We start from the raw sequence: 57,671 nt of genomic DNA on the forward strand, positions 1-57,671 counted from the left end.
ACAGGGTTCTTTATGAACTATAATTATATTCTAATACTATTAACTTCTAGCAATGGAGCGGAATAGACCTTTTCCCCAAATGAGCGTAAGAGCCAAATTAATTGAGCGATGCCTTTTTTATCTTATTCTAAATTATCTATCGCGTATTGCGCTTCTTTCGGAGTGAATTTTTCCCCGTATTCCGAAATCAATTGATCGTAAATAGCCGAATCTGACATACTCATAGTTTCTGCATATGTTTGTGCCTTTTTTAATGCATTTTCTTTCCAATCGAATACAAAGTTATCGATAGCATATTGAGCGGCTTCTGGAGGGAAATTCTCTCCATATTCAGAAGTCAACTGTTCGTAAATGCCTGCCTTTGACATGTGCATAGTTTTCGCGTACGTTTCCGCTTTCTTTAACGCCGATTTATGTTCCCTAGGGACACTTTCCTCTTTTGCCTTGGCTTCCTCTTTAGCTTTTTGTTTAGCCTCCGCTTTAGCTTTAGCTTCTGCATCTTGTTTTGCTTTTAACTCAGCAGCTTCTTTTTCTTCTGCTTCTTTTTTCGCGATTTCTGCTTTATCTTCTTCCGTTAATTCTGGTTTAACTTCTTCTGGTTTATCGACTGCTGCAACTTCAATTTTTTTTGGCTCTTCTTTTTCTGTGGAAGGAGTAGTGATGCCGAATCCGACAACCGAAACGAACATGACAGCTAACGAGATTCCAGTCCGCTTTAAATGTATCTTACGTTTTGTATTATCATTTGTGATTGCCGAAATGATTGTTCGTATGGCGAAAAAAGCAAGCGAAAACATCGAGATGGCAAAAATGATTAAAAATAAATTATCCATAATTAAACCTCCAATATATTCTGATAGTTCTATAGTACGACATATTAGGATATTTGGCTATATGTGGGTAAAAGAAAAACAGACAACTGTAATTAGTTATCTGTTACTCATCATCTGTGGAAGACGAAGCGAAAATAGGCGTACTGTGCCTTTCTATAATTGGTTGTTGTGGTAAAGAAAACAGTCACCTTCTATAATAAGTAAGTTGCTTCTTTGTTATAATAGTTCATGTAAGATTAACCGTAAATTCCTTATAAATAGAAAGGTGGGTACAATCATGCTTTCTCATGTCTTCAATACATGCTTCATTAAAATACGTTTTTACTCACATGACAATATCGGCTCTGGTGGGATTTCATTGCCAGCAGAGGAATTGCATACGACTTCCACCTGGTTGACGTTCGATGTTCAAAAAGGATGGACGGGGGCGGGACTAACCGATGCGATGACGGGTGCCGCTTATGCAATCCAATCGTTCATCCCACTTTTTGTGCGGTGTGATCGGACGGATATCCATGTTGTTCTACAGGTTAAAGCAGTTCATACTGGGAAGCCTACGATTTTTATTTATGACAGTTATCCGGGTGGCATCGGGTTAAGTGAAAAGCTATTTGAACGATGGGAAACATTGTTGAAACAAGCGGCTGAACATGTTTCGGGTTGCCGCTGTGAATCGGGTTGTCCGGTTTGCATCGGCGCACAGGAAGCTGGTATGGGGATGAAGCAAGATGTTGGGTCGCTCCTTGGAATTCTTGCGGGAGGTGAACGGAATGTCTTATGAACAGAAACTGATGCAGATGAAAAAGTTGCTTAAAAAGACAGATGCCAAGGTCGTTGTAGAGCCGAAAAAGGAAACTACTCTGCCACTGCCACCATCATACGAAAAAGAATGGCTCGCTGCGGGTTTGACGAAAGAGTTGAATTCTCATGGCATCTTCTATCAACGAATTGTTAACTACGATATGGATTATATGCATGGCAACGTCTCGCTGTCTGGACTAAAGTCAACGTTAGAGGACTGGCGTAAATCTGGGGAAAATCATCCGTTGGCACCAGATTCTTCGCAACGGCTCTTGTTTTTCGATACGGAGACGACCGGACTTAAAGGTGCGGGGACATTGATTTTCCTGATGGGCTTCATCGAGCAGACTGACTCCTCTTTTAAACTAACCCAGTATATCTTGCCCGGACCCGACCATGAAGTAGCTTTTCTTTACGCATCAGGTCTATGGGAAAGGCCGTCAACACTTGTAACGTATAACGGCAAAAGTTTCGATATCCCACAAGTCGAAACGCGGTGGACAATGAATAGGGAAATGCTACCGCCTCTTTTGAAACATACCCAGATTGACTTGTTACATGGGTCGAGAAGGATTTGGAAAGGTGAAATTGCCGCATTTCGATTGCCTCTCATTGAGGAAAAGAAACTAGGTTTTCTTCGGGAAGGGGATATTCCTGGACATATGGCGCCGATTATCTACCAAGATGCGGTGAAAAATGGGCGTCCCGAACTCCTTATGAAAGTACTCTTACATAACGAATGGGATATCCTTTCACTTGTTGCACTTTATATTCGGTCTACCGATTTATTATTAAAAACGGATTATCCAGAATCGGCAATCACGCAAACGAATATTGGGAAATGGTTTGCTGATTTGAAGTCATATGACAGAAGTAAATTGATTCTTGAAAGTTCCATCGCTGAATTTGGTTTGCATCATCCTGTGACACATTTTCATTTAGCGTTCATTTTAAAAAGGGAGAAGAATTATATAGACTCGCTTTCTTCGTTTACAATCGCTGCAACAGGGCTTGACGGCAGAGAAAGAATCATCGCTTTGGAGGAATTAGCAAAACTGTATGAGCATAAGGTAAAAGAGTTGGAGAAAGCTTTGGAGTCTACAAAAGAAGCGAAACGTCATTTACGGGAGGAATCCAGATTAACAGAACATTTCCGGAAACGATTGAGCGATAATTTCTTAAGAAGGGAAATAAGAATACGAAGAAAATTATTTCCTGGGGAAGCGCATGAACCGACAAAAAAACTAGTCTAAATCCGATTTAATAGGACAAGAGCGGACAGCATATGTTATAATTAGGCGTATGTAAACAGAGATGGAAGGGCGATTTTATTGGACACAAAACTAGATTCAAAAACAATTCTTGAAAAAGAATTCAAGACGGGTCTTCGTGGCTACAGCCAAGAAGAGGTCGATCTCTTCCTTGACGATGTCATCCATGATTATGAAGCTTTCAAAAAAACAATTTTAGAGTTACGAAGTGAAAATGCAAGGTTGCAAGAAGAGTTGACGGCAGCTGAAAAAAGACCATCGGCGGGAAGTGCGGGTACGACGAACTTCGATTTATTAAAACGGATTTCTAATCTGGAGAAGCATGTATTTGGTAGCAAGCTCTTCGATCAAGAGTGACAGTTAAGCAAGAATGTGAACATCAATATTGTAAATGAAGTGAAGATGCGGTATACTAGCAATACCATAGTGTTAATTTAGGTAATCGCTGCAACGCTTGACGTTGTAGAGGAAAGTCCATGCTCACACGGCTCTGAGATGACCGTAGTGTTCGTGCTCGGCGAAAGAATAAGCCGTGGCTTCGCGCTTGCGCGTAGACGGCGGGAATAAGTCCTAAGTTTGAGAAGGTTTACCTTGTTGAATATGGATTAGGTTCCCTGAACAGTGCCACAGTGACGTAGTCGGCTCGGAAACGGGTCGAATGGAACGCGGTAAACCCCACGAGTGAGAAACCCAAATTATGGTAGGGGCATTCTTCTGAAGGAAATGAACTGATGAAGGAACAGACGCTTGTCTGTAGATAGATGATTACCACCCTAAGTACGAGGCGTAAGCCGTTTGAGTACTCGGGAACAAAACATGGCTTATCGAATTTCCTATGGTTTTATTGTACTAACTGATGCTCTCCTATATTTATTGTGGAGAGCTTTTCTTTTGGAAATTGTCCAAGAAGTTTAAAACGCTTGGAATTTGAACATATATATAAATAAATGATTACGTATTAAAGAGAACCGTTTGAGATGGTTGATTGAATTGGAGCTGGAAATGTATGAGTGAATATAAGTTGGTTGCGACGTCTGCAATGGGACTCGAGTCCATTGTAGCGGATGAAGTAAAAGAGCTTGGATTCAAAACGACGACGGAAAACGGCAAGGTCTATTTCCATGGAGATGAGTCGGCGATTGTAAAAACAAATATGTGGCTTCGTGTGGCTGACCGCGTCAGAATCGTTGTAGGGGAGTTTCAAGCAAAAACATTTGATGATTTGTTTGAACAGACAAAAGCACTTCCATGGGAGCGATTTTTGTCAGTCGATGCAGCGTTTCCAGTTGCGGGAAAATCGGTGAAGTCGACATTATTTAGTGTGTCGGATTGTCAGGCAATCGTGAAGAAAGCGATTGTCGAACGGTTGAAAATTGCTTATAAGAGAGTCGGTTTTCTTGATGAATCGGGCCCTATGTATAAATTGGAAGTATCAATTTTAAAAGATAAAGTGACTTTGACAATCGATTCAAGCGGAACGGGCTTGCATAAACGTGGATATCGTATCGGACAAGGGGATGCACCGCTTAAAGAGACACTTGCGGCAGCACTCGTCAAGTTGACACGTTGGAAACCGGACCGGCCGTTTGTAGATCCTTTTTGCGGATCTGGAACAATTGCGATAGAAGCAGCTATGATTGGACAAAACATCGCACCAGGATATAATCGTGATTTTTTGAGCGAACAGTGGCCGTGGATTGACAAAGCCATTTGGCACCGGTTAAGAGAAGAAGCAGAGGATACTGCGAAATATGATCAGCCTCTTGCTATCACTGGTTATGATTTTGACCCGAGAATGATTACGATAGCGCAGGGAAATGCTGCGGAAGCCGGTTTCATGGATTTAATCAAGTGGGAACAATGTGATGTGAGAGATTTGAAGCTGGATGGCATAAATGGTGTCATGGTCGGAAATCCGCCATACGGTGAGCGTCTTGGAGAAGTTGAAGACGCGGAGGATATCACGCAAATACTTGGACAGGTTATGAAAAATTACCCTTCTTGGTCAGTTTACATGTTATCCTCATTAGAAAATTTCGAAACGATGTATGGCAAGCGAGCAACGAAGAAGCGGAAGTTGTTTAACGGGTTCATTCGGACGGATTTACATCAGTTCTGGGGACGACGTCAATGAGTAGAAAAGTGCGGAAGAGGGATATTCCTCTTCCTTTTGCATGTGTTTCAGAGAGGAGTGTCTTATGAAGAAAAAAATGCCATTCCCTTTATCGAAAGAAAAATCGTTCTACGATTCTTTGAACGATTGGATAGGGGACACATTATATGATGATTTAACGGAAAAAGGTTTCGAATGTCGTGATGAACAAATTTTTATGGCGTTTCAAATTGAGCAATCGTTGAAAGATAAAAAGGTTCTTTTCGCTGAAGCGGGAGTCGGGACCGGCAAAACAATTGCTTATTTACTTCCGGCAATTGCCTATGCACGTTATACCGGAAAACCGGCACTTATCTCATGTGCCGATGAAACGCTCATCAACCAACTTGTGAAACAAGACGGTGACATCCGTAAAATAAGTGAAGCGTTGGATTTGGATATTGATGTCCGCCTTGCGAAAGCAAGAGACCAATACCTTTGTTTGAAGCGCCTGGAAGAAGCGAATAATACGATTGACGATGATTATATGGATATCGTTCAAGATAGCCTTCCAGAATTCGTTCACGGCAACGCATCACTGCAATCAATTCGGCCCTATGGTGAACGGTCGGATTATCCCGAACTAAGTGACGAACAGTGGAAATCGGTGAATTTCCATCCGATTCAGCAATGTGAGGCCTGTGATGTTCGGAATCGATGCGGACAGACGATTCACAGGAATCATTATCGCGAGGCAGTGGAAATCATTATTTGTTCACATGACTTCTATATGGAACATATTTGGACGAAGGATTCACGTAAACGTCAAGGGCAATTGCCTTTATTACCGGAAGTATCGATGATTGTATTCGATGAAGGGCATCTTCTTGAATATTCAGCGCAAAGGGCTTTGACTTACGAAGTGCAGAGTAGCACATTGTTGAAATTGCTTGAACGCATTATGGTTGACGGCATTAGGGATAAGACGCTTCAATTGATGGAAAACTTAATCGAAACGCATGATGCTTTTTTCAAATTACTTGATGAATATGCGGATACGACAATTAATGAACGAAAAGCAATTGAAAAAGCACCGGAACTTCTTGGTATCGGCAAAGATGCGGTGAAGTTTTCGAATGCGCTGCTTGAAGAATTTGTTTTCGATGCAGAATTGTATATCATCCCAGAATATGATTTGAAAATTGTTGAAGAATATCTCGATCAATATATATTTTCTATGGAATTATTTACATCTGAAAATGATGCAGTTGATTGGCTTGAAGATCGCGGTGGCGAGACAACGCTTGTTATTATGCCACGTCTTGTGACTGATATTTTAAGAGAAAAATTATTTTCATCAAAAACGCCAATTGTTTTTTCATCTGCAACATTATCGATTGGAGAAGATTTCTCTTACTTGGCAGATGGACTTGGAATTCAAGACTTCCTCTCGTTTTCTGTGGATTCGCCATTTGACTATGATGAAGTAATGGAAGTGTTTGCGACAGATGTCGAGCAGGGTGGGAAAGCACAACAAGTACTTGAATTGCTTGAAGATGATAAGCAGACGCTTATCTTGTTCAAATCGGAATATGCGATGAATCAATTCAAAGCACAAGTACCGGTAGCCTGGGCAGGGCGTATTGCTTTTGAGGGTGAAAGAGAACTGTCTTCAATAGTCCGTGACTTCCAAGAACAGAAAGTATCGGTCCTTTGTTCGTATCACTTATGGGAAGGACTCGATATCCCTCAGGATGCACTAACGCGTGTTATTATCCATGACTTGCCGTTCCCACCTGCGGATCCACTGTTTGACGCAAGAAGAAAACATGCGACTGATCCGTTCCGCGAGGTAGATTTGCCGTTCATGCTACTTAGACTACGTCAAGGTGCTGGGCGTCTAATCCGGACATCTGCTGATTCAGGAACTATTCATTTATTGCTTGAAGGCGATGAGCAGGCGATGAAGTCTGAAATTGAAGGGGTCTTCCCAGTCAAAATGAAAATGACAGTTTAACAGCGAAAGGCTTTCCTTATTTTAAGGGAAAGCCTTTCCGGGTATATAGAAGTTAACTTGATTATGGTAAAATAAAGACCACTCAATTATCAAAGGGGGAACTATTTTGACAACAGAAGAAAAATTCATGGCATTATTAAAAAAGATGAGCGCTTATTCGGAAGCATTGAATATTATGTACTGGGATATGCGTACAGGTGCACCGAAAAAAGGGATTTCCACAAGGTCGGAAGCGGTTGGTACATTGTCATCTGAACTTTTTAAGATGAGTGTGTCCGAAGAAATGGAAGGCTATCTCAAGAAGTTAGGAGACAGGATGGAATCGCTCGATCCGGTCATGGCAAAAACAGTTGCAGTGGTGCAAGAGGAATTTGACCAAAGTAAAAAAATCCCTGCTGACGAATACCGAGAATACGTTGTCCTTAGCTCGAAATCTGAGTCGGTATGGGAAGAAGCGAAAGATAAAGTGGATTTTGAAATGTTCCTCCCTTATCTTGAAAATATGATTTCATCTACTAAAAACCTGATAAATTATTGGGGTGTGAAAGATGGGAATCCATACAACACACTTCTCGATAAATACGAACCTGGATTGACAACGGACATTATTGATGAAGTGTTTGGTCAATTGAAAGAAACGATTGTACCGCTGGTGAAGAAGATTTCCGAAAAGAATAATCAGCCAGATACATCTTTCTTATTCGCACAATTCCCGAAAGAAAATCAAAAAGTATTTAGTCATGAAATCTTGAAGCAACTCGGCTTTGACTTTGAAGCGGGCCGTTTGGATGAAACGGTTCACCCATTTGCGCTGGGCATTACTATTCGTGATGTTCGTATTACGACGAGATATGCTGAAAATGATTTCCGTTCTGCAATTTTTGGCACAATCCATGAATGTGGGCATGCTTTGTATGAACAAAATATCGATTTGGAACTAGAGGGTCTTCCAGTAGCTGATGGAACGTCAATGGGAATCCACGAATCACAATCACTGTTCTATGAAAAGTTTATTGGACATAATGAAAACTTTTGGAAGTACAATTTTGATTTGATGAAAAAACATTCACCCGAACAGTTTGAAAATGTTCCATTGGATGATTTTCTACGTGCAATTAACTTTTCGAAACCGTCTCTCATTCGACTTGATGCAGACGAATTAACGTATGCACTTCATATAATGATTCGCTATGAAATTGAAAAAGGATTATTTAATGGTGATATTGAAGTGAAGGATTTACCACAAGTTTGGGGTGATAAATACGAAGAATATCTTGGTATCCGTCCTGAAAATGATGGTGAAGGCGTACTCCAGGATGTTCATTGGTCAGCGGGTTTGTTCGGATATTTCCCGTCGTATGCCTTAGGATTTATGTACGCAGCACAGTTTAAAGCTGCGATGCTAAAAGATATTCCTAATTTCGATGAGCTTTGCCTAAGAGGGGAATTCCACTCAATCCTTGATTGGTTAACTGAGCATGTTCATAGGTTCGGGAAATTGAAGAAGCCACTTGAAATTCTTCAGGATGCGACAGGGGAAGGGCTAAATGCAAAATACCTAGCCGATTATTTATTTGACAAGTACACAAAACTCTATAATTTGTGAAGGGATCGAAACATAAATGCCAGAATTGGATGACTATCTGCAACAAGCTGCAACATGCGGTCAGATTTTTAAACTGAATAATGATGAGGAACGTTTTCAAAAAACAACCCTATTCGCGAAAAAACTCATAGATAAAGAATATACAATCGGATTTGCCGGTCATTTTTCTGCCGGTAAATCGTCAATGATTAATGCGTTGACAGGGCAAGATTTGTTGCCCTCTAGTCCGATCCCGACAAGTGCTAATATCGTGAAAGTGCTTAAGGCTGACACAGATTATGCCATTATTCATCGCACGGATGGTACAGCAGTGAAATACGGAGGCCACGGCTTCCCGGCTGCTGTTAAATCCTTCAGCAAGGATGGTGTAGCTGTATCGCTTGTTGAAATTGGCCATAGCGCTTCTAACTTGCCCGAAGGAATCACTGTCATGGATACGCCTGGAGTCGATTCGACAGATGACACTCATAGACTATCAACAGAATCGGCCCTTCATCTCGCAGATCTCGTCTTTTATACAATGGATTACAACCATGTCCAGTCGGAATTGAATTTCCGTTTCACGAAAGAGTTATTGCGTTATAACGATAACGTCTATTTAATCATCAATCAGATTGACAAACATCAAGACAGCGAATTGCTATTTGCTGATTTCAAAAAGTCAGTTGAAGAATCTTTCAGCATGTGGGGTGTAGTTCCAAAAGGAATATTCTACACTTCATTGAAAGACATGGAGCATCCTTATAATGATTTCAAAGAAGTAAAATCAATTATCGATGGCTCAATGGAAAATTGGCAAACGCATTTCATCAGTAACGTCAAACAGACAGTATTGAAACTGAAGGACGAACATATTCAGTTTTTGAATGAAGAGATTGAAGAGCGGAAAAATACATATTCGGAAATCGTTTTGGAAGATGAATGGGCTATGACAAATGAACTTCAAGAGGCGGCTTCCGAATCGAAAAAAATGCTTACGCTCTTATCGGGAGATGCGTTTTCCAATGCATTTGAAGAAAGTCGAAATAGTCTTCTTGAAGGCGCTGCAATTACGCCGTATGAAACGCGTGACCTATTGAAAAATCATTTAGAATCGCTGTCATCTCGCTTCAAAGTAGGGCTATTATTTGGTGCGAAAAAAACAGCCGATGAAAAGTTGCGTCGGAAAAATGTACTTATGGAAAATATCGGTCAGCTAGTCCATGCCCAAATTGAAGTCCATTTGAAATCACTTATGAAGAAAACATTGAAAGAAGCAGGCGTTTTATCGGATGAACGGTCGCTTGCAATCGACGGCATGGATATGACTGTACCATTTGATGCGATTGAAAAAGAATTCAACGTGTCAGATGTCATTACAGGCGATACTGTCCTTAACTATTCTGAACGGATGAAAGCGACAATCCAAACTACTTTCAGACGGATGACGGATGATTGGAAACATGGAATGTCACTCATCGTATCAAAAGCAGGGAACGACAATGCCGGTATGCTTGAGCAGAAATTGCGTCGGTTGAATGAAAAACTGCATGCAATCAGACAAGTCGAGGAAATCGAAGAACAAGTAGCGAAGATTGAACATGAAATTTTAAATCCTTCGAAGGAAATTAATGAAGGACGTACGATGCTGCTTCAACAGTGGACGACACAGGAAAAACTTCAACTAATCGAATTCGATGAAGAACAGGTTGAATTGATTGTGGAACATAAAGTCGAGCAGCAAGAAAAAAATAGTCAGCAACCCAGGGATTCCGATACAACAGATTGGGAAGCAGTTGTCAGTCAAGCAGTCCATGTCGCGAATGCGGTTGAAATTATACCGGGCTTCATGGAAACGGCTGAATACCTACGGAAGAAAGCGGGGCGGCTTGATGGTCAAGAATTCACAGTCGCATTGTTCGGGGCTTTTAGTGCTGGAAAATCATCATTTTCAAATGCGTTGATTGGAGAAAAAGTATTACCTGTTTCACCAAATCCCACAACTGCTACCATCAATCGTATCCGGCCGATTTCTGAGGGCAAGGAAAGTGGCACTGCCGATGTTGTTGTGAAAACAGAAGAGCGGATGACAGAAGATGTTGTTCGTTCATTCGAAGCGATAGGCATTGTGGCTAGTTCACTACAAGAAGCCTTCCAAAAAGTGGATGAGGCATTAGATGCTGAAGTGAGTAATGAGAGTCTTCATGTTCATAGAGCATTTATCAGTGCGTTTAAAAAAGGGTATCCGACGTACCGGGATGCACTCGGCACAATTATTAAAGTAGAGCGGGATGAATTCGTCAAATTCGTCGCTGAGGAAGATCGAAGTTGTTTCGTCGATTCGATTGATTTCTATTATGATTGCGAATTAACACGTAAAGGAATAACCCTTGTAGACACACCTGGGGCAGATTCTATAAATGCGCGTCACACGGACGTTGCATTTGAGTATATCCGTAACGCCGATGCAATTTTGTTTATCACCTATTATAATCATGCATTTGCTAGGGCGGATCGTGAGTTCCTTGTCCAGCTAGGACGGGTGAAAGATGCATTCGAACTTGATAAAATGTTTTTTATTGTCAATGCGATTGACCTCGCTTCCAATGAAGAAGAGGCAGAAGCAGTTAAAACGTTTGTTGGGGATGAACTACAGAAATTCGGTATCCGGAATCCAAGAGTCCATGGTATTTCAAGTTTGCGGGCACTTGAAGCAAAAGTGCAGCAGCGTAAAGATCAGTTTATGGCACCTTTTGAAGAGGAATTCCATGATTTCCTTGAACGTGATTTAAAAGGGATTGCGGTGCAAGTACTTGAAGAAGAAACCGTGAAAACGATTGAACGGCTATCGGCGCTCATCTCCCGCACTGAACTGAATCGGACACGAAAAGTGGAGAGAGCTACAGAGTTGAATAAGTTGGAAGAAGAAATTCGTCAACATTTCACATATAACTTTGCTGAAGTGTTAACGAAAGCTGCCCACGATGAATTGAGTGAACTGATTTACTATATCTTACAACGTGTGTTTTTACGTTACGGTGATTTCTTCAAAGAGGCCTATAATCCATCCACCTTTGTTAATAAATCAGCGGATAATGCTTTAACGGCAGCACTTGCTGAAATTGTACAAATGATTGGGTTCGACTTGACTCAAGAATTGAAAGTAACAAATTTACGTATGCTTAACTTCATGAAAAAGCAGCTGAATGAACGGCAGCGACTTGAAATCTCGTCATTGAATGAAAAAGATGGTTCTATCGCTCCTTCTCCATATGAGGCTAAAGATGCCGATATGCTAACTTTTGGATTCCCGTACGCAGATTCAAATGTCTATGGTAGTGTCAATAAATTATTCAAGAATCAAAAAGCGTTCTTTGAAAAAGGGGAGCGTGATGTGTTGAAAGACCGTCTTGAAGAACTGTTGAAGCAGGACGCCTCTATTTACCTTGGAAATGAAAAAGAGCAGGTTGAAAACTGGGTTAATCGCTGGATTGACGGTGAGGCAGAAGGATTAAGATTACATTTGCTGAAAGAAAGCCTAAGCCAGCTTGCTTTAGAAAAGTCCTTGCTCGAAGGGACTGAACACCTTGATGAATGGCGTGAGGTATACGGGAAAGTGAAACTTTAATCGAAGGAGCTGATTTGATTGGTTAACGTATTTGTTTCTGTACAAGATGTGGAGTTCGGTAAAACCAAATGGATAGATACCCGTTTTTCATTGCAAGATATAAATCAAGGCAAAGTGAACTATTCGGAAAGTCATGTTTCGGGCTCAGTGTATTGGGATCTCTCGCGCGATTTATCCGATATGACGAAATCGGAAGGTAGACATCCGATGCCAGACAAAGAGGCGTTAACGGATCTATTCAGAGAGAGCGGCTTGGAAATTAATGATCACATTGTTGTTTACGATGCTGGTGGAAGTCCATTTGCAGCCCGTGGTTGGTGGCTTTTGCAGTATGCAGGTTTTAAAAAAAGTTTTATTGCGCTTGAAGGATTTCAAAAGATGATAGAAATCGGAATTCCTGTAGACAATGCCACTCCGAACCTCATTCAAACTTCTGTAGTGCCTATTTGGGATGAAAATATTTACGCATCCCGAGAGTTCGTTGAGAAAATAGTTGCGGGTGAAGCGGCTAGTACTTTAGTAGATGCGCGTTCAGCAGAACGATATCGCGGTGAAACAGAGGCAATTGATCCAATTGCAGGACGGATACCAGGGGCGTTGAACTTTGACTGGGACCGTCTGAAAAAAGAGGGTCTCTATCGAATGGATGACTCTGTAAAGATAGAGTTGACGAACACTATGAACCCTGCCGAAGAGGTAACCGTCTATTGTGGTAGTGGGGTGACCGCAGCGCCTCTTTACGCGATGCTCACACATAATGGTTTTGAGAATGTACGCTTATACGTGGGTAGTTACAGTGATTGGATTTCGAGAGAAAATGTAGAAGTGGATAAAGGCTGAGGATTAGTAAGATATATCATTCTGGAGGCAGTAAAAATGGAGTACGCGATTCTGGGAGATATTCATTCATCTAAAGAAGATTTAGAAAAAGTGCTTGCGGATATTTCGGATAAAACACCAGATGCTGTTCGAATCGGAACTGGAGATTTATTTGAATGCATCATTAGTAAAAAGGATATCACGGATAAAAAATATACGAAGCTTGAAGATGTCATGATACTACCTGAAGATTTTTTAGAATTGTTGACGTTTGAATCCGTAAATGGCAATCAGGAAGAGCGTATTCTAGCGATAACAGAAACAGAAGATCCACTACGTGAAAAACTGGCCTTATTGCCGGAAACGTTTGAAATAGGCCACTCAAAAGTCATCCATGGTCATCAGTGGGAGTGGGGTGGAGAACCGTGGGCGCTGATACGCGCAGATGTTTCGGGATCCCTCGTTTTTTACGGTCATAGTCATACTTCAGCGTTATCTCGCAATGGAATCCCGCAAGAAATTGAATTCAACGTGCCCTATGAAGTCGCAGGTGATAAGATTCTCGTCAATGTAGGGGCTGTTGTTCAGGATTGTGAGTGGGTGTTGTATAACTCGGCAGATGATACGGTAACATTTATAAAGGCTTGATAAAATGGACTGAAGAGTGAATTTCCTTCAGTCTTTTTTATGGATTGCTTCTCTCGCAAGTGCGTCTGCCGAACGGTTTTCATTATCTGGAATCCACTTGATGAAAAACAAATCAAACGTTTTAGTGATGGCAATAATTTTTGAAAGATATTCGCTATAAATTTCATTTTTAACAAATTCTTTTTCTACTGCTCTAACAACTAATTGTGAATCAGAACGGGCTGAAACGATACCGTTTGTTAGTTTAGCTGCTTCCTCAACTCCGCGCAATAGCGCTTGGAATTCGGCCGAATGGTTATCGGTTGGTTCAATCGACTCTGAAAATTTCAAATGATGGCCTTCACCCTTTATAAAAATGCCAATTCCACTTTTCCCTGGATTTCCAGCACTCGCTCCATCTACGTATAATTCAAGCAACTGTTATCACCTCAATAAATTTAGTTAGTTGCATCAGATTGCAATGCATATTAGAATGAATGAATTATGTCGATTGGAAGTTGTTGTGAATAAAAACACAAAATAATATCCCGTGGCATTAGGCGCCAGCGGGATGTGCTTATCAATCATTCATCTCCGAGTTTTAAGACATTCGCTGCCTGAGGACCGCGATTTCCTTCAGTGATTTCAAAGGATACGGCTTGCCCTTCATCGAGCGATTTAAAGCCTTCTGATACAATACCGGTAAAGTGGACGAACACATCTTCTCCGTCATCCGCTTCGATGAAACCATAGCCCTTATCGTTACTGAACCATTTCACTTTTCCCTGGTACATGTAAACTCCTCCTCGGCGATTCGATGTCCCATCCATCTAGTGCATGGATGCATTAAACTATACACGAATCGACAAGGAACGTCAATTGAATGCCTAAATTTTCAGACGCATTTTACAGTGAAAAAAGAGGAGAGATTGCATGCAAACCCTATATGATAAATGCAAAAATAGCGTTAAAGAGGTTTACAATAAATTCGATGCAAGTCACGACTTCGCACACATCGAACGTGTACTGAAAAATGCGCACGAAATAATGGCCAAGGAATCGTCCGTAAATAGGGAAGTTGTCCTTCTAGCCGTTCTTTTACATGATATTGATGATGCGAAATACAAATCAGATGAAAATCCTTCCGTTGCTGAAATTCTACAACAAATCGAAGCTAATGAAGAATTGGCAAAGAAGGTAGTGTCTTGTATAGAATGTGTGTCATTTAGCGGAGGCAATGCGAAGGAGTTGACATCCATCGAGGGGGCCATCGTTCGTGATGCGGATAGGCTTGATGCAATTGGCGCAATCGGGATTGCACGCACATTTGCTTTCGGCGGTGCAAGGGGAAGAAAATTGTATGACTCAGGCGAGCAAGCAAGAATGGGCATGACAGAGGAAGAATACCGAACCAAAAATACAACGTCTGTTACGCATTTTTATGAGAAAATGCTATTATTGAAAGACTTAATGGTGACGTCTGAAGGGAAAAGAATTGCACAGGAGAGACACGAATTTATGGTTGGCTTTTTGGAGCAATTGAACAAGGAAGTCGGATTGTGATTTTGTCTATATATTCGGCATTATTAATCTAGAATTCACCGGTACAATGAACAAATCTAGCGCAGGAGCGACAAGTGTGAGCCGAAGCAATGAGACTGATAGTGGTTTTCTATCAGGCTTATTGCGGGAGGCCATCACCAAGCGACGAAGTGGGGCTACAGGAACTCTATTTTTCCAGATGTTAAGTGCCGAGTATATAGCTTCAAAATGTAGACATTTAACAAATTAAAATAATTATTTTTTTGGGGAGTAAAACGGTGAAGTAGAAACTATTTATTGAAACCAAACGTCTTATCATACGACCGTTTAAAACGATGATTATAATCAATGGAGTACAGGATTTAATAATAGGTTACCGTCGCAACACAAGTATGATGATGGTTATAGTGGAAATTCCGATGTGTATACCAAAGAATGGTTTGTTGACTGGATTCAAGGATTTAACGTAGCAGCCGACAAAGATGACATGTATATCCTCGGGATTTTTAGAAAAGAAGACGGTGTGAACATAGGTAAAGTTGAATTAAGCACAATTCTTCGTAGGGATTATGACTGGGCGATGATGGGCTACTCTATACATAATCAATATTTTCAGCAAGGCTACGGAAAAGAAAGTGTCAAAGCGACAAGTGAGTTATTTTTTAATGAATTGGATTTCCATAGAATAGAACTACATATTAATGTAGACAATGAACCGTCCAAAAGGTTGGCTGAAAGTGCCGGTTTCCGCTATGAATGCACTAGAGAATCATTTTCATATGAGGATGAGAAATGGACTGATTTCCTAATCTACTATAAGAATCGAGAACAAAAGAAACATCGATAGGACTGTTCTGAATTACCACGAAACAATCTTTCGCAAGCTCTGATCAATCTCCAGTTCTAATCTCTCTCTATTTCTCCTACAGTGTAACAATGCGAAAAAAGGGAGAGATTCTAAATTGTTAATAGATGGAGTGTTTTCTGGAGGAGGATTAAAAGGATTTGCGTTGGTCGGTGCGTATCAAGTGTTGGAGGAACAGGGCTATCGCTTTCAACGAGTTGCCGGAACCAGTGCAGGGGCAATCCTGGCGTGTTTCATAGCTGCTGGCTATTCGAGTAAGGAAATTGAAGAGATGCTGAGTGAGCAGGATTTTCAAGTTCTTCTTGATCCTCGCAAAACAATCCTGCCATTTCCATTTATGAAATGGCTTCATCTTTACTGGAGGCTTGGTCTATACCAAGGTAAAGCCCTAGAAAATTGGTTTTTGGAAAAGTTGGCAGCGAAAGGTGTCTATACATTTTCTGACCTGCCGCAAGGGAAATTGAAGCTCGTTGCCTCAGATTTGACGAATGGAAAGATGATTGTTCTGCCTGATGATTTAGAGAGATATGGACTAGTAGCGGAAAGTTTTCCAATCGCTCGTGCTTTACGTATGAGTTGCGGAATTCCATTTTTCTTTGAACCGGTCCGATTGAAAGTTGGATCAGGTGAGACGATTGTCGTTGATGGCGGGGTATTGAGCAATTTTCCAATATGGATATTTGACAAACCAGATGGAAAAAAAGATCGTCCAGTCCTTGGTTTGAAACTAAGTCGTCGGCAGGAAGAACGTCCAGGCTTTAAGATTAATAATGGATTAAACTTATTCGAAGCACTTTTTACTACAATGAAAAATGCACATGATGAAAAGTACATTTCCCGGAAAAGTGAAAAAGATATTATTTTCATTCCAGTAGATGATTATAGCGCGACACAGTTTGATCTTGACGAAGAAGCAAAAGATTCGTTGATGGAAAAAGGCCGAAGTCGTACTGTTCAATTTCTCAAAACCTGGTGATATAGATTATTCTACATCTTAAATTTCAAACTGAAACAGTAGTAGGCTATAATGAAAAACAGCCATCTAAGACTATGGCTGTTTTTGTGTGTTTGGAACTACTTGGGTTTTTATCTTTATTGAGGGGTATAATGATGCTATACATAATAATGAAATCCATATGGTTTCGCATTTTAATGTGATTTGTAGAAATGAGGGTACTTTTGTTGAAAAATCGTAAAAAACAGCTAATGAATGTCCTGAAAGTATTTTTCCCATTATTATTAATGATCTTGGCGATTTTTGAAATTCAGAGATCCATAAGAGGAATGGACATTAATCTTCTTCGAGTTGAAGTAAGTCAATTGCAACAATGGAAAGTCGTACTTATACTTATATTTTCCTTTTGTGCCATCACACCCATGTTCTTATATGACATCGTATTAATGAGGCTATTGAGAATTCAAATGAAGGCAAGAAAATTAATTCGATATTCCTTTATCGTCAACACGTTTTCAAATATTATCGGTTTTGGTGGTATTGTTGGGTTAATGTTAAGAAATTATTTCTTTTCAAAATATAGAGCAGAAAAATCGGGGATATTAAAAAATATTGCTTCCGTCACGTTATTCTACCTAACAGGAATTTCTCTATTGTCCTGGCTTGTATTGTTTATTTATAGAGATGCTCCTTTGCTTACCGACACGAAATGGTTACTGTTCGCGGTTATAATTGTGTGTTTATATTTGCCGTTATTTTTACTGTTCTATATGCTGCAAAATAGAAAAAATGCTACACCCCTAAACAGCAAGATTGCTGTGAAACTTGTTGGGGTCTCTTTATTCGAGTGGGTCGCTATATTTTTATTCATTTGGTTCTTAACAATCGTGTTGAATATTCCGATTGGGATTGCTGGTTTAATACCTATCTTTTTGATCGCTTCGTGTGCGGGTATCGTTAGTATGATTCCAGGAGGGATTGGCTCATTTGACTTAGTCTTTCTATGGGGTACACAGAGTTTAGAGATACCAGATGAGAAAATACTTGTTCTGCTTTTTATGTATCGAATGGGTTACTTTGTAATTCCTTTCTTATCAGCAACACTCTTTTTCGTACAAGAGTATTTGGGAAGGCGAGAGGGAGTTGAAAAGTAAGTTGTTTTCTGTGGTATAACAAGGAGGCGGGAAGAAATGGTGACAAATGAAGAATTGCATCAGGAAATCTTAATTGATTTAAAAAAATTGTAATTGAGGCACTCGCTGGTGAAAATATAAAAGTTTATTTATTCGGTTCATGGGCACGAAATGAAGAAAGACAAAGCTCTGATATAGATATAGCTGTTGAAGCTTCCGGCTATCTTTCCCCTTTGAAATGGTTGAATTTACAGGACAAGGTGGAATAATCCACCATTCCATACCATGTAGATATCGTTAATTTGAAAGAAGCAAGCTCTGCACTTATTCAAAATGTGAAAAGGGAGGGAATCGTTTGGAAAGACTTCATGAACGCATAAAATCAGCAAAAAAGGTATTGGACGCGTTGGGACAACTGGTTGTATTAGAACAACCAAATGATGTAGAAAGAGATGCATCTATACAACGATTTGAATTCACATTCGAAGCATGTTGGAAAGCTGCGAAACAGTATTTATTTGATGTGGAGGGCATTGATGTTGGATCACCTAAGGGGGTCATTAGAAGCTGTCGCGAAACGAATTTATTCGATGATGAAGAAACGATTCTTGCCTTGCAAATGGCGAATGATAGAAATCTCACAGTACATACGTACAACGAGGAATTAGCTATTAAAATCCATTCAAATATAAAATCATATTTCCCACTATTAGCCAATTGGATTGGAAGAATTGAACGGAAAGTGTAAATCATTACTTCGTGAGGAGATGGAATCTTTATTCATGAATATAAATTGACTTAACACAAGGAGGTATCCTTTATTGATCATTTGGATTAACGGGACGTTTGGTTCAGGTAAAACGACAGCAGCCTATGAGTTACAAAAAAGACTGCAAAATTCCTTTGTATACGATCCGGAACGATTTGGTTATGTGTTTATGGCAAACGTTCCGAAAGAAATTTCAAAAGCTGATTTTCAAGACTATCCATTATGGCGCGAAGCCAATTATGCTTTATTGAAACAAATTACAGAACAATTTGAAGGAACGATTATCGTCCCAATGACGTTGACGGATGAAAACTATTTTGAGGAGATCGTTGGTAGATTAAGAGCAAATGAAGTGGAAGTCAAACACTTTACATTATCAGCCTCAGAAGAGACAGTCCAAAAACGACTTTGGAAACGATTTGAAGGTAAAAAATCGTGGGCTTATAAGCAAATGGAACAACGACTTAGTAGCTTAGCAAAGGAAACGTTCAAAGAACATATTCAGACGGATTCGATGTCTATCGACGAAGTTGTTGAAATGATAGCAAAGCAGGCCGGTGTTAAATTAGAGCGGGACTACCGTTCAAAGTACAGGAAAAGTTACGAACGACTTATTGTGAAAATGAAGGAGATCGGTTGGTTTAAGTAATTTTCATTTGACTAAAAAAAATCAGGCACCGAAACAAAGTTACATGTTTCGGTGCCTGATTTATAGTGTTTATTCACTTATACCTCTTTTGAATTCAAGATAACGAGTACCTTGGAAGGCGAGCATTCCAAAATCGCCTTCAGCAAGCATGCCGTATTCGGATCCTTTCACTCTAAGTTCCATACGATCTCCACTTTCGACTTGAAATGTGACGTAATACGATGTACTTGCCGATGAGTCTCCCCTTCCACCAGAGGTTTTGGTTCTTTTGGTAATGACAGTGGCAGGTACTGTCAGTTGGGGAGAGTCATTATTCGAACTCCATTCACCGATGCCTTTCACAATTGCGAAAATGATGACACCGAAAATAATAATGGCCACTATGCCGATAAAGACAGGAATAATTGTAAACATGGAATCCCCAAAAGGTGAAAACATATGTAAGCCCCCTTATATTTTAATTTAACTCTTAACTTAATATACGTAGGTTGGGTGAAAAAGGTTTCAGAATAGCAAGCATGAAAAACAGAATTCATAATGTCACATGCTTCGGTTTCTTCCAAAACAGTGCAATAATCGTACCGACGGCTAATAAGATTGCGGCAAAATAGTACGGGTAGTTTAAGTTGATGTCAAATAACTCGCCACCGATGATAGGGCCAAAAATGTTACCAATACTTGTGAAGGTTGAATTCATTCCGCCGATGAAACCTTGTTCATTGCCCGCAATTTTAGAGAGATACGATGTAATCGCCGGACGAATTAAATCAAATCCAACAAAAAGGAAGAATGTCGTCAGTAAAATTGTGAAGTATGAGCTCACGAAGGTCATCAATAGGACAAGAATCGCTGATAGAGCTAAGCTGTAGCGAATAAGATTGATTTCGCCTATGCTTTTTGATAAGCGGTCAAACAGCAATAGTTGCGCAAGAGCACCGACAATCCCGCTACCTGTAATGACGATGGCGATATCTTTTGGCGTAAAGCCGAATTTATGGTCAACGAATAAGCTGAAAAATGATTCAAACGCCGCGAGGCCGAACGACAATACGAAAATTAAAATGAACGCAATGGCATACATCGGAACGAAAAGACGACGAAACCCTGTTTTTTGTCCTGGGGTCGGCGCATCTTCAGTCGTACGTTTAGGTTCTGTTAATAGAATAATAGACAGAATTGCAGCAAGTGCTCCGAGTACACCCGCCGAATAGAATGGTACACGTGTGCCAATCTCGGCTAAAAATCCACCAATCCCAGGTCCGATAATAAAACCGGTGCTAATCGCAGCAGACATATAGCCAATTGCCTTTGGTCTAGTGGCGTTCGTTGTAATATCTGCGATAAAGGCTGTCACAGCAGGCATAATAAATGCCGCACTAACCCCACCGAGCATGCGTGAGATAAATAATACTTCAATCGATTCCCCAAAGCCGAATAAAAACTCTGAGAAACCAAATATAAACAGGCCGAGCACAATCATAATTTTGCGACCGTATTTATCCGCCCATCGTCCGGCAAACGGAGAAACGATAAGTTGTGTAATCGCAAATGCCGCCATCATATACCCGACGACCGCACCGGTAATCCCTAGCTCGTTCATAAGCGTAGGCAATACCGGAATAACAAGCCCGATGCCAAGAAAGGCAATAAATAAATTTAGTAGTAAGATGGCTAATGTAACTTTTTGATTCTTCATAAATAGAACTCCTCTAAACTAAAGTTATTATAAAAACACTTCTTTCAACTGGTTCAATAACAAGTACATGCAGAAACACATAATGGAAATCGATAAAAGATTAAGTATCAAAAAATTATTCGCATCCCAAATCGCCAACTATTTACGGATAGTTTAATGGTAAGGCATTACAGAGGAATTAGCTATACGTGGATACAAAAAAACAGTCACCAGCTCAATTTGTGTAGACATTTTCCATGAAACACAGTGCTTTATAACGCATTATTATATATTTTTATATCAAAAAAACACCATCTGGTAAAAGATGATGTAGGTTCGATAAACATTTTAAGTGATTGTGGTATTTAGTAAAAATGACAATCGTCATTCGACGAGTATATCTGCTTTTCGCAATGCGTCTTCTGCATTGATTATTTGCTGTTCATTGTCTGCCATTACGGTATGAAGATGAATACCAGCATCCGTTAATTTTAGTAGAAAGACGCCGTTTACTTGGCTCACTTTTTCGATGAATTCTTTTACATCGTTCCGATTGGAAACCATGATAGAGGCGGTAAGGTCACCATAAACAGGATGTTCGATTTTGACATCCTTCACGGTGACTCCATTGTCAACGAAAATGTTAAGCTCTAGTTCAGTTTGTTCCGGAGCATGACGGCAGACGATGGTTTTTTCACATCTCTCTGGTGCTAGTTGGGCATGCATATACACATAACCCTGGCTCGTAGCCATAATGGGTTGATTTCTAGCTTTCAATAATGTTATATCCCCGACAATAACTTGTCGACTTACATTTGTCATTTCCCCAAGTTCCCGACCAGGAATGGGTCTACTCGCTGTTCGCAAGGTCTCGACAATGAGTTGCCTACGTTCTTCTCCGAGCATTTTTTCGTTTTCAGTCATAGTTTATACCCTCCCACAGACACTTATTTTATCACACTTAACGTATGGACTTGCTGTGCGATTTGTATGAGGTGGTCGGCTAGCAGTTGGACGCCCTCCATCGTCGTACTTTGCCCAAAAGAAATTCGGATGAATTCCCTTGCTTTTTGCGGATCTACTTGCAAAGCGAGCATTGCTTTTGACGCATGTTGCTGTCCAACCTGACAAGCACTGCCGGTTGAAATTGCAAAACCATACCGATTTAACTTTAGCATAACAAGCTGACCTTCCACATTTTTCACGCCAATCCCGATGATTTGTGAAAGTTGGCTAGCCGGTTCATGGGCTTCATAAATCGTGAACAGTTCCTTGAAAGGATTGATTTTATCGAAAAAGGCTTCCCTGAATTTTAGAAAGTCTTGCTTTCTAGACATATTTTCTTCTGCTAGTTTCGCAGCTGTCACAAACGCGGCAATACCGGGAACGTTGACTGTTCCACCTCTGAATCCTGCTTCGTGAACAAAACCTGGAAAGACAGGTACTAGCCTATGCCTAGGATGGATGTATGCGGCACCGACTCCTTTTGGTCCGTAGACTTTGTGGCTTGAAACCGTCAAACTATCTACAATTTTGGTAATCGGTTTAAGATCTAGTTTTCCAAATGATTGAACGCAGTCGCTATGAAGAAGGATAGTGCGTCCTTTCAAGATGTTGGCAATGCGTTCCAAGGGTTGGATAGTGCCGATTTCAGGATTGATATGTTGCACTGACGCCAAAATAGTGTCGTTTTGAATGGCTTTTTCGAATAAAGAAAGATTGACAATTCCATTCCGGTCAAACGGAACAACTGTGATACTGAATCCATCTTGCTTTAAGTATTCCAGCGCAGAATCAACAGAAGGGTGCTCGCCAGCAGTTGTCACTATATGGGTTCCGCGCTGTCGATTTGCTTTTGCGAGCGAAATAATGGAAAGTAGATTGCTTTCAGTACCTCCTGCTGTGAAATAAATTCCTGCTGAAGATACATCAAGAAGTTCTGCAAATTCTTTACGACAATAGGTTAGCATATTTTGTGCTTCGCCTCCGACGTCATGTAAGCTGCTTGTATTTCCATAACAGCGTTCGGAAAGCGTGCTGAAAACGCGTGATGCATCAGGGTGGAGTGGCGTTGTTGCTGCATAGTCAAAATAAATCACAAATAATTCCTCCAATATAAATAGTAGTTTCATCTTGTCATAGATCACATAATGTGTAAAGATAGATGTCAAGACACTATCGCGTAAGGAGGATAATTGTGAAAGCATACAATTGCATTATTGTTGGCAGCGGAATTGCCGCAATGCAGCTTGCTACCCATCTCAATTCAATGTTCAATGTCCTGATAATTACAAAGAGTACGAAGCAATCAACGAATTCGTACCGGGCCCAAGGTGGTATTGCGGCGTCGGTCGGAAAAGGGGATTCGGCTTCTTTTCATTATGAAGATACGATTTTGGCAGGATGTGGCTTTCAAAATAATAAGGAAGTGCATGAGCTCGTCGAGAATGGACCTGAACTCATTGTGGAGTTAAAAAAGCGTGGTCTTCACTTTGATGAAGATGAAAATGGTCAACTTGCATTAGGAATGGAAGGTGCACATGGCCGGAAACGGATTGTCCATTGTGGTGGCGATGCAACAGGGAAACACATAATGGAGCATCTATTTAGTACACTCCGCTTAGGCATTTATATGTTAGAAAATCGCTTTGTTTACGAGCTTATCATGCACCCTATCACAGGAAAATGCATGGGCGTCAAAGTGAAAGATGAATATGGCAACAATGAAACCTATTTCGCGAACACGATTATCCTTGCGGTAGGTGGAATCGGGGGGCTCTTTTCCTTCACTTCGAACGATCCATCTATCACGGGGGATGGCATCGCTTTAGCCTACCGAGCGGGTGCTGAAATTATTGATATGGAATTCATCCAATTTCATCCAACGCTATTATATATAAACGGCAAGACGGCAGGATTGGTTTCGGAAGCGGTGAGGGGTGAAGGCGCACGGTTGGTAGATAAATTCGGAACTTTACTAATGGAAGGGAAGCATCCGCTCGGAGACTTAGCGCCACGCCATATCGTTGCAAAAGAAATTTTCGAACGACGGGCAACAGGTAAAGACGTTTATTTGGACATTTCAATGATCGCTAGTTTCGAAGAAAAATTCCCGACGATTACAGCTTTATGTCAAGCAAATAACATATCGATAAAGGAGGGGAAAATCCCGGTTGCACCGGGCTGTCATTTTTTAATGGGGGGCATCGTTGTCGATCAGGTGGGAAAGACGTCTATCGACGGACTGTATGCAATCGGTGAAACGGCCTCGACGGGTGTTCATGGTGCGAATCGACTTGCGAGCAATTCGTTGTTGGAAGGGCTTCATTATGGCAAGAAACTAGCGAATCATTTGAATGGGCAACGTATTGGGGAATGTGAGCAACCCGTTTTGGAGGAGCCATTTAATTTTCCAATCGTGAAAAGTCGAAGTTTGCCTGAAAAAGAAACGCTAAGACAAAAGATGATGGCGTATGCGGGAATTATTCGCACACGTTCAGAACTTGAACATCTTGAAATATGGTTGAATGACTATGATTATGGAGATTTTGTGGATCTGCCGCTGGACAACTGGTGTATTGAGGACATACAACGGCTGTTCATGTTGGAAACGGCAAAACTAATTACAACTGCTGCACTGTTGCGAGAAGAAAGTAGGGGGGCGCATAACAGAGCCGATTTTCCCAATGAAGACATGCGGTGGGGACAATTGCATATTGTTCAATCAAAAAAAGAACTTGGAATGAGGGAAACAATAGATGAACACCATCAAATTGAAATCCATGCTTGAGCAATTTTATATAGAAGACATCGGGGACGGTGATTTATCGAGCGATTATTTATTCCCTGAAGAGGTAAGTGGTGAGTTGAACATCATCGCAAAAATGGACGGTATTTTTTGTGGGAAGAAAGTGATTGAAGAAGGGGTACGTGTCGTCGATCACACGCTCTCCGTTAACTGCTTTATAGAAGACGGTGGAAGACTTGAAAAAGGAACAGTGATCGCAAAAGCATCGGGTTCTGTACGAAGTCTCTTGAAAAGCGAACGCGTCATTTTAAACTTAATACAACGGATGAGCGCCATCGCGACGGAGACAAACCATGTCGTGCAAAAGATTGAAGGGACAGTAACTAAAATATGTGACACGAGAAAAACGGTGCCTGGGCTACGTATGCTGGATAAGTATGCTGTCCGTACAGGCGGTGGTTATAATCATCGGAATGGATTGTATGACGCGGTCATGTTAAAAGACAACCACATCGCTTTCGCGGGATCCTTATCGAAAGCGGTTGAAACAGTAAAAGCAGCGCTGGGCCATACAGTAAAAATCGAAGTAGAAATTGAAACGTTCGAGCAATTAACAGAAGCAATAGCGACTAAGGCTGATATCATCATGTTCGATAATTGCACACCTGAAACTATCAAGCGGTGGATAAAAACCGTACCCGACACATTCATTACAGAGGCATCTGGTATGATTACGAAAGAAAATATCCGGGCATATGCGGAAACCGGAGTGAACTATATTTCATTAGGTTATTTGACACACTCCGTAAAAGCATTGGACATTAGCGCGAACGTATCAGTTAGCATTACATAATGGAGGAATCGACATGTCAATCTTAGAATACTTCGAAGAGAAAAAAAGCGGTACCTTACCCGATTCATATCGAAATTTAACACGTGAACAAATGGAAAGTCGTATTTTGGAAATTAAACAACGCCTCGGTGAGAAGCTCTTCATTCCGGGTCATCATTATCAAAAAAACGAAGTAATCCAATTCGCAGATGTATCAGGGGATTCACTGCAACTTGCTCAACTGTGTGCGGACAATGAAAAGGCAGAGCATATCGTTTTTTGCGGTGTCCATTTCATGGCGGAAACGGCGGATATATTGACGAGCGATAACCAGAAAGTCTATTTACCCGATATGCGAGCGGGTTGCTCAATGGCGGACATGGCGGATATCTTCCAGACAGACCGAGCATGGGATGCATTGGTGGAGCAGTTTGGAGAAACGATTGTACCCCTCACATATGTGAACTCGACTGCTGCCATTAAGGCTTTTGTCGGAAAAAATGGGGGAGCGACAGTGACATCGTCAAACGCTCATGCGATGGTGAAATGGGCATTCGCACAAAAGGAACGCATTCTCTTCTTGCCAGATCAACATTTAGGTAGGAATACGGCATTCGATATTGGCATTCCACTGGAGCAAATGGCAATTTGGGACCCAATTAACGACAAACTTGACTATGAAGGAAATCCCGAGGATATCCTTGTTATTTTGTGGAAAGGCCATTGTTCTGTTCATGAAAATTTCACTGTTAAAAACACAGCGGATGTCCGTGAACAATATCCCGCTATGCGAATCATCGTTCATCCTGAGTGCTCCAGGGAAGTTGTTTCAATGGCGGATGACAGTGGTTCTACAAAATATATTATTGATGCAATTGAAAACGCAGTGTCTGGTAGCCAGTGGGCAATTGGAACTGAAATGAATCTTGTCAACCGGCTTATCCAAAGTCATCCTGACAAACAGATTATTTCACTTAATCCAAGTATGTGCCCCTGTTTAACAATGAACCGAATCGATCTGCCGCATTTGCTTTGGAGTTTAGAAAGTATAGAGGGTGGCGAAGAAGTGAATGTCATCAAAGTCGATAAAGAAACGTCAAAAGATGCGGTCAAGGCGTTAGAGCGGATGTTAGAGCGGGCATGATCAACTGAAATAAGCCGTCTTACCAATAAGTGGTTTGTCGGCTCTTTTTGTGTGTTTATGGTTTTATTAATAGATGATTTATTATTCGTAACTATTTGCATTCTCAATTCATTGATAAAGAGGTTACATCTTACCGGTGAATACATTATAATTTGAAGTGGACAATTTCGTTTTACAGACTTTTTTTAAGGAGAGGTTAAATGATGAAAGTAATGAATTTAAGCAAGATCACGTTATCACTTTGTATGATTTCAGCGATGCTGTTACTTGCAGCTTGTGGAAATAAAGAAAAAGCAACAACTGTTTGGGATAAAGTTTCAGAAGCCGGAGAAATCATTGTTGCGACATCAGGAACACTTTACCCAGCATCTTATCATGATAGCGCTACAAAGGAATTAACGGGTTACGAGGTTGAAATTATTAAAGAAGTCGGCAAGCGAATGGATGTAAAGATTGAATTTAAGGAAATGGGCTTGGACGGCATGTTAACTTCTTTGAATAGTGGACAAGTGGACCTCGCAGTGAATGATATTGAAATAACGAAAGAACGTCTAGAGAAATTCACTTTTTCGGAACCCTATAAATATTCATACGGTACAGCAATCGTGCGTAAATCGGATCATTCAGGAATCGAATCACTTGAAGACTTGAAAGGGAAAAAGGCAGCAGGTGCTGCGACTTCCGTTTATATGCAGGTTGGGCGTGACCATGGTGTAGAAGAAGTCATTTATGATAATGTCACGAATGATGTATATTTACGCGATGTAGATTTGGGACGTACAGATGTTATTTTAAACGATTATTATTTGCAAAAATTAGCGCTTGCAGCATTCCCAGAGTTTGAAATAATGATTCATCCGGATATTAAGTATCATCCAAATGTACAAGCAATCATCATGAAGAAAGACAATGATGAACTGTTGAAGCAAATAAATACCGTATTAGCTACTATGCATGCGGATGGTACAATCTCTGAATTATCGAAGAAATTTTTCAGTGGGGAAGATGTGTCGATTGAGCAAGAATTGAATTTTAAGTAAAGTGAAAGGCGGGTCGAATTGTGAGTGGAATTGAATGGAAACATATTTTTGACTTACCGCTTGCCATCGATTCTCTTCCTTATATTTTACAAGGAATTGGTTATACAATTCTTATTTCCTTTGGGGGTATGGTATGCGGGCTAGTGTTGGGGTTCGTCTTAGCGCTTGGAAGGGGTTCAAAAAGAATCATTTTTAGATGGCCTGCACGTCTTTTTATTTCGTATATGCGTGGAACTCCGATGTTAGTGTTTCTATTCCTGTTATATTTTGGGCTGCCCAATATCGGAATCCAATTTTCCGCAGTCATAGCCGCCCTAATCGGTTTTAGTCTTCATTCATCCGCTTATATGGCTGAAATTATTCGTTCTGCACTGAACTCGGTTGACAAAGGACAATGGGAAGCGGCGACAGCTCTAGGATTGTCGAATTGGCAAACGATGTTTTCTGTCATCATGCCACAAGCGACTCGAATTGCTATCCCGCCTTTATCAAATGTGTTGCTAGATCTTATCAAGGCATCGTCCTTAGCGGCAATGATTACGGTGCCAGATCTTTTTCATCATGCGAAAGTTGTTGGAGGTAGAGAGTTTGACTATATGACAGTCTATATTGTTGTTGGCCTTATCTACTGGGCAATATGCTTAGTTGTAGAGGTATGGCAAAATTACCTCGAGAAACGCTTCGCTTATATAAAGTGATGAATGAAAGAGTGTGGCTAAGGAATAACAATGAATGAAATCATTTTTAAAAGTCAAAGTCAAAAATTTGGTTTAAAAAATACAGTACGATATGATATGATGGAAGAAAATACAGTATTTAAGGAGCAAGAGAAATGTTAAAAGATCTGTTTATCGGTTTATCCCAAAATCAGCTGTTGAATAGTGCAGCGAAAAAGTATGGTTTGAAATTAGGCGCACAAAATGTCGTCGCAGGTACAAACGTGGCAGAAACAATGCAAAGTATCAAAGAGCTTAACGCGTTTGGTATTTCCTGTACGGTAGATAACCTAGGGGAATTCGTCTTTAAAAAAGAAGAGGCAACTGCAGCGAAAGAACAAATTCTTGAAGTGGTCGAAGCGATTCACGAACATGGAGTTGACGCTCATATTTCCTTGAAACCATCTCAACTCGGTTTGGATATCGACTATCAATTTTGTTTGGAAAATTTAAAAGAAATCATTGCGAAAGCAGCTAATTATGACATTTTCATCAACTTTGATATGGAGGATCACGGCCACCTACAACCGTCATTCGATATGCTAGACGAGCTTTCTAAGGACTATAACAATATAGGAACGGTTATCCAGGCTTATTTCTTCCGTGCAGAAGATGATATTCAAAAATATGCAAATTATCGTTTACGCATTGTAAAAGGTGCTTATAAAGAGACTGAGGAATATGCATATCAAGATAAAAAAGATATAGACAAGAATTATATTGAATTAATCGAATGGCATTTGTTGAATGGTAAATTTACATCGATTGCAACGCATGATCATAATGTCATCAACCATGTGAAACAATTCGTTAAAGAAAATAACATTCCGAATGAAAAATTCGAATTCCAAATGCTTTATGGATTCCGGAAAGACATGCAATTGCAATTGGCGAAAGAAGGCTATAACTTCTGTACATACGTACCGTTTGGAAATGACTGGTACGGTTATTTCATGCGTCGTCTTGCAGAAAGACCACAGAACTTGAATCTTGTCGTTAAACAAGTATTCAATAAGAAAACGAATACACTAATCGGCTTAGCTGCCGGTGCGTTTCTTCTTGGTAGAGTAACTAAGAAGAAATAACAATAAAAGACATGTTTTCAAATAAATTTACCTAACGATACTATATATAACACCCTTTAGGCTGCCTTTTCCATAATATAGTGGAGAGAGGTAGCCTAATTTTACTTGAATCCGATCTCTATAATAAAAGGTTAGATACTCTTCAATTTTAACTTCATCCAGCAGAAGTCTCCCACTTCAATAAGTGGTGAGATGAATGCAAATGTCTAAACACTTCGGAGGGGGTTCAAAACCCTGCTGAATACCGCAGAACTCTGGCTAATATTGCCGAAGCGGTCTACGACATGTAGTCCTATTCGTCCTGCGAACAAAGAGGGATGAAGTTCAATCCATCTCCCTTGAATAACCAACATTCTGTTGGCCGAAACTTCCGGCGTAGACATACGATTTTGAAAGAAGCCAATTGAACATGCTTTGGTTATGCAAGTATGGATTGAATTATTCACATCCCCGAAAGAAATCATTCCCTTAATAAAAGACGTCTTAGCTTTTGATGATAGTGTATGAAAGTACTGGTGCTTGGAGTGTTTAGTGAAAAAACTACTGGCAAAATTATCGATGCTGTTAAATAGAAGATTTAGCAAGACTTGCAGAACACTCTAGTTCAGCCGAGAAATTGGAAGAACTAGCTTGAACTGCAGCAAAAATTTTACGAACAATAAAGTGAGTGGTTATTTTAGACTTGGGGGATAAGCCCCTAGTTCTTTAATTCAGCTCACTCTTTTGCGTTCAAGTAGATACTCATTTTTTCTGGGTAGTCTGTAAAAATAGCCTGAGCCCCCGCTGCTTTTAACGCTTCAAGGTATTCTACTCTATTGACAGTGAATACTCGGACCGCAAAACCTTCTGTGATTACTTGGCTTATTGTTAGACGGAGAGCTGCGGGTAATGTGAGATGCAGAGCGTCAGCGGGAATGTCACGCACATAATTGAGTGGATCCACTAATACCTCCATAAATAATGCAGCGGTCTCTAAGTGTGGTGCAATCTGTTTCACTTTGCGTATCGCCCCGTGATCGAACGAAGATAATACGACGCGTTTATCAAGTTTCATCGTACCAACAAGCGCCACAACTTTCTCCACCATCCCGTCGTACGGGAAAATATCGGATTTAAGTTCGATGTTTATATGGTGGGAAGTTTGAGCGAAAACTACAAAAACCTCCTGTAACGTTGGAATGCCTTCACCTTCGAATTCCACTGAAAACCATGCTCCATAATCAAACGTTTTTAACTCTTCAAGGGTCATATCTTTCACTAATCCGCTACCATTTGATGTCCTATCGATTGATTCATCATGAATGACAATAAGCTCACCGTCTTTCGTCATATGGACGTCGAACTCGACACCATATATGGGTAGTCTAGCGGCTTCCTTAAAAGCAGACAATGTATTTTCTGGGTGCGTTCCAGATGAACCGCGATGCGCATAAATATCCATATGTAAACCTCCTAATTAGTTGTTCCTCATCTTTATAATAACATGTGGTTTTTAATAGACATAAGTTAGTCATGGGAAGTGATAAAATTATATACATTAGAAATCCCCGATTCATTAATTAATTGTCTGGAAATAGGGTGTAATAACAAAAGTAAGCTGGAAAAATTCAAGGTCATGATCTCACTTATGTCTATAGTCACGGGTCTTTGGCCGCTGATTTAACAAGAGAATTATATAGTATTAAAAAAGTCTCTCCACCATCATTTCTGACAGTAGAGAGACTTCATATTCTTGCAATCTTTTAGTGGGGTGCGGAGATTTTTTTTGTGTAAAAAGTCAAATGAAAGTGTTTAAATCAAAATATGTTGCTGTTCATCTGACCATTTTTAAAAGGCGTGTTATTATACGAACCACCCTATTAATTGATAGACACACCGCCACCGGCTGCACCTGTTAAGGTCATTGCTAAAGAAAGACCGGCTGTAATTGCTACAGAAAATACAAGCAACAAACGTTGTCCCGCGGTTACCGGTATTGATAAACCACTTGTTATGCCACTGGTGTTTACACCAACCCCTATTATACCTGTTAGGCCAGGCGATAGATTTACTGAAGCGCCTGAAATTGGACTGAAGGTGTTGCTGTTTTGTGATGCTACATATAATTGTGCATTAACTGTGGCAGTTGAACCGATAAGGCTCAGGCCTAGTGTGGTTGTAAAGAATCCGGCTACTGAGGTTATGACTCCATCACGTGGAACCGTAAAAGCGTAATTGAGTAGCCCGTTAAGGTTAATAGTGCCACCACTAATACTGACACCTGGTACAGCACTTCCAAATCCTACAAGACTTGTAGTTCCAAGTAATCCACTTAAAACAGTTGTTAATACAACCGAGGTAACACCAGAACCGTATGGAATTATGGCGCTAGCCCCAGTTGCGCCAGTTGGCCCAGTCGCACCAGTCGCACCAGTCACACCAGTCGCACCAGTCGCACCAGTCGGTCCGGTTGCACCATTAGTACCAGTTGCTCCAGTCTCGCCAGTTGGTCCGGTTGCACCATCAGCCCCGGTTGCACCAGTCGTGCCAGTTGGTCCGGTTGCACCATCAGCCCCGGTTGCACCAGTCGTGCCAGTTGGTCCGGTTGCACCATCAGCCCCAGTCGCGCCAGTCGCTCCAGTTGGTCCGGTTGCACCATCAGCACCAGTTGCTCCAGTCGAGCCAGTTGGTCCGGTTGCACCAATTGCCCCAGTTGCCCCAGTCGCGCCAGTTGGTCCGGTTGCACCAGTTGGTCCGGTTGTACCATCAGCCCCGGTTGCACCAGTCGCGCCAGTTGGTCCGGTTGCACCATCAGCACCAGTTACTCCAGTCGCTCCAGTCGTTCCTGTTGCTCCGGTTGCACCATCAGCACCAGTTACTCCAGTCGCTCCAGTCGCTCCAGTTGGTCCGGTTGCACCAATTGCCCCAGTTGCACCAGTTGCTCCAGTTGGTCCAGTTGCACCATCAGCCCCAGTCACACCAGTCGCACCAGTCGGTCCGGTTGCACCATTAGTACCAGTTGCTCCAGTCGCGCCAGTTGGTCCGGTTGCACCATCAGCACCAGTTGCGCCAGTCGCTCCAGTTGGTCCGGTTGCACCATCAGCACCAGTTGGTCCAGTCGCGCCAGTTGGTCCGGTTGCACCAGTTGCTCCAGTTGCCCCAGTCGCGCCGGTCGGTCCGGTTGTACCATCAGCACCAGTTGGTCCAGTCGCGCCAGTTGGTCCGGTTGCACCATCAGCACCAGTTGGTCCAGTCGCGCCGGTCGGTCCAGTTGCACCAGTCGGTCCTGTTGCACCATCAGCACCAGTTGGTCCAGTCGCGCCGGTCGGTCCAGTTGCACCAGTCGGTCCTGTTGCACCATTAGTACCAGTTTCCCCAGTCGTGCCAGTTGGTCCGGTTGCACCATCAGCACCAGTTACTCCAGTTACTCCAGTTACACCATTAGCACCTGTAGGTCCAGTCGCGCCAGTCGTCCCATTAGCCCCGGTATTACCTCTAGGCCCAGTTGGCCCCGTCACACCATTAGCCCCGGTCGCACCTGTAGAACCAGTCGGTCCGGTCGTCCCATTAGCTCCGGTTGCACCTGTAGGTCCCGTCGCGCCAGTTGTCCCATTAGCCCCAGTATTACCTCTAGGCCCAGTTGGTCCCGTCGCACCTGTAGAACCAGTCGGTCCGGTCGTCCCATTAGCTCCGGTTGCACCTGTAGGTCCAGTCGCGCCAGTCGTCCCATTAGCCCCGGTATTACCTCTAGGCCCAGTTGGTCCGGTCGCACCATTAGCTCCGGTTGCACCTGTAGGCCCAGTCACGCCAGTCGGTCCAGTCGCTCCTGGACATCCTCTAGGACCTCTTTTACAACAGCAATTGTTCTCGTTACATCTTGAAGATCTCATATAATTGTAAAAGTCCATTATTTTTCACCTCCTGTCCCTAACATACTATTCAGGAAAAGTAGTTAGATAAGGGACAAGAACCTTCCCGATTGTTAAAGCCTATTTCAAAAGGGACACGTAAGACTGAAAAGCATATATGTGTTACGATAAATAATATAGACATACGGCTAAAGGAAAAGATTTCCGCTGTTTACGGAAGCTGAACCGTCTTCATAACAACATAAACAGCCGCTCTGACATAGTGTCTGAGCGGCTGTTTATAGAAAGAAAAGTCGTATGGGACGAATTTATCTGTTGTTACTTTTCATCAAGTACCTTATCAAAGTACTTTTTGTTGCTTATTATATTAGAATCATTTGGTTTGTATTTTCGTGCTTTTTCATTATGATAATATGCCTCTTCATATTTTTGTACCCGATCATAAAGGACACATAATTGTAAATGGGGTAACCAAGTGGAAAATGTTTTGTTTTGAAAACTTATATGCTGTTCATTCTCAGATGTTAAGGCTTGATGGTACCAATGAATAGCTATTTCATTTTTGGCTTGTTCCATAAAGAAATACCCTAATCGACAACATGCCTCTGGGCGGGGAGCATCATAGATAAGTGTTTGCAAAGTCGAACCTAATTCATTTTCTATGTCATTAAGTTTGTTATAACAATCAGCAAGTTTAAAACAGGCTCTAATATTGTCCTCAACCCAACCTAACTTCGAGTCGAGAAATTCATTGTAATTGAGAATTGCTTCTTCGAAATTGTTATGGTCCATCAGTTCATTTGCGTAATAGAATGTATCGCGTGGAGAAAAAGTCTCTCCAGACGCTAACATATTTTTATAGATTTGAATATTACGTTCATGATTGTGGCTGAGGGGGGAATGTGTGACGGCTATATCGCTGTCAAAAAGATTTCCCGAAACAGCAAGGAATTCATGTACATTACCGATCCAAGTAAACTTATTTTTTGTTTTTACTAAACGATATCTTTTTAAAGAAGAGACTACATTGCCCTCATCATCAAAACTTAAATGATAATTCATTGAAACAGCATCAATAGAAGGAGCTAATGATTCCTTTAGTATCTTTAATTTTTCCTGATCTTCTTCTGTGAGTATATCATCTGCATCGAGCCAAAGAATATAATTCTTTGTAGCTTGTTGAAATGCAAAATTTCTTGCTGCTGCAAAATTATCTATCCATTCAAAGTCAAAAACTCGATTGGTGTATTTTTTCCCAATCTCCTTCGTTCGATCACTGGATCCTGTATCTATAATATTTATCTCTTCAACTATTCCCTTAATCGAATCTAAACATCTAGCTATTACATCTTCTTCATTTTTAACAATCATACATAAGCTTATCGTTATCATATATAACCCTCCAAACTTTTCCTATATATATGCAGAGAGTCAAGAAATGAATGTGTTGAAATGAGAGATCTATTGCTTATGCATACTATTAGTCAAAAATGAACGTTTGGTTTGTCAACCAAGACTAGCATTTGCGAAAAATAAGAGCTTAGAACTCGTAACAACTTGCTGTGTTTTTCGTATTGAATATTGTTGGTAAGTTGACTCAATTATACCTCGTATAGCCATTTGAAAAATAGTAGTATAAAGAATATAGTGAATCCTTATTATACTTATGAAGGTCGCTGCTCAGTATGGACTTTGAAATAGAGGGGGCTACAGGTAATGACGAAGCGAAATTTTGTTGTAAGGGTAACTGCAATCCATGTGATCACGTATATTTTATGTGGAATCGGATTTTCGTTTTTATTTGACTATGAGGCACTATTTAAGCTCGATAAGGTGGATACTTATATGCGTTCGTACGATGGAGCTAGTGTGCTAATTGGACCGATTGTACAAGTTTTTCGTGGGTTGTTGTTCGGTATTATTTTATTATTTATGAAGGACATTTTTGTTGGCAAGAAGTATGGATGGCTCCGTTTATGGTTGGTTATTGTTATCGTCGGTATTGTAAATATACCGGGGGCAGCACCTGGTTCAATTGAAGGTATGATTTATACGCAAATCCCATTACAATTTCATTTGAAAATGTCACCTGAGGTTTGGGTTCAGACATTGTTATTTTCCTATTTTGTTGCAAAATCTCCAAAAGAAAAGAATCCGCATTCATTTTTGCAAGTGAATAAGCATAGTTTCATAACGACAATTTTAGCTGGGGTACTGTTTTCACTTTCAGGTATTATTCTTACATTTTTCTTAAAGGCCGATGTTTTTGCAGGAACGACGGATTCAGGGGCTTTTGTTGTCATGTTTGTCGGCTTAACCATCGTTTTTCTTACTACGAAATGGTACGTGGCTACTCCGTCGAACAGAAAATTGATGTTCCTTGCATTGATTTATTACATAGTTCTTGCGATTTTTCCGACAATTTATAATTATATAGTTAATTCTCCTTTTAAATCCATGCTATCGCTTGTTATAAATGCTACTCCAGTCATTGTGCTTGTAGTTTATCAACGGTTGAATGTTAAGTATTAATTGGCCTGTTCAATCTAACATGAAAACTGTTTCGGTTAACCCAGGTGTAAAACACATATCTATCCCGCATTAACAGGCAGTAAGACACCCACTTCAAGGCTTAGGAAACCCGAAGAAGCGTAAGCGTAAGTGGAGGATGAGGAAAACCCCTCTGATTGAATTTTCACTTAATAAAATCTTCGCTTTCCTTTGAGGGAATCGTGGAGTTTTTTATATGTTGTGACATTGTGAAAACTGATTTGAAGCTATTTGAGAGTTAAATCTCAAGAAAGAATGCGCGATTCTGTCGTTTTTTGCGTTTGAATTGAAGAATTGTTGATTTACGTGGTAAAATATTCTTGAAATCGTGTCGGAGTATTAACTTTTACTAATAGGTAGAATCGCTATTTCTGAATAGAACATTCGAGGTGGAGGAATCGTTTGTGAAATTGTATGTAACAGTAAAAAATTTGGGGAAACGTAAGAATGTACTTACAAAGCTTGGAATAGAACTACCGATCATTCCGACAACGCTGAGGGAACTTATTACGGAAGTTGTTAGCTTGAATGTGCAGCAGCTAAACGATAAGCAACAGAGCACTGCGTTGATTCCATTCTTAACAGAAACGGAGATTGAAGAGCGTGGAGAGAGTGGAAAGATAGGATTTGGAGCGGTGTATAACGAACAAAGTCCCGATCTTGCGAAAGCAGTTGAGACTGCAATCGTGGCTTTTGAAGATGGGTTTTATAAAGTATTTATTCGCGAAGACGAGAAAAGTAATTTGGAATTACCGCTTACGCTTAACGAAGAGGATGAGATTGTATTTATAAGATTTACAATGCTAGCTGGAAGTTTATGGTGAAGGGGGAGAACGAATGATGGAGAAACAGGAGCAAGAGAAGCGTTATTATACATCACTACAAGAGAGAGCTGAGAGGGTAAAGCCTCATCTTTCTCCATTAGCGAAGTGGGTAGTGGAATTGAGTCAAATAAGGTATGTACGTCAGGATGAAGATTCTTTTTTGAAATGCCGAGACATCTTGCATTCACTTGCCGAAGGGAATAATGATTTATTATTCGAACCGTTAGTGAAAGTTATAAAGCAGCTTACAAATGAGTACACGGGGAAAGTCTTTGAATATATTGCTACTCATGCGACTGAATATCCATATGCCACAGGATACAGCCGTAGACCTTTCCGTACATCGGAATCGAGTGCTCACATGGCCCAGGTGATTAGCAAGATGAGTGCGCTCATCTATATGGAGTGTCATGAATTCGCTATTATAGATTATTTGACGTTGGCTGATTATCCGTTGGGGCAGAATTATCAGTTGGCACATACGATTAGTGATGTCATTGCTTTTGAGATAGATTCCAACAATACAGAGGTCATTGTAGCACTTAAGGAAATTGTATATGGAGATAATCAAACGGCGTTACTTACCCATCAAATGATCAAAGGGATATTTAGGAGCCATCATTCGGAATTGTATGAGATGATGGGCGAATTATTAACTGCTGCACGGTTGCAGGAGGGGCTTCGACAATCCATTGTGGAACGAATGGACGAGGGGACGTTGGAAGCAAATCGGTACATGCTGAAGGTCATCATTGACCAAGATTTTATTCGCTATAGTTCTGTCGTAAGAGCGCTTGGCGTATGGACAGGTATGGGACTAGAATCAGCAAATCAGCGTGTAGCTGGGCAGCTTATCGAGGAAGCTTATCGTGCTCTAACTGATGAATCAATTCGTGCGTTATGGTTATCTAGTGATAATGCGAATCACGTTTATATAAGTTTATGGGCTACAGCTGTAGTTGAAGAACGTGATTTATTTAGTGGAATAACGTATTTGATGGAGCACGGGGAGCTGTATCAGAAGATCATTGCACAGTATGTACTCGTGAACAGTGAGAATCGGGATGTACGTTATGGAATAGCCAGACAATATTTAGATGCTACGGATCCAGAATTGCAGTACTGGATTCTATCCAACTATTGTTATGACTATACACGCGTGTGGGGAATAGAAGACGGGAATGGGTCTAGTATTGGAATTGAACGTATCCCGCTTCTAGAGAGCAAGGAGGAACGACGACTTGAATTTGAACAGCTAAAGGTGATGTTCCTTGGTGCTACTCACAAAGAGTTATCTGCTCCTTCCAAAGTGTTAGATTTTGTACATTTCCATTACAGCTTGGATCTTCCTCTTCGAAAAATGCTATATCTGATAGCTTATGATATGGATAGTGAATGGATTGCCACTATCATTTCCCTGAAGGATCGGTTAAGTGTGGATATGCGTGGCGAACTGTTAGCTCATTTCGTTCAGGATATGGAAAATTCAATCCAACGTGAATTCATATTTACAACTTTATCAGATAAGAGCATGAATAATCGCGAGAAGGCACTCGATAAAGCGAAAGAATTAACGTTATCGGACGAAGAGTTAAAGCTGGTAGAAGGTTTGTTGAAGCTGAAGACAGGATCTTTACGCCAAAGTGCTATTCAGTTATTATTGCATCAGCCCGAGAACAGTGTGACAGTCTCATTGACTCGATTAATGCAAGGCAAGAGTGAATTACAGCGACTAGCAGCATTAGAGACGATTGTTATGATTTTTGAAGATAGTGAACGTGTGGAGCAGTATGAAGGCTTGCGTTCGATGCTTAATTTAATTGAGAAACCCACGCAAAAGGAACAGCAATTGATAGGAAGACTAAGTCGGAAAAATGACTATACAGCAGCGAATGGCTTCGGTCTATTTGACCCGAAAGTTATCGAGCTTCGTCCTATGGAGTCATCGGAACTAGGGGAGTTCGAGTGGGGGAATATCTTCAGTCTGTCGACGAAAGATGTGATTCGTTTTCTCGCTGGTTTAGACCAAGAAATACATAATTACCGTGATTATGAGTATGAGGTAGAGTATTACGCTGGCTATAAGGATACGTTGCTGTTAGGTACAGAATTAAGAAGTGTTCGCCCCTATCAGGAGGAAGAGGTCGATGCACCCGAGCTTGGGAAGTATCCATTATATGAGGTGTGGAAAGATTATTTAGAGCGTAGTAATTTAGGCGCAACTGAATTACTTCAGATTTATTTTTATTCGGAACTTGATTCGCTTGATAAGACGTTGAACAATTATTATCGGTATTTTTCTGATGAGATGGATTATTCTGAGCTTGAGAAGCATGTGCTGTTGGAGGGGTGGCGCAAGGAGTTTACGGAGCAGTTATACCCAGTGGACCAAATTCGAGAGGTTAAAAATGCTCTCAACGAATTTCAGTACAGTAAGCAAATTAGCAACCTCCTTATCGCTTACTTTCAGGATAGTGATAAAAGTGCAACATTTAATTTGACGATTGATGCTTTGGATACTGTTATGCAAGCGATGCCTAAAGAAAAGGTGTCAAAAGAGTGGGGTATCTTACAATTATTGGCGAATCCGTGGCTTTCAATGGCCAGAAGTCGTGTGCATGATGAGGAGAGCTTTAAGCGATTGTTTCATACATTCTATGCATATAACATGATGAACCCAGATAACAATGCTTATTCGGTACTTAATTTAAAGGATTATTTCCGGGCTTTTGGAGCGGGGATGATTGGAACAGAAGAAGTGTATCGGGAATTATTAGGCGGAAAAGATAGTCGCAATCATATTCGAAGCATTACATCTAAACGATTTGACGAGATAGATGATAAGTCTGAATTGGTGAAAATTTGTCAGGCGGCTGTGGAGAGGATCCTAGATGTGGAGCTCGAACGTGGCGATCTCGCAACTGAGGTAACATCTCTTGCTATGGGGCTGGAGCGGATTGAGGGCATGGAGCATTTTGTTCATATTTTATCCGGGCTACAGCAGGAAACCTTTATTCGTGGCTATGTCTATGGTTATGGAGATAGGATTACGAAGAAGGAATCTTTTAGTCATCTGCTCAAGGTCAGTTATCCACGTGAAGGTGAAGAGGAAGTACTTTTGAAACAATTGCTAGTGGGTCTTGATATTACAGAGAAAAGGCTGTTAGAGGCGGCCATGTATGCGCCTCAATGGTTAACTATAGTGGCTAACTATTTAGATTGGGACGGACTGCGCAGTGCAGCTTGGTATTTCCATGCACATATAAATGAAGGATTTTCTGCTGAGAAAGAAACGGTTGTGGCACATTATTCACCGATTTCAGCGCAAGACTTTACGGATGGTGCCTTTGATATCAAATGGTTTAAAGAGGCCTATGAAACGTTGGGAACGAAGCGATTCGATTTATTGTACGATTGCGCTAAATATATTTCGGGCGGAGCTAATCACCGAAGATCACAGCTTTTCGCAGATGCGACACTAGGGAAGCTAACGTTCATGGACATACAGCGGTCCGTAGAAGAGAAAAGGAATAAGGACCACTTGCTTAGCTACAGTCTCATTCCATTACGTAAAAATCGTGAGCAAGATATTCGTGAACGCTATGAATTCATCCAACGTTTTGTTGCTCAGAGTAAAAAATTCGGCGCTCAGCGTCGGGCAAGTGAAGGATTGACTGCGCAAATTGCACTTGGGAACTTGGCGAGAAATGCCGGATATGGAGATGTCATTCGGCTGATGTGGGATATGGAGGCACGAAAACTGGACGATATGCAATCTTATTTCGAACCCTATAAATTAGATGAGGAGACAATAGTTCAACTTCTTATTAATGAAGAAGGGAAGTCAGAGATTGGTATTAAGCGAAAAGGTAAAGGGTTGAAAGCCGTTCCTGCTAAGTATAAGAAGGACGAACATATTATCGCTTTGAAAAGAATGAAGACGGAACTAACAGATCAGTACCGGAGAGCGCGCAAGGAGCTAGAACGCTCCATGGAATCAGGGAATACCTTCACTTTATTGGAATTGAAGGGCTTGTCAGGGAATCCAGTAATCACACCTCTATTACAGACGTTGGTGTTTAAGTCGGGAGAGAACTTGGGATACATCGATGCAACTGCAGGTGGGCTTATCGATCCAGCTGGTAAATTAACGCTTATTGGGGTTAAGGAAGAACTCTTTATTGCGCATCCCCTTCATTTATACGAGAGCGGTTACTGGAGTCAGTATCAGAAAGACTTGTTCAATCGTCAACTTCGACAGCCATTCAAGCAGGTGTTCCGTGAGTTGTATCTTCCAAATGCGGACGAACAGGCTCAGGGTACGGTTTCTCGCAGATATGCTGGGCATCAAGTGCAGTCAAGAAAAACAGTCTCCTTACTTAAAGGTCGACAGTGGACAGTGAGTTATGAAGAGGGATTGCAGAAGGTATATTATGCCGAGAATTTGATTGCGAATCTCTATGCGATGGCGGATTGGTTCTCGCCTTCTGAGATTGAGGCGCCCACACTAGAGACAGTCCAATTCTTTGATCGGACCACGTATAAGAGCGTTTCCTTGGATAAAGTTCCTCCAATTCTGTTCTCAGAAGTGATGCGCGATATCGATTTAGTCGTGAGTGTGGCTCATGTGGGTGGCGTCGATCCAGAAGCTAGTCTGACAACAATGGAGATGCGGAGTGTAATTGTTCAAGAGTCACTTCGTCTCTTGAAGATTGATAATGTTCGCTTAGATGGTAATTATGCTCGAATTGAAGGTACCCTTGGTGAGTATGGGGTGCATTTGGGCAGCGGAATGGTTTACAGACAAGCTACAGGAGCGATGTATATCATTCCTGTACATTCACAGCATAGAGGTCGTATATTCTTACCCTTCATTGATGAAGATCCGAAGACAGCCGAAATTCTATCGAAGATCGTGATGTTGGCGGAAGATAAGAAGATTAAAGACCCACAGATTCTAATGCAATTGAAGGCGTCGAGTACTCATTGAGTTAAGACTCCATTACGTGTTTTACTACTGTTATTCATTCAAAGTTGTGTAGAAACAGATTTTGATAGATTCAAAAAAGCTTGCTTAATAGTGGAAACATCACACAAATCCTATTTAAAGATTTACAAGATTGAGGAATAGACACACGATACATTCTCTATGATGACACTCTTCCAGATGCGAAAAATATTATTATTCTTGCAGAGGATGACCACACATTATTTATCCCAACATTAGGTATTAAACATTTTGAAGTGACGCCTGAAATTATTGGTGCAATGTGTAATGCTCAATACGTTTACACATGTATTTCAGAAATCCGGCCTTTACGCTGTGGAGATTTGAGTGCACTCGATATTATTAGGGAAATCCGAGCAAGTGGTACGAAAATGGTCTATGATTTTGACGTAGCTCATTTAGAGCCAGGTGATGAACTATTTATTGAAGAGATGGATATTGTATTTTTTAATACGGTCGGGTTTGACGTATATCGAAATGAACAATCATATGAGCAGGCAGTGGCCCAATTACTGGATTTTGGAACCGAAATAGTTGTAGTGACAAATGCGGAAAACGGCTGCGTTGTGTATACAAAAAAATCAGCAAGTAAGTGTTCCGGGAATTTCAGTTGATGTTGTTGATGTAACTGGGGCGGGTGATACATTTTGTAGCTCTTTTGTTTATGCTCTAAATAAAAGTGATAATCTAGCAGTCGTTGCCAATTTTGCAAACGCTGCGGGTGATCGAACAGTCACAGTGATGGGACCTTGGGGTGGTGTGTCTTCCAGTGAAGAGATTCTTGATTTTATGAAGCAAAAGGGTTTATTTTCAGGCAATGAATACAATTGTTTCTTAGGCTAATGGAATCGTGACAATTGAAACAATCATGTGGGTTACACTTTGAACAGATTTATTCGCCGTGAGGAAAAGCTATTTAATTCACAAAATGGCTTTTTACGTTGTAAACTAGGGAAGGAAATAGTTTTGGTGGAAGATTTGCGATATCAACCGTTATGAGATGAAGTGGGATAGATCTAACAAGTTCATCACGGAATTGGCATGGTTGGGATGAACGGAGAAAGGGGCATAGTGCTTCCTTAATAGAAGTGACGGATAGTTCCTATTCATTTCAGAAAAAAATGTCAACCCTATTATACAATCACCAACGCCATAGCAAATTCTACACGTGTCAGATATTGAAGTCTGTGCGGTTCACTGATATAATTTATAGTAGTTAAAATAGGAGTGAACTAAGCGATGAATCATGAACAGAGATTGGCACGTCAGAAAAACATACGCAATTTTTCCATCATTGCACATATCGATCACGGGAAATCGACGTTGGCCGATCGGATTTTGGAACAGACTAAAACATTAACTTCAAGGGAAATGAAATCCCAAACACTGGATTCGATGGATTTAGAACGTGAACGTGGGATTACAATCAAATTGAATGCTGTGCAATTGACGTATACGGCGAAAGATGGAGAGGATTATACATTCCATTTAATCGATACTCCAGGACACGTCGATTTTACATATGAAGTGTCACGAAGTCTCGCAGCCTGTGAAGGAGCAATTCTCGTCGTCGATGCGGCTCAAGGGATTGAAGCACAAACACTTGCGAACGTTTATTTGGCGCTTGATAATAATCTTGAAATATTACCTGTCATCAACAAAATTGATTTACCAGCAGCAGATCCTGAAAAGGTGAAAAAGGAAATCGAAGACGTCATCGGACTAGATGCGTCGCAAGCAGTCCTTGCATCCGCGAAGGCTGGTATTGGAATAGAAGAGATTCTGGAACAAATTGTAGAAAAAGTGCCTGCACCCCAAGGTGATCCGGAAGCCCCGCTTCAAGCGCTTATTTTCGATTCGCATTATGACCCGTACAAAGGGGTCATCGTCAACATCCGGATTATGGAAGGTACAGTCAAGCCGGGAGACAACATCCTAATGATGGCGACAGGGAAAAAGTTCGAAGTCCTTGATGTAGGCGTGTTTACACCGAATATAAAGCCACAGGATGAATTGACCGTCGGGGACGTAGGTTACTTATCAGCTGCCATTAAAAATGTCGGCGATACCCAGGTAGGGGACACAATTACAGGTGTTTCGAATCCAGCAAACGAACCTCTCGCTGGATACCGCCGCTTGAACCCTATGGTGTACTGCGGACTGTATCCAATCGATACATCGAAATATAATGATCTACGTGATGCACTCGAAAAATTGGAATTGAACGATGCAGCCTTGCAATATGAAGCGGAAACGTCACAAGCACTCGGATTCGGTTACCGCTGTGGATTCCTTGGTTTATTGCATATGGAAATCATTCAGGAACGTATTGAACGCGAATTTAATATTGACCTAATTACAACAGCGCCAAGCGTTATTTACAATGTTGTCATGACAGATGGCAGCCAGTTGAAAGTAGATAACCCTGCGATGATGCCGGATGCACAAAAGATTGATTTTGTAGAAGAGCCATACGTCAAAGCGTCTATCATGGTTCCGAATGATTATGTCGGATCGGTAATGGAGTTATGTCAACGCAAGCGCGGCGACTTCGTAACGATGGATTATATGGATTCATCACGCGTGAATATCATTTATGAACTGCCTTTAGCTGAGATTGTCTATGATTTCTTCGATCAATTGAAATCAAGTACGAAAGGTTACGCTTCACTCGACTATGAACTAATTGGGTACAAACAATCTAAACTTGTTAAGATGGATATCCTCTTAAACAGTGAGCAAGTGGATGCACTTAGTTTCATTGTCCACCGAGATTTCTCTTATGACCGTGGCAAAGCGATTGTTGAGAAATTAAGGAAATTGATACCGCGTCAACAGTTCGAGGTACCTGTGCAAGCCGCAATCGGACAGAAAATTGTTGCGCGCTCAACCATCAAGTCAATGGGTAAAAACGTTCTTGCGAAATGTTACGGTGGGGACATCTCCCGTAAACGTAAACTTCTTGATAAACAAAAAGAAGGTAAAAAGCGGATGAAGCAAGTAGGTTCTGTTGAAGTACCACAAGAAGCCTTTATGGCAGTTTTGCGGATGGACGAGGATTAAACTTTATAGGTATGCGGTTTGTGTCTTTGGTGAATCGTGAAAAATAGTGATTTTCCATCCATTTGCCATCCTTCGAGAATGTAGGATGGCAAATTATTCGAGATCACGCATAGCTTTTTCGAATATATCCACTGACTCATTTTGCATTTTCTGCGTTAAGTGTGAGTAGGTATCAATTGTGATTGCGGACCTACTGTGCCCAAGGCGTGCTTGAATGTCTTTCACCTTTGCACCGTTCTCCATGAGCATCGTTGCGTGAGTGTGGCGAAGGCTATGAAAATTAAAGTCGATAGCTAATTTGTCTTTCATTTTATTTGTGTTATATTTAATGACATTAGGCGTGATGATGCTTCCACATTCTTTCACGCAAACATGATCTGTTTCTGTATAATGTACACCGTATTTCAGCTTATTTTTTATAAGCCAAATGCGGTGTTTTTTTAATATATTCACAATCGATGAACCTAATTGGATTTGACGTTCTGACGAGGCTGTTTTTGTTGTTCCATACACCCATTCATCACGCTCCCTAATTAGTGCCTGCTCGACTGTCAATGTACCCCTATCTAAATCGATATGTTTCCACATCAACCCGCACACTTCACTCACACGTAACCCTGTATGCAGCCCAAGGTGGAAGGGGATAGCGAGAGGGTGACCTTCTGTTAAATACTCACTGATTCTCCGAAGACTATCCGCTGGCAATATCTTTAAATCCTTTTCAGTAGACTTTCTCACGTCGTACTTCGGCATGATGACATACTGCATAGGGTTTTCTTTGATATACCCCCATGGATGCACAGCGTGTTTTAAAGCGTTATTTACGATGCTTGCAAAAATTTCTAAAGAACTCTTCGAATATCCTTCACGATATAAATCGTTCACGAATGCTTGTAAGATAGCAGGTGTTAATGATTTCAGTCGATATTTTCCGAGTGCCGGCTTAATTTGCAATCGAATAGCACGCTCATAAGCTAACAAAGTGTTGTGTTTCAAATTCACTTCCCCATATTCTTTGTACCAATAGTCCATAAAATCGGCCAAAGTGATAGTGGATGGCTCAAAGTGTAGTCCGGTATTTTCATATTCGGAAATCGCTACACGCAATGCCTTTTCTGCTTCTTTCTTATCCGAGCCAACAACTCGCTCGACAATTTGTTTTTTTCCGTCCACCTCTCCCATAGTGAAATAGTAGTACCAATTCTTTCCGCGCTTTCGTACTCCTCCACGCATGATGTACACTTCCTTTTCTGGTTTTTCAATACATTGGAACTTACTTCTACATCACCTCCTTAAGTTTTTGGTACATACGTTCTTTTTGAGGCTAAAAAAATTAGAAATTAAAAAGGTGGATTATCGTCCGATTCAACTAATTTAAAAAAGTTTTTTTGAGGATCAATTGCGAATGGATCTTTTAATCGCTCGTTCTTTTCTTTTTGCACCTTCTGTTCCTCTTCCCAGCTTTTCAACAACCCTTTTTCCAAATATGTACTTATGCTCCCGCAAATATGGCAATGACGCGAGTTAGTCGGAAGAGACGTCTCGCAGTCATACCTAAAATCCCCATTGGTATCAAGATATTCTTTTGAGCTGCAGTAATTGAATAGAAATACTCCACATTGATTACAGTGGTTGGAATTATCTAGAATCTCTTCGTTTTTACAAATAGGGCACATATCCATTTTCCCATTTGTGTGGCTTACTCCTAGGTATTTCATATTTATATCATCTCCTCTATTAAAGTTTTGAAATTCACTTTCACCACAGATTGAACAATAATTTAAATTTTTAATGTAAGAAAAAGTATTACAAGATGTACATGTTTTCCCGTATCTAACTTTATTTAAAAATGATTTAAATAAAGTTGAAATTTTTACTGGAAAAGAAAATTTATGTCCTTTTTCAGAACTTTTTTGAATGTAATTGAGTGTGTTAGTTGCGACGGTATATGTCACTCCGAAAAAATTCATGACTTCAGTATGATTATTAAGGTTCCCATCAATGATTAGTGGTGGGGGAGTCACAAAATGTCTAGCAAAGAAATTGGCTTCGACTTCAAAAACATCATACTCTTTTTCAGTAAGTGAATTTCTTGCCAGACTCGCTCTTGTCGACTCTTTGTGATGACCCATAAGGTAATGACCAAATTCGTGAGCAAGTGTCCAGTAGATTCGTTCGGCAGGTTCGACTTGCTCATTGTATGCAATTATGTATTGATCTCTTTTTCCGTGGTAGTGAATCACGCCATCTTCAGACGAGTTTATTTCAATGATTTCGTCTACAGTACAGTTTTGCCTCTTGGCCATTTCGCTATAAGTAATTACTTTTAAGTTTTTATAAGACTTCAAAATATTAAGAAAATCGATTGGAAAGTCAGATATATTATGTTTATTTAAGGCTTCATACGCCATGAATAGTTTCACAAAATCTTACATCAATAGAGGATCCTTCTTTGACTGATAACTACGCTGTCCACCAGGCTAGTCATCAAGGGCATCTGGGAGAAGGGGTATTACACATTGCAGTATATAAGGAGCATTACCCTTTACTTTATAAACTTGTAACCAATGAAAGTCAAAAGTTTTCCAAAAAGGATGATTATAAGACAGTAGACTCGTTTGAGAAGAATAACTATAAAATTAGTGAAGACCATAAATTTATATATTATGGGGAAATGAAGATACCGTTGAAATAGTGACTTTCCACAATCGGGCGCGATTGTTTTATTTGCATACAACCAAACAAAAGCGACCCGTCCACAGATTAGATTGTGGATAGGCCGCTTTTTTGAGTCTAGAATGTTAGTTTATGAATTCGCTTAAATGTCTACAGATTAATTATCGGAAAAAATAAAATATTACGATTAAATCCTACTTTGGATATATTTTCTAATTAAATAAAGGTTTCTCTTTTCACTTAATAGAATAGGTTATTTAAGAATTTGCGCAAATTCTATTAAAATATAGGAGGAGATTTTATGAGGAAGCTGAAGAAAAATATTGTCGGAGTAATAGGGCTGGTTTTATTGATGTCGTTCGGTCTAGGTTTTAACCAAGCATCTGCATCATCAACTGTATCTATTACATCTGGCGATATGACAATGGAGAATCGACCCATCCCACAGAGTAAATATGTTGAAATAACAAGAATTATTTATGATGTACCAGCACAGCAAATTTATTATCAAGATGCCCAGGGTTATGGGGGATATCTTAATTTCTTAAGAGTAAGCCACTCCGACAACAACCCATACCCCGAGAACAAACAATGGGCAGTGTATGGTGGATTTATCTATCACGGAGGTATGCCTCCGACGGGGGGGATCTTAGGGAATCAAAATTACTGAAGTGTTGATGATAACAAGACTAATAAAATTAAAGGTGGCCATTCCATTCGGGGTGGTCGCTTTTTTATTTGCTTGCAATAAGAACAAGCGAAGGCGACGCATCCATATGGACGGTCGCCTTTTCATTTAACCTTTACAATCTGCGGTAACCTCAATTTCCTTCCACTCGTCCACCCCCTAGCTCTTACTTTAACTACAAACGGAGGGATTCCTAGTAATAGCTTTTCTCTAATTTCCTTCGTAAAACCAATCGTAACACTTCCTAAATATTCTCCTTCAGTACTATGTAGCTGGACAGTAAGCGGCCCAAGTGTAACCTTCGAAACAATCACATCATGGTAACTCCAATTAATTATTTTTCTCCAATCATCTGAACGTGTACCAGGCAAATAGAGACTTCCTATTCGCTTAGCAAGTATCTACATAAAACAGATGAACATATATTGATGAAACTTATCCAAAACCTGTTAAGACACCATTATCTAAAGTATTATAATGGTGTACATAAGTACAAAGCGTACATAACTGTGCCTATTATGTACGTAAGCGTCAAATACTTCCCACCTTTTAACGTCTTTCCCGTTATGTGATAATCACCTTATGATCAAAAGTTAGGAGGTTTTCGCATGACAAGAGACGAACGACGAGCGATGTGGCAAGCGCGAATTGATGCATATAAAGTGAGGTGAGCGGTGAATCTAGCGTCAAGACCTGGTGTGCTGAAAACAATATCAGTTATCAGAGTATGTATGCATGGCTTAAAAAGGATTGGCCGAAAAAGGATACAGTAAGCCCAGCATCCCAGTGGGTTTCATTCAATGGGCTCATTCAGGAGAGTAAGTCTACCCATTCATTAACGCTTACAATCGGCAATATTTCCATTTAAATTGAAGAGGGATTCAATCCCGAACTGTTAGGTGATGTTCTTCAGGTGCTCCAGACGCATGCTAAGTAAAACACCAATCGATTGCGTCTATTTGGCCTGTGGCCATACCGATTTGCGAAAATCGATTGACGGTTTAGCAGCCATTGTACAGGAAGGCTTTCAGCTTGATTCGTTTTCCCCTAGCCTATTTGTCTTCTGCAATCGTAGGCGAGACAAACTAAAAATTCTTCATTGGGATCATAATGGTTTTTGGCTTTACTATAGAAGGTTGGAAAACGGTCTATTTCAGTGGCCTAAAAATGAACTAGAAGTTCGGAGCCTGTGAATGACTAGGGAAGAATTCCAAGCCTGGGCTGAATTGGCTAGAGATTTTCGAGATCAGGTGACTACTGGTAAAATGAATTTGGATGAATATTTGGATTGGTTAAAAGTCTAAACTGCTATTATTACCATTGGTGTATAATAGTGAAGAAATTATATAATTTGCATTAATCATGTGGAGGATAAAATGTATAAAATAAATGGTTTAGGAAGTTTTGAAACACTGCCACCCGAAGTGATTTCAGTTTTAAACAGTGATTTTGATGACCTTCAATATAGGATAGAAAAGCGCAGGTTTAATGTTAATAAAAGAATTGCAATTAGCAGTTTTAACTTTACATTGTTACAAATCGCACTTAGGATCAAAAACATGCAAATGGTTAACTGGTTAATAGAAAAGGGTGCAATATTAAATAATCAATATGACCCGGCAATTTTTACTGCTGTACAGTTCACTGATATGGAATTCACACAAAAAATTATTGACAACGGTGGACTTTGCAATCTAAGTAAAAAACAGCCTGGTGAAATTTTCAGCTATATGCACTACGGTGAAAACTACAGTATGATTGATTTACTCGAAGAAAATGGTGTTACTGTATCAAAGTATGGTGGGAGTTTTTTTCGTCAACTGTTTTTGGGCAAAGATATTAATATGGAACTATTAACAAAAATATATTCTATGGGTGTTGATATAAATTATAACTGTCCAGATGCCATTTTTTTAGTGCCAATAACGCCACTTATGGTTGCCATCCGCCACAAACATGCACAAGCAGCTATGTGGCTTCTTGATCACAATGCAAATGTAATGATGATTGGTGATGGTGATCGTGCCTATACTATAGCTGTGGAAAACGAATTAACAGAAGTTGCTGCGAGAATTAAGTCTTTGGAACCTCAGGAATGGCACGATGAACAAAATAAAATAAGTGAGCTTCGTCGTCTAGAATGTCCTCGCGAATTGTTAGATTTTCTAAGAAATAATGCATTACTAATGACTTTCTCAGAGGATTGTCCAATCGCATATATCAGATTTTTTTCACTAACTGATACAGTGGTGACCAAGTGGAAAAGGAAAAATATCGTATTACTTTCGGCTGAGGTTGCAAGTTATGGTAGTGTCAGATTTGTTTGGATGCCCAAAGAAAAAAAAGTGTGTGCCATTGATATGGAACATGATGAACTTTTTCCTTTAGCTCCTTGGAATGATTTCTTCAAGAATGCGGAAATTTTAATTAAAACTAAAATTTTTGAAAGATAATTAGAAAACGAAATAGACGAATATTTAAAAAATTTAACTTATGAAAGTCGAGAAGATATGGAAAAATAACATTCCCAATGGCGGTGTATTTGTGGTATGAATATTGATTATAAGGTTAAAAACTGGATTCCTGAAAGCCTAATTATACCATTCTCCGTACCTTAACAAAGCTGGTTCTTCAATTGTATACTGATTCATAAATATGTGTACCAGCAAGGGCTCGGTTTTTGCAATCAACTCTTTGCGATTGAGCGAGAACTGAAGGATGCCATAACTGAACAACGCTATACGATCCGATTAGAGCGAAGTCGCCCTGTTCTGGATGCTAATTTGGCATGGCTACATCAGCAACGTCCTCGCAAATTGCCTAAAAGTAAGCTTGGAGAAGCGATTGCTTACAGCATGAATCAATGGGATAAGTTGACGGGATTCTTGAAAGACGGTCGACTTGAAATTGACAACAATCGAAGTGAGCGAGCGATTAAGCCCTTTATTATTGGAAGAAAAAATTGGCTGTTCGCGAACACTCCCCGCGGAGCAAAAGCCAGCGCAATCATTTATAGCGTGATTGAAACGGCAAAAGAGAATGGACTGAACCCGTTCAAATACTTGATGTATCTGTTCGAGCAACTCCCTCAGCTTTCAGATCCCAAAGATCCGGAAGCGCTGGATAAGTTGCTGCCTTGGTCATCTTCTCTTCCGCTGACTTGCCGTGTGTTTAAATCTTAATGCTCAGCTTATATGAGCCCTCACCTGAAAGACAAGGTGGGGGCTATTTGACGTTTACCATAGAAGAAAGGAAACCTATGTGTGTTGTTAATGACATAAGAAATCGACCCGAAATTGACGTGACATTTTGTCCTCAAATTACCGCTTTTATGTCTAGATTTGTTTAAATAAGTATTGCGGATACAATTAGAATAGAACTTATCCTAATGGCTGTTTTTATTATTTAAATCCCTTATCCTCTATCTGTTTATCAATAATCTCAATCGCCCAGCGAACCAGGTTATCATGGTTTAAATACTCTTCCACATCTAAAATGCAAAGGGGTAATAATCTGTCCTCGATTTCCGTCATAACGTCTTCAGGCAAATACATATGAAAAAAGTAGTTAGCTATTCGATTTTCAATTTCTGTCGGAATCATTTGATACCCTCCAATCCATGACGTTCTCTCATAGAAACTCCACCATCAACTAGAATTTTATATCAATCGTGAACCATTCGATCAATCCCACCCGCTATTTACTCCTACTTTAAATCAGTTTAAAAGAAAGAATAATTTAGGCAAGTTCTCCCTCAATCACTTTCTTCACCATTCGATCATCAATGATGCGATAACCATTTTGCGATCCAAATAATAGACAGTGTGTCGCAAGCTTATTGATCAGCCTTGATGCGCCACTAGTATACTGATGAATTTCATCAATGGCTGCCTCTGAGAATATATCCCTCTCCACTCCTGCATAGATCAGGTGACGCTCCATGTACTAGGACACCTCTGCCCGGTCCAGATGACCAAGCTTGCATTGTATATCAATTCGCTGCCGAATCGCCGAGAATGATTGTAACTGCAGTCGATCTCATAACTCACTTTGCCCTACCATAATCAAAGCCATCGTGCTTTGCGCGTCCATCCTAAAGTTAAGAAGGAAACGCACTTCTTCCAACATCTCTCGATCCAACAGATGTACCTCGTCAACCACCACAACAGGGATCAGTCCATGAATCCCCTTCATTAATTCAATTTCCCTATGTAGCTGCCGCTTTCGTAAACTTTAACCGTTTCTGGACCGAGTCCGTTATCGCTACAGGCTACTACCGCATTGGGATTATCTGAAGTTATGTCTTTTAATTTCAACTGAATCACCTTTCTCCACAAACTCTAGTATGTTGCTATATCTCACTATATAGAACGCAAGTTCGTAAATCAAGTAATTAAAAAAACAGCCACCTGCTCGATTGAGTAGATGGCTGTTCTTTCATATAATATATCTTTTTTGCCATCCTGTTGCCATCCATAGACGCTAATACACCCTGATTTAGACAGATATCACATGTTACGGTTTAATAATAAAGAACCCCATAAACGCTTATCAACTCAACGTTTGTAGGTTATGTCATGATGCTGTACGATACAATTTGGTACGTCCAATCATCAAGAAGCCTTTATGGCAGTATTGAAGATGGACGAGGATTAAACTTTATAGGTATGCGGTTTGTATTTTGGGTGATTCGTCAAAAATAGGGTTTTGCACCCGTGTTGCACCCATCCGAAAAAGTCAGGGGCAGGCTATTTTATTTCACGCATGGCCTGCTCGAAGATGTCGACCGATTCATTTTTCATCTTTTGCGTTAAGTGTGAATAGGTGTCCATTGTAATCGAGGATCTACTGTGACCGAGCCTCGCTTGGATTTCCTTCACCTTCGCTCCATTTTCCATGAGCATCGTGGCGTGGGTATGACGCAGAGTATGAAAGTTGAATTCAATGCCGAGCACCTCTTGCATTTTTCGTGTATTATATTTAAAAACAGACGGCGTGATAATGCTCACACGTTCTTTCGCGTATACATGCTCTGATTCAGAATAATGAGTGCCGTATTTGAGCTTGTTTTTCATAAGCCAAATGCGGTGTTTTTTTAATATGTTGATTATCGACACGCCTAGTTGTATCTCTCGTACTGATGATGGCGTTTGGGTAGTTCCGTATATCCCTATTCCCTATTTTCTCTTATCAGCGCCCAACGTATCTCTATCAAGGTCTATATGCTTCCACATTACCCCACACACTTCACTTACGCGCAAACCTACCTATATACAATCCAATTAGGTACTGTATACGCAGATGATCCTATGTTAGAATTTGTTCAATATAGAATGTTTATTATCTTGAGAAAGGCCCCTTTCATGAAGAAAGAGGCCCTCTTATAACTCAGTCTGCTTCTATGCGAATAGCTTGAATCTGTTGGCAGTCTACGATAAGTGTTGAACCAGGTTCTGTTGTTGGATCATTAAAGAATGCACAACAATTCTTTCGGTTTAAGGAAACAAAAACTACATCTTCTAACACCTGACCACCTGATAAGAAAACATCAACCTCAGTCTGCGTTTGTAATCGTCTTAATTGGTTGCAAATGCAGCCTTCACAGTTTTTGACAATCTTCTCAGGTTGTTTTTTCTGCTCACAGTGATCACATTTACCAGGTTTAACACATTTAACGTGTTTACTACATTGACCACATTTACGGCAATTACTCATTTTTAAGACCTCCTTTCTGGTTTTGTAAAGCTAGCCTTGCATTAATAACATATGGTTTCAAAATGAAAAGGATTGTACGAATGACGGGGAGTAATGACATAATTTTGGGAAATAACCTGAAGGAGAGGTTGAGAGTGGACTAAGTGATCAAGTAAATGCATGGTTCTTATCTAAGGTGCGGACGGCCATTGAAAAGTCGTAGAAGTTAGGAATAAGGACATTGCATTACGGATTTAGATGAAGAAACCAATCATGCTATTCCGAAAGAAGAATAGGGGTAGGTAATACTATTTACCTATTTCTACTTTGCGGTTTTCGCAACATAGATTTAAACTCTTCTATAATACTCATCGTTTCTGGAGTGCTTTTCTTATGCAATTGCAAAAGACAGAGCCGTTATGATTTAGGAAATTTCTTTTGTTGTTAGTTTTAATGTGGTGATTCGCTGATTGTTCATTTTAGGTTTCCTCTTATTTTATCTTCCTAGTGCCAGCGTCAGACGCTAATAAGGACAAATTTTTACGGATAAACAGAGATATACTCTGATAAAATAGGACCACACAAACCCATATTGCTTCAACGTTTGTATGATACGGATAGTTGTTGTATGATACAATTTGATACGTCCGATTGACAAGACGCCTTTATGGCCGTTTTGAAAATGGACGAGGATTAACTTAAGAAATGGAAAAGGGGGCATACAGGCCCTCTTTTTTCCGTTACGGAAGGGGTTGACAACATGCGAGGAATATACATCCATATCCCGTTTTGCCATCAGATCTGTCACTATTGCGATTTCAATAAAGTATTTTTCAAAAATCAGCCCGTCGATGAATATATCGAATCCATTGGCGCGGAACTTTCCATTATGGTGAAAGAAGGCGTTTCATTCGAAGGGGTTGAAACAGTCTTTTTAGGCGGAGGAACACCGACTTCGTTGTCAGAAAATCAGCTTGATCGGCTACTGACCATCATCCATGAATATGTCGACGTTAATTCCTTAAAAGAGTTTTCAACAGAAGCAAATCCGGATGAACTAACTTATGGAAAGTTAGAAGTTCTGAAAGATGGCGGCGTTAATCGTTTAAGTATTGGCGTACAATCATTCGATTCGGATTTACTGACGAAAATTGGTAGGACGCATGGACCGGATGACGCAAACCGTGTTGTGGATGAAGCGAGAAAGGTTGGTTTTGAAAATATTAGCATTGACCTTATTTACGGGTTACCGGGACAAACAATCAGCCAGTGGCAGGATACGCTAAACAAAGCAACCGCATTAGAATTGCCTCATTACTCCGGCTACTCCCTCATTGTCGAACCGAAAACCGTTTTTTATAATTTAATGAATAAAGGTAAATTACCCCTTCCAGGCGAGGATATCGAAACGGAAATGTTCGCAATGCTCATGGATCATATGGAAATGCAGGGGCGAATGCGTTATGAAATCAGTAATTTCGCAATCCCAGGACATGAATCAATCCATAATCTAATCTACTGGGAAAACGATACCTACGCGGGAGTCGGTGCGGGGGCCCATGGTTATCTGGATGGCATACGCTATTCAAATAGTGGGCCCATCGCACAATACATGGAGAAAACGAAACAGAACGTCCGTCCGATATCACAGACTCACATCGTAACGGAAACAGAAGCGATGGAAGAGGAAATGTTCCTTGGGCTACGGAAAGTGGACGGTGTTTCTATTTCTTCATTTCAAAAAAAGTTTGGTCGTTCGCTCGAAGACGTCTACGGACAGACGCTGCAATCTCTTATTGGAACTGGATTAATCGAACAAAAAATGGACAGAGTCAAGTTAACTAGGACGGGTGTTTTCAGAGGGAATGAAGCGTTTCAAAAGTTTCTCAAATGAAGATGAGTCAATTCGTTGACACGGCGATCTGGATTTGTTAAATTATCAGTAGCATTAGCACTCGAGGTCACAGAGTGCTAACAGGAGTGATGATCATGTTGACAAGCAGGCAATTACTCATATTGCAACTGACGGTTGACGATTTCATTGAATCTGCTCAACCTGTCGGATCAGGACAGCTTTCCAAAAAGCCGGAAGCGCCATTCAGTTCGGCGACAATACGGAATGAAATGGCTGAACTTGAAGAAATGGGCTACTTAGAAAAGACCCATACATCATCCGGCAGAATTCCATCCGAAAAAGGATATCGTTTTTATGTTGACCATTTATTGACACCGGAAAAATTGAACAGGGAAGACGACAAACAATTACGCTCCGTTTTTCGAGAAAAAATTGTTGAGACGGAGGAATTGATCCGTAAATCGGCTACAATTCTTTCGGAGTTGACGAATTACACATCCATTCTTCTTGGTCCAGATACCTCGTTACATGCGGTGAGGCGTTTTTCGATTGTCCCATTAGATCAGAAAACAGCTGTCGCGATTATCGTTACAGATAATGGACGTGTTGAGAATCGATTATTCAATGTCCCAGAAGGATTCACCGCATCCGATATTGAAAAGATGGTAAATATCCTAAATGACAGACTTATAGGGACACCACTCATCCAACTTCAGAAGATGTTGGTTCGGGAAACGAAAACGGTTTTGGAACAGCATGTCCATCATGCCGGGGAGTTGTATTCGGCATTTCAACGGGCAATTTCAATCGAACCGGAAGAACGTCTTTACTTCGGCGGAAAGATGAATATGATGAAGCAACCTGAATTCAATGACGTTCAGAAAATGAAAACATTTTTTGAACTCATGGAGAAAGGGGTACCAGCGGCAACTTTTTTTCAGGATGATAAAATAGGCATTCGTGTCCGGATAGGTTCTGAAAATAATCACGATGCAATGGAAAATTGCAGTGTGATTATAGCGACGTATACAGCTGGGGATCATATGACAGGCTCCATAGCCATCATAGGCCCAAAAAGGATGGACTATGCAAGGGTCATCACGGTGCTCGATTTGATGAGCAGCGATTTGTCTAGAGAACTTTCGAGACTAACAATCGGTGGCGGAAAAGTAAGGAGGAACGAAAATTGACAGAAGTTAAAAAGGAATTTGATGAAAATGATTCAGTAGTAGAAGAAATGGATAATGTCCACAATGAAATCGAGGACATTATCAACGAAGAAAATGACATATCTGAAGTTGAAAACCATAACGAAGATGTCGATAGTGGCGAGGCTAGGATTATTGAAGAGCTAACTATAAAACTCCAAGAAGAAGAGAACAAAAGATTGCGACTTCTTGCGGATTACGACAACTTCAAAAGAAGAGCTTCGCTAGACAAAGAAGCTTTGCAGAAGTATCGTGCGCAAAACGTCGTTACGAATCTGATGCCAGTTCTTGATAATTTCTCGCGGGCACTTTCCGTCGAAGCAACTACGGAAGAAGCACAATCGATGATGACGGGTATACAAATGGTTTACCGTACACTTCTCGATGCGCTCGAATCCGAAGGGCTTGTTGAAATTGAAGCACTTGATAAG

At 40.6% G+C, this 57,671-nt stretch carries 53 protein-coding genes, 1 other RNA gene and 2 pseudogenes (1 of these 56 running past the window's edge); 38 read left to right on the forward strand and 18 right to left on the reverse strand.

The genetic code is table 11. From position 1 onward, the window contains the following. Window positions 1-122: 122 nt before the first annotated feature. Window positions 123-623: an Ltp family lipoprotein gene (locus H4683_RS03580; protein WP_476715132.1), complete on the reverse strand. Its 501-nt coding sequence runs from the start codon at window positions 621-623 to the stop codon at window positions 123-125. A gap of 487 nt (window positions 624-1,110) precedes the next feature. On the opposite strand from H4683_RS03580, the gene H4683_RS03585 reads away from it, so the two are divergent. The 10 genes from H4683_RS03585 to H4683_RS03630 all read left to right on the forward strand — a co-directional run bounded on the left by H4683_RS03585 (window position 1,111) and on the right by H4683_RS03630 (window position 13,694). After that, window positions 1,111-1,614 carry a Zn-binding domain-containing protein gene (locus H4683_RS03585; protein ID WP_192597476.1) on the forward strand — a complete coding sequence of 168 codons (504 nt, stop codon included), beginning with the start codon at window positions 1,111-1,113 and terminating at the stop codon, window positions 1,612-1,614. Beyond that, window positions 1,604-2,887, forward strand: a complete 1,284-nt coding sequence (locus tag H4683_RS03590; RefSeq protein WP_192597477.1) for a ribonuclease H-like domain-containing protein — start codon at window positions 1,604-1,606, stop codon at window positions 2,885-2,887. Before H4683_RS03585 ends, H4683_RS03590 begins: the two co-directional genes overlap by 11 nt. Before the next feature lie 72 nt (window positions 2,888-2,959). Then, window positions 2,960-3,262: a cell division regulator GpsB gene (gene gpsB, locus H4683_RS03595; protein WP_192597710.1), complete on the forward strand. Its 303-nt coding sequence runs from the start codon at window positions 2,960-2,962 to the stop codon at window positions 3,260-3,262. Window positions 3,263-3,335: 73 nt separating this feature from the next. Continuing rightward, an RNA gene (gene rnpB / locus H4683_RS03600) (RNase P RNA component class B) lies at window positions 3,336-3,734 on the forward strand. 177 nt (window positions 3,735-3,911) lie between these two features. Then, window positions 3,912-5,039: a THUMP domain-containing class I SAM-dependent RNA methyltransferase gene (locus tag H4683_RS03605; protein WP_192597478.1), complete on the forward strand. Its 1,128-nt coding sequence runs from the start codon at window positions 3,912-3,914 to the stop codon at window positions 5,037-5,039. Window positions 5,040-5,103: 64 nt separating this feature from the next. Continuing rightward, the gene (locus tag H4683_RS03610) at window positions 5,104-7,014 is read left to right on the forward strand and encodes an ATP-dependent DNA helicase (RefSeq protein WP_192597479.1); all 1,911 of its coding nucleotides are present in this window, start codon (window positions 5,104-5,106) and stop codon (window positions 7,012-7,014) included. A 127-nt stretch (window positions 7,015-7,141) separates the two neighbouring features. Further along, window positions 7,142-8,620: a carboxypeptidase M32 gene (locus H4683_RS03615; RefSeq protein ID WP_192597711.1), complete on the forward strand. Its 1,479-nt coding sequence runs from the start codon at window positions 7,142-7,144 to the stop codon at window positions 8,618-8,620. 16 nt (window positions 8,621-8,636) lie between these two features. Next, window positions 8,637-12,227 carry a dynamin family protein gene (locus H4683_RS03620; protein ID WP_192597480.1) on the forward strand — a complete coding sequence of 1,197 codons (3,591 nt, stop codon included), beginning with the start codon at window positions 8,637-8,639 and terminating at the stop codon, window positions 12,225-12,227. Window positions 12,228-12,245: 18 nt separating this feature from the next. Beyond that, entirely contained in the window at window positions 12,246-13,067 is an 822-nt protein-coding gene (locus tag H4683_RS03625) for a sulfurtransferase (protein ID WP_192597481.1), read from the forward strand. A gap of 36 nt (window positions 13,068-13,103) precedes the next feature. Further along, complete coding sequence (locus tag H4683_RS03630) at window positions 13,104-13,694, forward strand: metallophosphoesterase family protein (RefSeq protein ID WP_192597482.1); 591 nt, start codon at window positions 13,104-13,106, stop codon at window positions 13,692-13,694. A gap of 27 nt (window positions 13,695-13,721) precedes the next feature. Here the strand turns inward: H4683_RS03630 and H4683_RS03635 are convergent, their stop codons facing one another. Then, the gene (locus H4683_RS03635) at window positions 13,722-14,111 is read right to left on the reverse strand and encodes a ribonuclease HI family protein (RefSeq protein WP_192597483.1); all 390 of its coding nucleotides are present in this window, start codon (window positions 14,109-14,111) and stop codon (window positions 13,722-13,724) included. Window positions 14,112-14,257: 146 nt separating this feature from the next. Next, on the reverse strand, window positions 14,258-14,467 hold the full coding sequence (locus tag H4683_RS03640) for a cold-shock protein (RefSeq protein ID WP_192597484.1): 210 nt from the start codon (window positions 14,465-14,467) through the stop codon (window positions 14,258-14,260). A 139-nt stretch (window positions 14,468-14,606) separates the two neighbouring features. On the opposite strand from H4683_RS03640, the gene H4683_RS03645 reads away from it, so the two are divergent. The 7 genes and pseudogenes from H4683_RS03645 to H4683_RS03675 all read left to right on the forward strand — a co-directional run bounded on the left by H4683_RS03645 (window position 14,607) and on the right by H4683_RS03675 (window position 19,586). Next, window positions 14,607-15,236, forward strand: a complete 630-nt coding sequence (locus H4683_RS03645; protein WP_192597485.1) for an HD domain-containing protein — start codon at window positions 14,607-14,609, stop codon at window positions 15,234-15,236. A 293-nt stretch (window positions 15,237-15,529) separates the two neighbouring features. Beyond that, window positions 15,530-16,062 (forward strand): annotated as a pseudogene (locus tag H4683_RS03650) (GNAT family N-acetyltransferase). A 115-nt stretch (window positions 16,063-16,177) separates the two neighbouring features. Beyond that, on the forward strand, window positions 16,178-17,056 hold the full coding sequence (locus tag H4683_RS03655; RefSeq protein WP_192597486.1) for a patatin-like phospholipase family protein: 879 nt from the start codon (window positions 16,178-16,180) through the stop codon (window positions 17,054-17,056). A gap of 206 nt (window positions 17,057-17,262) precedes the next feature. Further along, window positions 17,263-18,189 (forward strand): lysylphosphatidylglycerol synthase domain-containing protein, encoded by a 927-nt coding sequence (locus tag H4683_RS03660; RefSeq protein WP_192597487.1) that lies wholly within the window; start codon window positions 17,263-17,265, stop codon window positions 18,187-18,189. A 92-nt stretch (window positions 18,190-18,281) separates the two neighbouring features. After that, window positions 18,282-18,437 carry a nucleotidyltransferase family protein gene (locus H4683_RS22295; RefSeq protein ID WP_420826538.1) on the forward strand — a complete coding sequence of 52 codons (156 nt, stop codon included), beginning with the start codon at window positions 18,282-18,284 and terminating at the stop codon, window positions 18,435-18,437. Between the two features lie 86 nt (window positions 18,438-18,523). Then, on the forward strand, window positions 18,524-18,916 hold the full coding sequence (locus H4683_RS03670) for an HI0074 family nucleotidyltransferase substrate-binding subunit (RefSeq protein WP_192597488.1): 393 nt from the start codon (window positions 18,524-18,526) through the stop codon (window positions 18,914-18,916). Between the two features lie 73 nt (window positions 18,917-18,989). Further along, entirely contained in the window at window positions 18,990-19,586 is a 597-nt protein-coding gene (locus tag H4683_RS03675) for an AAA family ATPase (protein WP_192597489.1), read from the forward strand. A gap of 69 nt (window positions 19,587-19,655) precedes the next feature. Here the strand turns inward: H4683_RS03675 and H4683_RS03680 are convergent, their stop codons facing one another. The 4 genes from H4683_RS03680 to H4683_RS03695 form a co-directional block, all read right to left on the reverse strand. Beyond that, a complete protein-coding gene (locus H4683_RS03680; RefSeq protein WP_192597490.1) occupies window positions 19,656-20,024 on the reverse strand; it encodes a DUF2500 domain-containing protein in 369 nt (122 codons plus the stop codon). A gap of 94 nt (window positions 20,025-20,118) precedes the next feature. Further along, window positions 20,119-21,282, reverse strand: a complete 1,164-nt coding sequence (gene norA / locus H4683_RS03685) for a multidrug efflux MFS transporter NorA (RefSeq protein WP_192597491.1) — start codon at window positions 21,280-21,282, stop codon at window positions 20,119-20,121. Between the two features lie 363 nt (window positions 21,283-21,645). Continuing rightward, on the reverse strand, window positions 21,646-22,185 hold the full coding sequence (locus tag H4683_RS03690; RefSeq protein ID WP_192597492.1) for a transcription repressor NadR: 540 nt from the start codon (window positions 22,183-22,185) through the stop codon (window positions 21,646-21,648). A gap of 23 nt (window positions 22,186-22,208) precedes the next feature. Continuing rightward, on the reverse strand, window positions 22,209-23,360 hold the full coding sequence (locus H4683_RS03695) for an IscS subfamily cysteine desulfurase (RefSeq protein ID WP_192597493.1): 1,152 nt from the start codon (window positions 23,358-23,360) through the stop codon (window positions 22,209-22,211). A gap of 98 nt (window positions 23,361-23,458) precedes the next feature. Here H4683_RS03695 and nadB point away from each other — a divergent pair, with 98 nt between their 5' ends. The 6 genes from nadB (at window position 23,459) to H4683_RS03725 (ending at window position 29,826) form a co-directional block, all read left to right on the forward strand. Further along, window positions 23,459-25,051: an L-aspartate oxidase gene (nadB, locus tag H4683_RS03700; protein WP_338062383.1), complete on the forward strand. Its 1,593-nt coding sequence runs from the start codon at window positions 23,459-23,461 to the stop codon at window positions 25,049-25,051. Next, entirely contained in the window at window positions 25,020-25,862 is an 843-nt protein-coding gene (gene nadC / locus H4683_RS03705) for a carboxylating nicotinate-nucleotide diphosphorylase (protein WP_192597495.1), read from the forward strand. Before nadB ends, nadC begins: the two co-directional genes overlap by 32 nt. Window positions 25,863-25,875: 13 nt before the next feature. Further along, entirely contained in the window at window positions 25,876-26,985 is a 1,110-nt protein-coding gene (gene nadA / locus H4683_RS03710) for a quinolinate synthase NadA (RefSeq protein WP_192597496.1), read from the forward strand. 203 nt (window positions 26,986-27,188) lie between these two features. After that, complete coding sequence (locus H4683_RS03715; RefSeq protein ID WP_192597713.1) at window positions 27,189-28,025, forward strand: transporter substrate-binding domain-containing protein; 837 nt, start codon at window positions 27,189-27,191, stop codon at window positions 28,023-28,025. A 17-nt stretch (window positions 28,026-28,042) separates the two neighbouring features. Continuing rightward, window positions 28,043-28,723 carry an amino acid ABC transporter permease gene (locus tag H4683_RS03720; RefSeq protein ID WP_338062388.1) on the forward strand — a complete coding sequence of 227 codons (681 nt, stop codon included), beginning with the start codon at window positions 28,043-28,045 and terminating at the stop codon, window positions 28,721-28,723. 134 nt (window positions 28,724-28,857) lie between these two features. Continuing rightward, window positions 28,858-29,826 carry a proline dehydrogenase family protein gene (locus H4683_RS03725; protein ID WP_192597498.1) on the forward strand — a complete coding sequence of 323 codons (969 nt, stop codon included), beginning with the start codon at window positions 28,858-28,860 and terminating at the stop codon, window positions 29,824-29,826. A 715-nt stretch (window positions 29,827-30,541) separates the two neighbouring features. Here the strand turns inward: H4683_RS03725 and H4683_RS03730 are convergent. The 3 genes from H4683_RS03730 to H4683_RS03740 form a co-directional block, all read right to left on the reverse strand. Next, a complete protein-coding gene (locus H4683_RS03730) occupies window positions 30,542-31,267 on the reverse strand; it encodes a glycerophosphodiester phosphodiesterase (protein ID WP_192597499.1) in 726 nt (241 codons plus the stop codon). A gap of 418 nt (window positions 31,268-31,685) precedes the next feature. Continuing rightward, the gene (locus H4683_RS03735) at window positions 31,686-33,713 is read right to left on the reverse strand and encodes an exosporium glycoprotein BclB-related protein (protein WP_192597500.1); all 2,028 of its coding nucleotides are present in this window, start codon (window positions 33,711-33,713) and stop codon (window positions 31,686-31,688) included. Window positions 33,714-33,992: 279 nt separating this feature from the next. Then, a complete protein-coding gene (locus H4683_RS03740) occupies window positions 33,993-35,066 on the reverse strand; it encodes a glycosyltransferase family 2 protein (RefSeq protein ID WP_192597501.1) in 1,074 nt (357 codons plus the stop codon). A 324-nt stretch (window positions 35,067-35,390) separates the two neighbouring features. Here H4683_RS03740 and H4683_RS03745 point away from each other — a divergent pair, with 324 nt between their 5' ends. The 6 genes from H4683_RS03745 to lepA all read left to right on the forward strand — a co-directional run bounded on the left by H4683_RS03745 (window position 35,391) and on the right by lepA (window position 45,119). Next, the gene (locus tag H4683_RS03745; protein ID WP_192597502.1) at window positions 35,391-36,206 is read left to right on the forward strand and encodes a hypothetical protein; all 816 of its coding nucleotides are present in this window, start codon (window positions 35,391-35,393) and stop codon (window positions 36,204-36,206) included. 422 nt (window positions 36,207-36,628) lie between these two features. Continuing rightward, entirely contained in the window at window positions 36,629-37,048 is a 420-nt protein-coding gene (locus H4683_RS03750; RefSeq protein ID WP_192597503.1) for a hypothetical protein, read from the forward strand. Between the two features lie 16 nt (window positions 37,049-37,064). Further along, window positions 37,065-42,038 (forward strand): DUF4132 domain-containing protein, encoded by a 4,974-nt coding sequence (locus H4683_RS03755; protein WP_192597714.1) that lies wholly within the window; start codon window positions 37,065-37,067, stop codon window positions 42,036-42,038. A gap of 194 nt (window positions 42,039-42,232) precedes the next feature. Next, window positions 42,233-42,670 (forward strand): hypothetical protein, encoded by a 438-nt coding sequence (locus tag H4683_RS21700; protein ID WP_338062389.1) that lies wholly within the window; start codon window positions 42,233-42,235, stop codon window positions 42,668-42,670. Then, a complete protein-coding gene (locus H4683_RS21705; RefSeq protein WP_192597504.1) occupies window positions 42,603-42,899 on the forward strand; it encodes a PfkB family carbohydrate kinase in 297 nt (98 codons plus the stop codon). The genes H4683_RS21700 and H4683_RS21705 overlap by 68 nt, the downstream gene beginning before the upstream one ends. Before the next feature lie 396 nt (window positions 42,900-43,295). After that, complete coding sequence (lepA, locus tag H4683_RS03770; RefSeq protein WP_192597505.1) at window positions 43,296-45,119, forward strand: translation elongation factor 4; 1,824 nt, start codon at window positions 43,296-43,298, stop codon at window positions 45,117-45,119. Window positions 45,120-45,212: 93 nt separating this feature from the next. Here the strand turns inward: lepA and H4683_RS03775 are convergent, their stop codons facing one another. Together H4683_RS03775 and H4683_RS03780 are read right to left on the reverse strand one after the other, a co-directional pair. Next, window positions 45,213-46,352: a tyrosine-type recombinase/integrase gene (locus tag H4683_RS03775; RefSeq protein ID WP_192597506.1), complete on the reverse strand. Its 1,140-nt coding sequence runs from the start codon at window positions 46,350-46,352 to the stop codon at window positions 45,213-45,215. A 107-nt stretch (window positions 46,353-46,459) separates the two neighbouring features. Further along, complete coding sequence (locus H4683_RS03780; protein WP_338062384.1) at window positions 46,460-47,542, reverse strand: ImmA/IrrE family metallo-endopeptidase; 1,083 nt, start codon at window positions 47,540-47,542, stop codon at window positions 46,460-46,462. A 29-nt stretch (window positions 47,543-47,571) separates the two neighbouring features. On the opposite strand from H4683_RS03780, the gene H4683_RS03785 reads away from it, so the two are divergent. Both H4683_RS03785 and H4683_RS03790 read left to right on the forward strand, forming a co-directional pair. Further along, complete coding sequence (locus H4683_RS03785) at window positions 47,572-47,814, forward strand: hypothetical protein (protein WP_192597508.1); 243 nt, start codon at window positions 47,572-47,574, stop codon at window positions 47,812-47,814. A 282-nt stretch (window positions 47,815-48,096) separates the two neighbouring features. Further along, on the forward strand, window positions 48,097-48,465 hold the full coding sequence (locus H4683_RS03790; protein WP_192597509.1) for a hypothetical protein: 369 nt from the start codon (window positions 48,097-48,099) through the stop codon (window positions 48,463-48,465). 122 nt (window positions 48,466-48,587) lie between these two features. Here the strand turns inward: H4683_RS03790 and H4683_RS03795 are convergent, their stop codons facing one another. After that, window positions 48,588-48,854, reverse strand: a complete 267-nt coding sequence (locus H4683_RS03795; RefSeq protein WP_192597510.1) for a hypothetical protein — start codon at window positions 48,852-48,854, stop codon at window positions 48,588-48,590. A 296-nt stretch (window positions 48,855-49,150) separates the two neighbouring features. On the opposite strand from H4683_RS03795, the gene tnpA reads away from it, so the two are divergent. From tnpA to H4683_RS03810, 4 genes and pseudogenes are all read left to right on the forward strand, one after another. Continuing rightward, window positions 49,151-49,351, forward strand: a complete 201-nt coding sequence (tnpA, locus tag H4683_RS22305) for an IS66 family insertion sequence element accessory protein TnpA (RefSeq protein ID WP_420826536.1) — start codon at window positions 49,151-49,153, stop codon at window positions 49,349-49,351. A 58-nt stretch (window positions 49,352-49,409) separates the two neighbouring features. Then, window positions 49,410-49,676, forward strand: coding sequence for an IS66 family insertion sequence element accessory protein TnpB (gene tnpB, locus H4683_RS22310; protein ID WP_192597511.1), 267 nt, complete (start codon window positions 49,410-49,412; stop codon window positions 49,674-49,676). A gap of 183 nt (window positions 49,677-49,859) precedes the next feature. Continuing rightward, entirely contained in the window at window positions 49,860-50,936 is a 1,077-nt protein-coding gene (locus tag H4683_RS03805; protein WP_192597512.1) for an ankyrin repeat domain-containing protein, read from the forward strand. A gap of 210 nt (window positions 50,937-51,146) precedes the next feature. Next, window positions 51,147-51,665 (forward strand): annotated as a pseudogene (locus tag H4683_RS03810) (IS66 family transposase); the annotation flags it as partial. 219 nt (window positions 51,666-51,884) lie between these two features. On the opposite strand, the gene H4683_RS03815 reads toward H4683_RS03810, so the two are convergent. The 5 genes from H4683_RS03815 to H4683_RS03835 form a co-directional block, all read right to left on the reverse strand. Further along, on the reverse strand, window positions 51,885-52,085 hold the full coding sequence (locus H4683_RS03815; RefSeq protein WP_192597513.1) for a hypothetical protein: 201 nt from the start codon (window positions 52,083-52,085) through the stop codon (window positions 51,885-51,887). 136 nt (window positions 52,086-52,221) lie between these two features. Beyond that, window positions 52,222-52,425 (reverse strand): general secretion pathway protein, encoded by a 204-nt coding sequence (locus tag H4683_RS03820; protein ID WP_192597514.1) that lies wholly within the window; start codon window positions 52,423-52,425, stop codon window positions 52,222-52,224. A 96-nt stretch (window positions 52,426-52,521) separates the two neighbouring features. Continuing rightward, window positions 52,522-52,677, reverse strand: a complete 156-nt coding sequence (locus tag H4683_RS03825) for an AAA family ATPase (protein WP_225941866.1) — start codon at window positions 52,675-52,677, stop codon at window positions 52,522-52,524. A gap of 554 nt (window positions 52,678-53,231) precedes the next feature. Then, the gene (locus H4683_RS03830; RefSeq protein ID WP_192597515.1) at window positions 53,232-53,600 is read right to left on the reverse strand and encodes a tyrosine-type recombinase/integrase; all 369 of its coding nucleotides are present in this window, start codon (window positions 53,598-53,600) and stop codon (window positions 53,232-53,234) included. A 271-nt stretch (window positions 53,601-53,871) separates the two neighbouring features. Beyond that, on the reverse strand, window positions 53,872-54,198 hold the full coding sequence (locus H4683_RS03835; RefSeq protein ID WP_225941868.1) for a hydrolase: 327 nt from the start codon (window positions 54,196-54,198) through the stop codon (window positions 53,872-53,874). A gap of 739 nt (window positions 54,199-54,937) precedes the next feature. Here H4683_RS03835 and hemW point away from each other — a divergent pair. The 3 genes from hemW to grpE all read left to right on the forward strand — a co-directional run. Then, window positions 54,938-56,071, forward strand: a complete 1,134-nt coding sequence (gene hemW, locus H4683_RS03840) for a radical SAM family heme chaperone HemW (RefSeq protein ID WP_192597516.1) — start codon at window positions 54,938-54,940, stop codon at window positions 56,069-56,071. A 95-nt stretch (window positions 56,072-56,166) separates the two neighbouring features. After that, on the forward strand, window positions 56,167-57,222 hold the full coding sequence (hrcA, locus tag H4683_RS03845) for a heat-inducible transcriptional repressor HrcA (protein WP_192597517.1): 1,056 nt from the start codon (window positions 56,167-56,169) through the stop codon (window positions 57,220-57,222). Then, window positions 57,219-57,671, forward strand: the 5' portion of a protein-coding gene (gene grpE, locus H4683_RS03850; protein WP_192597518.1) for a nucleotide exchange factor GrpE. It continues 144 nt past the right edge of the window; only the first 453 of its 597 coding nucleotides appear in the window; its start codon is at window positions 57,219-57,221; its stop codon lies off the right edge, out of view. The genes hrcA and grpE overlap by 4 nt, the downstream gene beginning before the upstream one ends.

Origin of the sequence: Sporosarcina limicola, from assembly GCF_014873855.1 — a bacterium.
Lineage (GTDB): Bacteria > Bacillota > Bacilli > Bacillales_A > Planococcaceae > Sporosarcina > Sporosarcina limicola.

Bases quoted from the DNA above. Each gene is read 5' to 3' on its own strand.
- H4683_RS03585 (WP_192597476.1), top strand. From the start codon at position 1,111: ATGCTTTCTCATGTCTTCAATACATGCTTCATTAAAATACGTTTTTAC.
- H4683_RS03735 (WP_192597500.1), bottom strand. From the start codon at position 33,713: ATGGACTTTTACAATTATATGAGATCTTCAAGATGTAACGAGAACAAT.
- H4683_RS03775 (WP_192597506.1), bottom strand. From the start codon at position 46,352: ATGCGTGGAGGAGTACGAAAGCGCGGAAAGAATTGGTACTACTATTTC.
- lepA (WP_192597505.1), top strand. From the start codon at position 43,296: ATGAATCATGAACAGAGATTGGCACGTCAGAAAAACATACGCAATTTT.
- H4683_RS03715 (WP_192597713.1), top strand. From the start codon at position 27,189: ATGAAAGTAATGAATTTAAGCAAGATCACGTTATCACTTTGTATGATT.
- H4683_RS03730 (WP_192597499.1), bottom strand. From the start codon at position 31,267: ATGGATATTTATGCGCATCGCGGTTCATCTGGAACGCACCCAGAAAAT.
- H4683_RS03615 (WP_192597711.1), top strand. From the start codon at position 7,142: ATGGCATTATTAAAAAAGATGAGCGCTTATTCGGAAGCATTGAATATT.
- H4683_RS03790 (WP_192597509.1), top strand. From the start codon at position 48,097: ATGAGGAAGCTGAAGAAAAATATTGTCGGAGTAATAGGGCTGGTTTTA.
- H4683_RS03645 (WP_192597485.1), top strand. From the start codon at position 14,607: ATGCAAACCCTATATGATAAATGCAAAAATAGCGTTAAAGAGGTTTAC.
- H4683_RS21705 (WP_192597504.1), top strand. From the start codon at position 42,603: ATGCGGAAAACGGCTGCGTTGTGTATACAAAAAAATCAGCAAGTAAGT.
- H4683_RS03620 (WP_192597480.1), top strand. From the start codon at position 8,637: ATGCCAGAATTGGATGACTATCTGCAACAAGCTGCAACATGCGGTCAG.
- H4683_RS03740 (WP_192597501.1), bottom strand. From the start codon at position 35,066: ATGATAACGATAAGCTTATGTATGATTGTTAAAAATGAAGAAGATGTA.
- nadA (WP_192597496.1), top strand. From the start codon at position 25,876: ATGTCAATCTTAGAATACTTCGAAGAGAAAAAAAGCGGTACCTTACCC.
- tnpB (WP_192597511.1), top strand. From the start codon at position 49,410: ATGCTAAGTAAAACACCAATCGATTGCGTCTATTTGGCCTGTGGCCAT.
- H4683_RS03590 (WP_192597477.1), top strand. From the start codon at position 1,604: ATGTCTTATGAACAGAAACTGATGCAGATGAAAAAGTTGCTTAAAAAG.
- H4683_RS03825 (WP_225941866.1), bottom strand. From the start codon at position 52,677: ATGAAGGGGATTCATGGACTGATCCCTGTTGTGGTGGTTGACGAGGTA.
- norA (WP_192597491.1), bottom strand. From the start codon at position 21,282: ATGAAGAATCAAAAAGTTACATTAGCCATCTTACTACTAAATTTATTT.
- nadC (WP_192597495.1), top strand. From the start codon at position 25,020: ATGAACACCATCAAATTGAAATCCATGCTTGAGCAATTTTATATAGAA.
- H4683_RS03805 (WP_192597512.1), top strand. From the start codon at position 49,860: ATGTATAAAATAAATGGTTTAGGAAGTTTTGAAACACTGCCACCCGAA.
- H4683_RS03745 (WP_192597502.1), top strand. From the start codon at position 35,391: ATGACGAAGCGAAATTTTGTTGTAAGGGTAACTGCAATCCATGTGATC.
- hemW (WP_192597516.1), top strand. From the start codon at position 54,938: ATGCGAGGAATATACATCCATATCCCGTTTTGCCATCAGATCTGTCAC.
- hrcA (WP_192597517.1), top strand. From the start codon at position 56,167: ATGTTGACAAGCAGGCAATTACTCATATTGCAACTGACGGTTGACGAT.
- H4683_RS03640 (WP_192597484.1), bottom strand. From the start codon at position 14,467: ATGTACCAGGGAAAAGTGAAATGGTTCAGTAACGATAAGGGCTATGGT.
- H4683_RS03630 (WP_192597482.1), top strand. From the start codon at position 13,104: ATGGAGTACGCGATTCTGGGAGATATTCATTCATCTAAAGAAGATTTA.
- H4683_RS03690 (WP_192597492.1), bottom strand. From the start codon at position 22,185: ATGACTGAAAACGAAAAAATGCTCGGAGAAGAACGTAGGCAACTCATT.
- H4683_RS03835 (WP_225941868.1), bottom strand. From the start codon at position 54,198: ATGAGTAATTGCCGTAAATGTGGTCAATGTAGTAAACACGTTAAATGT.
- H4683_RS03815 (WP_192597513.1), bottom strand. From the start codon at position 52,085: ATGATTCCGACAGAAATTGAAAATCGAATAGCTAACTACTTTTTTCAT.
- H4683_RS03605 (WP_192597478.1), top strand. From the start codon at position 3,912: ATGAGTGAATATAAGTTGGTTGCGACGTCTGCAATGGGACTCGAGTCC.
- H4683_RS03725 (WP_192597498.1), top strand. From the start codon at position 28,858: ATGTTAAAAGATCTGTTTATCGGTTTATCCCAAAATCAGCTGTTGAAT.
- H4683_RS03755 (WP_192597714.1), top strand. From the start codon at position 37,065: ATGGAGAAACAGGAGCAAGAGAAGCGTTATTATACATCACTACAAGAG.
- H4683_RS03610 (WP_192597479.1), top strand. From the start codon at position 5,104: ATGAAGAAAAAAATGCCATTCCCTTTATCGAAAGAAAAATCGTTCTAC.
- H4683_RS03680 (WP_192597490.1), bottom strand. From the start codon at position 20,024: ATGTTTTCACCTTTTGGGGATTCCATGTTTACAATTATTCCTGTCTTT.
- H4683_RS03820 (WP_192597514.1), bottom strand. From the start codon at position 52,425: ATGGAGCGTCACCTGATCTATGCAGGAGTGGAGAGGGATATATTCTCA.